This is a genomic window from Micromonospora sp. C95 (assembly GCF_018070465.1).
GTDB lineage: Bacteria > Actinomycetota > Actinomycetes > Mycobacteriales > Micromonosporaceae > Micromonospora.
Map to the genome: position 1 here is coordinate 115,344 of NZ_JAGPXT010000012.1, position 46,518 is coordinate 161,861.

General features: G+C 70.6%; 46 protein-coding genes and 1 pseudogene (1 of these 47 cut by a window edge). 24 read left to right on the top strand and 23 right to left on the bottom strand.

What is annotated here, in order from left to right; all coding sequences use genetic code 11:
* Together KBX00_RS16400 and ppc are read left to right on the top strand one after the other, a co-directional pair.
* Positions 1–337, top strand: the 3' portion of a protein-coding gene (locus KBX00_RS16400) for a cyclase family protein (RefSeq protein ID WP_210827844.1). 578 nt of this gene lie to the left of the window's left edge; the window shows 337 of its 915 coding nt (coding positions 579–915); its start codon lies beyond the left edge, outside the window; it ends in the stop codon at positions 335–337.
* Positions 338–779: 442 nt separating this feature from the next.
* Positions 780–3,566, top strand: coding sequence for a phosphoenolpyruvate carboxylase (ppc, locus tag KBX00_RS16405; RefSeq protein ID WP_210827846.1), 2,787 nt, complete (start codon positions 780–782; stop codon positions 3,564–3,566).
* Between the two features lie 18 nt (positions 3,567–3,584).
* On the opposite strand, the gene KBX00_RS16410 is transcribed toward ppc, so the two are convergent.
* The gene (locus KBX00_RS16410) at positions 3,585–4,316 is read right to left on the bottom strand and encodes a hypothetical protein (protein WP_210827848.1); all 732 of its coding nucleotides are present in this window, start codon (positions 4,314–4,316) and stop codon (positions 3,585–3,587) included.
* Between the two features lie 113 nt (positions 4,317–4,429).
* Between KBX00_RS16410 and KBX00_RS16415 the strand changes: the two genes are divergently transcribed.
* Positions 4,430–5,599, top strand: a complete 1,170-nt coding sequence (locus KBX00_RS16415; protein ID WP_210827850.1) for a DNA recombination protein RmuC — start codon at positions 4,430–4,432, stop codon at positions 5,597–5,599.
* Positions 5,600–5,762: 163 nt separating this feature from the next.
* Positions 5,763–9,029, top strand: coding sequence for a S8 family serine peptidase (locus tag KBX00_RS16420; protein ID WP_210827852.1), 3,267 nt, complete (start codon positions 5,763–5,765; stop codon positions 9,027–9,029).
* Positions 9,030–9,107: 78 nt separating this feature from the next.
* Here KBX00_RS16420 and KBX00_RS16425 read toward each other — a convergent pair whose 3' ends face one another.
* The 3 genes from KBX00_RS16425 to KBX00_RS16435 all read right to left on the bottom strand — a co-directional run bounded on the left by KBX00_RS16425 (position 9,108) and on the right by KBX00_RS16435 (position 11,537).
* Positions 9,108–9,944, bottom strand: a complete 837-nt coding sequence (locus tag KBX00_RS16425) for a hypothetical protein (protein ID WP_210827853.1) — start codon at positions 9,942–9,944, stop codon at positions 9,108–9,110.
* Between the two features lie 73 nt (positions 9,945–10,017).
* Positions 10,018–10,470: a hypothetical protein gene (locus KBX00_RS16430; RefSeq protein WP_210827854.1), complete on the bottom strand. Its 453-nt coding sequence runs from the start codon at positions 10,468–10,470 to the stop codon at positions 10,018–10,020.
* A gap of 77 nt (positions 10,471–10,547) precedes the next feature.
* Positions 10,548–11,537 carry a 4-hydroxy-3-methylbut-2-enyl diphosphate reductase gene (locus tag KBX00_RS16435; protein WP_210827855.1) on the bottom strand — a complete coding sequence of 330 codons (990 nt, stop codon included), beginning with the start codon at positions 11,535–11,537 and terminating at the stop codon, positions 10,548–10,550.
* A gap of 158 nt (positions 11,538–11,695) precedes the next feature.
* Between KBX00_RS16435 and xseA the strand changes: the two genes are divergently transcribed.
* Positions 11,696–12,916: an exodeoxyribonuclease VII large subunit gene (xseA, locus tag KBX00_RS16440; protein ID WP_210827947.1), complete on the top strand. Its 1,221-nt coding sequence runs from the start codon at positions 11,696–11,698 to the stop codon at positions 12,914–12,916.
* A 163-nt stretch (positions 12,917–13,079) separates the two neighbouring features.
* Complete coding sequence (locus KBX00_RS16445; protein WP_374225308.1) at positions 13,080–13,310, top strand: exodeoxyribonuclease VII small subunit; 231 nt, start codon at positions 13,080–13,082, stop codon at positions 13,308–13,310.
* A gap of 218 nt (positions 13,311–13,528) precedes the next feature.
* Here the strand turns inward: KBX00_RS16445 and KBX00_RS16450 are convergent, their stop codons facing one another.
* The 3 genes from KBX00_RS16450 to KBX00_RS16460 form a co-directional block, all read right to left on the bottom strand.
* A complete protein-coding gene (locus KBX00_RS16450; protein WP_210827861.1) occupies positions 13,529–14,362 on the bottom strand; it encodes a hypothetical protein in 834 nt (277 codons plus the stop codon).
* A 235-nt stretch (positions 14,363–14,597) separates the two neighbouring features.
* The gene (locus KBX00_RS16455; RefSeq protein WP_307868735.1) at positions 14,598–15,401 is read right to left on the bottom strand and encodes a hypothetical protein; all 804 of its coding nucleotides are present in this window, start codon (positions 15,399–15,401) and stop codon (positions 14,598–14,600) included.
* Positions 15,402–15,534: 133 nt separating this feature from the next.
* On the bottom strand, positions 15,535–16,110 hold the full coding sequence (locus KBX00_RS16460; protein WP_210827863.1) for a DUF4245 domain-containing protein: 576 nt from the start codon (positions 16,108–16,110) through the stop codon (positions 15,535–15,537).
* Between the two features lie 144 nt (positions 16,111–16,254).
* On the opposite strand from KBX00_RS16460, the gene glpX reads away from it, so the two are divergent.
* The gene (glpX, locus tag KBX00_RS16465; RefSeq protein WP_210827868.1) at positions 16,255–17,286 is read left to right on the top strand and encodes a class II fructose-bisphosphatase; all 1,032 of its coding nucleotides are present in this window, start codon (positions 16,255–16,257) and stop codon (positions 17,284–17,286) included.
* Between the two features lie 26 nt (positions 17,287–17,312).
* Positions 17,313–18,311: a DMT family transporter gene (locus tag KBX00_RS16470; protein ID WP_307868745.1), complete on the top strand. Its 999-nt coding sequence runs from the start codon at positions 17,313–17,315 to the stop codon at positions 18,309–18,311.
* Here the strand turns inward: KBX00_RS16470 and KBX00_RS16475 are convergent.
* From KBX00_RS16475 to KBX00_RS16495, 5 genes are all read right to left on the bottom strand, one after another.
* On the bottom strand, positions 18,241–18,894 hold the full coding sequence (locus KBX00_RS16475; RefSeq protein ID WP_210827872.1) for a rhomboid family intramembrane serine protease: 654 nt from the start codon (positions 18,892–18,894) through the stop codon (positions 18,241–18,243). The two genes, KBX00_RS16470 and KBX00_RS16475, sit on opposite strands and share 71 nt — an antisense overlap.
* Before the next feature lie 101 nt (positions 18,895–18,995).
* Positions 18,996–19,670, bottom strand: a complete 675-nt coding sequence (locus tag KBX00_RS16480) for a lytic transglycosylase domain-containing protein (protein ID WP_210827873.1) — start codon at positions 19,668–19,670, stop codon at positions 18,996–18,998.
* Positions 19,671–19,959: 289 nt separating this feature from the next.
* Positions 19,960–21,375 (bottom strand): PhoH family protein, encoded by a 1,416-nt coding sequence (locus KBX00_RS16485; RefSeq protein WP_210827874.1) that lies wholly within the window; start codon positions 21,373–21,375, stop codon positions 19,960–19,962.
* Positions 21,376–21,758: 383 nt separating this feature from the next.
* Positions 21,759–22,187: a hypothetical protein gene (locus KBX00_RS16490; protein WP_210827881.1), complete on the bottom strand. Its 429-nt coding sequence runs from the start codon at positions 22,185–22,187 to the stop codon at positions 21,759–21,761.
* Positions 22,188–22,215: 28 nt separating this feature from the next.
* Complete coding sequence (locus tag KBX00_RS16495) at positions 22,216–22,560, bottom strand: hypothetical protein (protein ID WP_210827886.1); 345 nt, start codon at positions 22,558–22,560, stop codon at positions 22,216–22,218.
* 264 nt (positions 22,561–22,824) lie between these two features.
* Here KBX00_RS16495 and KBX00_RS16500 point away from each other — a divergent pair, with 264 nt between their 5' ends.
* From KBX00_RS16500 to otsB, 3 genes are all read left to right on the top strand, one after another.
* Positions 22,825–23,265 (top strand): helix-turn-helix transcriptional regulator, encoded by a 441-nt coding sequence (locus tag KBX00_RS16500; RefSeq protein ID WP_210827887.1) that lies wholly within the window; start codon positions 22,825–22,827, stop codon positions 23,263–23,265.
* Positions 23,266–23,424: 159 nt separating this feature from the next.
* Complete coding sequence (locus tag KBX00_RS16505; RefSeq protein ID WP_210827888.1) at positions 23,425–23,778, top strand: hypothetical protein; 354 nt, start codon at positions 23,425–23,427, stop codon at positions 23,776–23,778.
* A 69-nt stretch (positions 23,779–23,847) separates the two neighbouring features.
* Positions 23,848–24,672 carry a trehalose-phosphatase gene (gene otsB / locus KBX00_RS16510; RefSeq protein ID WP_210827897.1) on the top strand — a complete coding sequence of 275 codons (825 nt, stop codon included), beginning with the start codon at positions 23,848–23,850 and terminating at the stop codon, positions 24,670–24,672.
* 31 nt (positions 24,673–24,703) lie between these two features.
* Here the strand turns inward: otsB and KBX00_RS16515 are convergent, their stop codons facing one another.
* Complete coding sequence (locus KBX00_RS16515) at positions 24,704–25,474, bottom strand: isoprenyl transferase (protein WP_210827898.1); 771 nt, start codon at positions 25,472–25,474, stop codon at positions 24,704–24,706.
* A 31-nt stretch (positions 25,475–25,505) separates the two neighbouring features.
* Positions 25,506–26,690 carry a geranylgeranyl reductase family protein gene (locus KBX00_RS16520; RefSeq protein ID WP_374225309.1) on the bottom strand — a complete coding sequence of 395 codons (1,185 nt, stop codon included), beginning with the start codon at positions 26,688–26,690 and terminating at the stop codon, positions 25,506–25,508.
* 382 nt (positions 26,691–27,072) lie between these two features.
* Between KBX00_RS16520 and KBX00_RS16525 the strand changes: the two genes are divergently transcribed.
* Positions 27,073–27,537 carry a hypothetical protein gene (locus KBX00_RS16525; RefSeq protein WP_210827900.1) on the top strand — a complete coding sequence of 155 codons (465 nt, stop codon included), beginning with the start codon at positions 27,073–27,075 and terminating at the stop codon, positions 27,535–27,537.
* Here KBX00_RS16525 and KBX00_RS16530 read toward each other — a convergent pair.
* Positions 27,484–28,338, bottom strand: a complete 855-nt coding sequence (locus KBX00_RS16530; protein WP_210827901.1) for a hypothetical protein — start codon at positions 28,336–28,338, stop codon at positions 27,484–27,486. The two genes, KBX00_RS16525 and KBX00_RS16530, sit on opposite strands and share 54 nt — an antisense overlap.
* A gap of 31 nt (positions 28,339–28,369) precedes the next feature.
* A complete protein-coding gene (locus KBX00_RS16535; protein ID WP_210827902.1) occupies positions 28,370–30,220 on the bottom strand; it encodes a phosphoenolpyruvate carboxykinase (GTP) in 1,851 nt (616 codons plus the stop codon).
* Between the two features lie 138 nt (positions 30,221–30,358).
* Here KBX00_RS16535 and KBX00_RS29850 point away from each other — a divergent pair.
* From KBX00_RS29850 to KBX00_RS16545, 3 genes and pseudogenes are all read left to right on the top strand, one after another.
* Positions 30,359–30,446 (top strand): annotated as a pseudogene (locus KBX00_RS29850) (GtrA family protein); the annotation flags it as partial.
* 191 nt (positions 30,447–30,637) lie between these two features.
* Positions 30,638–31,165 carry a GtrA family protein gene (locus tag KBX00_RS16540; protein WP_210827959.1) on the top strand — a complete coding sequence of 176 codons (528 nt, stop codon included), beginning with the start codon at positions 30,638–30,640 and terminating at the stop codon, positions 31,163–31,165.
* Positions 31,166–31,228: 63 nt separating this feature from the next.
* Positions 31,229–31,945 (top strand): GtrA family protein, encoded by a 717-nt coding sequence (locus KBX00_RS16545; protein WP_210827903.1) that lies wholly within the window; start codon positions 31,229–31,231, stop codon positions 31,943–31,945.
* A 44-nt stretch (positions 31,946–31,989) separates the two neighbouring features.
* Here KBX00_RS16545 and KBX00_RS16550 read toward each other — a convergent pair whose 3' ends face one another.
* Positions 31,990–32,547 (bottom strand): PH domain-containing protein, encoded by a 558-nt coding sequence (locus KBX00_RS16550; RefSeq protein ID WP_210827909.1) that lies wholly within the window; start codon positions 32,545–32,547, stop codon positions 31,990–31,992.
* Between the two features lie 211 nt (positions 32,548–32,758).
* On the bottom strand, positions 32,759–33,634 hold the full coding sequence (locus KBX00_RS16555; protein WP_210827911.1) for a biotin--[acetyl-CoA-carboxylase] ligase: 876 nt from the start codon (positions 33,632–33,634) through the stop codon (positions 32,759–32,761).
* Between the two features lie 75 nt (positions 33,635–33,709).
* On the opposite strand from KBX00_RS16555, the gene KBX00_RS16560 reads away from it, so the two are divergent.
* Entirely contained in the window at positions 33,710–35,293 is a 1,584-nt protein-coding gene (locus KBX00_RS16560) for an acyl-CoA carboxylase subunit beta (RefSeq protein WP_210827913.1), read from the top strand.
* 48 nt (positions 35,294–35,341) lie between these two features.
* Here the strand turns inward: KBX00_RS16560 and KBX00_RS16565 are convergent, their stop codons facing one another.
* The 3 genes from KBX00_RS16565 to KBX00_RS16575 form a co-directional block, all read right to left on the bottom strand.
* Positions 35,342–36,193, bottom strand: a complete 852-nt coding sequence (locus KBX00_RS16565; RefSeq protein WP_210827915.1) for a hypothetical protein — start codon at positions 36,191–36,193, stop codon at positions 35,342–35,344.
* Positions 36,186–36,686, bottom strand: coding sequence for an RNA polymerase sigma factor (locus KBX00_RS16570; RefSeq protein WP_210827917.1), 501 nt, complete (start codon positions 36,684–36,686; stop codon positions 36,186–36,188). The genes KBX00_RS16565 and KBX00_RS16570 overlap by 8 nt, the downstream gene beginning before the upstream one ends.
* A gap of 70 nt (positions 36,687–36,756) precedes the next feature.
* Complete coding sequence (locus tag KBX00_RS16575; RefSeq protein WP_210827919.1) at positions 36,757–37,497, bottom strand: M50 family metallopeptidase; 741 nt, start codon at positions 37,495–37,497, stop codon at positions 36,757–36,759.
* Positions 37,498–37,629: 132 nt separating this feature from the next.
* Between KBX00_RS16575 and KBX00_RS16580 the strand changes: the two genes are divergently transcribed.
* Together KBX00_RS16580 and KBX00_RS16585 are read left to right on the top strand one after the other, a co-directional pair.
* Entirely contained in the window at positions 37,630–37,890 is a 261-nt protein-coding gene (locus KBX00_RS16580; RefSeq protein ID WP_210827921.1) for a hypothetical protein, read from the top strand.
* Positions 37,891–38,008: 118 nt separating this feature from the next.
* Entirely contained in the window at positions 38,009–38,758 is a 750-nt protein-coding gene (locus KBX00_RS16585) for a GH25 family lysozyme (protein WP_210827923.1), read from the top strand.
* A gap of 105 nt (positions 38,759–38,863) precedes the next feature.
* On the opposite strand, the gene KBX00_RS16590 is transcribed toward KBX00_RS16585, so the two are convergent.
* Together KBX00_RS16590 and KBX00_RS29690 are read right to left on the bottom strand one after the other, a co-directional pair.
* On the bottom strand, positions 38,864–39,100 hold the full coding sequence (locus tag KBX00_RS16590; RefSeq protein WP_210827925.1) for a hypothetical protein: 237 nt from the start codon (positions 39,098–39,100) through the stop codon (positions 38,864–38,866).
* Positions 39,101–39,164: 64 nt separating this feature from the next.
* Positions 39,165–41,549 (bottom strand): serine/threonine-protein kinase, encoded by a 2,385-nt coding sequence (locus KBX00_RS29690; RefSeq protein WP_210827928.1) that lies wholly within the window; start codon positions 41,547–41,549, stop codon positions 39,165–39,167.
* A gap of 92 nt (positions 41,550–41,641) precedes the next feature.
* Here KBX00_RS29690 and KBX00_RS16600 point away from each other — a divergent pair, with 92 nt between their 5' ends.
* The 6 genes from KBX00_RS16600 to KBX00_RS16625 all read left to right on the top strand — a co-directional run bounded on the left by KBX00_RS16600 (position 41,642) and on the right by KBX00_RS16625 (position 46,357).
* Positions 41,642–41,854 carry an acyl-CoA carboxylase subunit epsilon gene (locus tag KBX00_RS16600; RefSeq protein ID WP_210827930.1) on the top strand — a complete coding sequence of 71 codons (213 nt, stop codon included), beginning with the start codon at positions 41,642–41,644 and terminating at the stop codon, positions 41,852–41,854.
* Positions 41,855–41,964: 110 nt separating this feature from the next.
* Complete coding sequence (locus KBX00_RS16605) at positions 41,965–42,465, top strand: hypothetical protein (RefSeq protein WP_210827932.1); 501 nt, start codon at positions 41,965–41,967, stop codon at positions 42,463–42,465.
* Positions 42,462–43,802: a flagellar export protein FliJ gene (locus KBX00_RS16610; RefSeq protein ID WP_210827933.1), complete on the top strand. Its 1,341-nt coding sequence runs from the start codon at positions 42,462–42,464 to the stop codon at positions 43,800–43,802. Before KBX00_RS16605 ends, KBX00_RS16610 begins: the two co-directional genes overlap by 4 nt.
* A gap of 38 nt (positions 43,803–43,840) precedes the next feature.
* Positions 43,841–44,971 (top strand): type VII secretion-associated serine protease mycosin, encoded by a 1,131-nt coding sequence (gene mycP / locus KBX00_RS16615; protein ID WP_210827961.1) that lies wholly within the window; start codon positions 43,841–43,843, stop codon positions 44,969–44,971.
* 66 nt (positions 44,972–45,037) lie between these two features.
* Positions 45,038–45,694 (top strand): nucleoside triphosphate pyrophosphatase, encoded by a 657-nt coding sequence (locus KBX00_RS16620; protein ID WP_210827934.1) that lies wholly within the window; start codon positions 45,038–45,040, stop codon positions 45,692–45,694.
* A gap of 9 nt (positions 45,695–45,703) precedes the next feature.
* Complete coding sequence (locus KBX00_RS16625) at positions 45,704–46,357, top strand: O-methyltransferase (protein WP_210827935.1); 654 nt, start codon at positions 45,704–45,706, stop codon at positions 46,355–46,357.
* Positions 46,358–46,518 lie beyond the last annotated feature (161 nt).

Sequence of the window (46,518 nt, forward strand, 5' to 3'; positions counted from 1 at the left end):
AGCGGTGCTGCTGCACACCGGTTGGGACGCCCACTTCGGCACCCCCGGATACGGCGCCCCGGAGGCGCCCCACCTGACCGGTGACGGCGCGCAGGCGTTTGTCGACGCGGGTGCCGCCCTGGTCGGCATCGACTCGATCAACATTGACGACATGGGTCCGGCGGCCGGCGGTCAACGGCCCGCGCACAGCCTCCTGCTGGCCGCCGGCATCCCGATCGTGGAGCACCTGACCGGGCTGGCCGCTCTGCCACCGGACGGCTTCCGGTTCACCGCCGCCCCACCGAGGGTGGTCGGCATGGGCACCTTCCCCGTCCGCGCCTTCGCCGTCGTGGACTGAGAGGCAAGGTCAACTCCGGATGCGGGATGCCGCGGCTTCCGTCGGGCGCGGATACCGCGACATCCCGCATGTCGAGTGGATGTTGTGTCTCGGTGGCTGGCTCGGCCGTCAGTGGCGCACCGAGAGGTCGACGTCGAAGGCGCGACCGGTAAGGTAGACCTCGACGGCCGGCGGAGGGTGAGACGATCGCCACTCGATCACCTGGTTGCGGCTTCGAGGGCTGCACCAACGGCGTCATGTCTTCGACGCTATCGGCCGTGAACAGCGGTTTCGCCCTCCGGAAGCCGGCGACCGGCGCACCTCGGCAGCATCGACATCGGTCCGGGGCTCCCCTGAAACGCAGGGCGTTGGCAAGGGGCCCTTCCTTCCGGACGGGTTCGCGTGGATACGATCGGGGGAGTCGGACAGCGCTGTCCTTCGTACCTGACGTGAGGAGCGCATGGTGACCGACCAGCACGATCACGACGGCCCCGACGCCGCGCTGCGCGCCGACATCCGCAGGTTGGGCACGTTGCTCGGGCAGACCCTGGCCCGCCAAGAGGGGCGCCCGCTGCTCGACCTGGTCGAGGAGATCCGGGCCCAGGTCCGCACCGACGCCCCGGCCGCCGCCCGGCGGCTCGGTGGGCTCGATGTGACCACCGGCACCAAGCTGGCCCGTGCCTTCTCCACCTACTTCCACCTGGCCAACATCACCGAACAGGTGCACCGGGCCCGCGACCTGCGGCGCCGCCGCGCCGTCCAGGGCGGCTGGCTGGACCAGGCGGCCAAGATGATCGCCGAGCGCGGGGTGCCGGCCGAGGAGATCGCCTCGGTGGCCCGCCGGCTGGCGGTACGTCCGGTCTTCACCGCCCACCCGACCGAGGCGGCCCGCCGGTCGATCCTGTCGAAGCTGCGCGCGATCGCGGACGAGCTGGACGCCGAGACGGCCAACGCGATTCTCTACGGCGCCAGCGACGAGGGTCCGGCGAACCGGCGGCTGGCCGAGCTGCTCGACCTGATGTGGCAGACCGACGAGCTGCGGCTGGACCGGCCGGACCCGACCGACGAGGCGCGCAACGCCATCTACTACCTGCGTGACCTGTACGCCGAGGCGGCTCCGCAGGTGCTCGACGACCTCGCCGAGACGCTGCGTACGCTCGGCGTGGAGACCTCGCCGACGGCCCGGCCGCTGACCTTCGGCACCTGGATCGGCGGTGACCGGGACGGCAATCCGTTCGTCACCCCGGCGGTGACCCGCGAGGTGCTGGCCATCCAGCACGAGCACGGTCTGACCGCCACCGAGGCGGCAATGGAAGAGCTGATCAGCGAGGTGTCGGTCTCCCGCCGACTGCGCGGGGTGTCGCTCGACCTGTCCGCCAGCCTCGCCGCCGACCTCGACGCGCTGCCCGAGGTGGCGCCCCGCTTCCGCCGGGTCAACGCCGAGGAGCCGTACCGGCTCAAGGCCCGCTGTGTCCGTGCCAAGCTCGCCAACACCCGGGCCCGGCTGCGCCAGGGCACCCCGCACGTGCCGGGGCGTGACTACCGGGGTTCGGCCGAGCTGATCGCCGACCTGGATCTGCTGCGCGCCTCGCTGGCCCGCAACGCCGGACAGCTCACCGCCGTCGGCCGGCTCGCCTCGACCATCCGTACCGTCTCCGCGTTCGGCCTGCACCTGGCGACCATGGACGTCCGGGAGCACGCCGAGAAGCACCACGAGGTGCTCACCCAGCTGTACGCGGCGGTGGGTGAGGTCGACGACTACCCGTCGCTGAGCCGGCTGGAGCGCACCAAGCTGCTCGCCGACGAGCTGGCCAGCCGCCGGCCGCTGTCGACGTCGGACACCCCGCTGAGCGAGTCGGCCCGCAAGACCTTCGACGTGTTCAGCACCATCCGGGAGGCGCAGGACCGGTTCGGCGCCGAGGTGATCGAGTCGTACATCATCTCGATGACCCTCGGCGTGGACGACGTGCTCGCCGCGGTGGTGCTCGCCCGCGAGGCCGGCCTGGTCGACGTGCACAGCGGCCGGGCCCGGATCGGCATCGTGCCGCTGCTGGAGACCCCGGCCGAGCTGAACTCCGGCGGGGAGCTGCTCGACGAGCTGCTTTCGCTGCCGGCGTACCGGGCGCTGGTGGCGGCCCGGGGCGACGTGCAGGAGGTGATGCTCGGCTACTCGGACTCCAACAAGGAGGCCGGCATCACCACCAGCCAGTGGTCCATCCACCGGGCGCAGCGCGCACTGCGCGACGTGGCCGCTCGGCACGGCGTGCACCTGCGGCTGTTCCACGGCCGGGGCGGCACGGTCGGGCGTGGCGGCGGCCCCACGCACGACGCGATCCTGGCCCAGCCGTACGGCACGCTGGACGGCGCGATAAAGGTGACCGAGCAGGGTGAGGTCATCTCCGACAAGTACACCCTCCCCGCGTTGGCCCGGGAGAACCTGGAGCTGAGCGTGGCCGCCGTGCTCCAGGCGACGCTGCTGCACACCGCGCCCCGCCAACCCGCCGAGATGCTGGAACGCTGGGACGCGACGATGGACGTGGTCTCCGAGTCGGCGTTCCGGTCGTACCGCTCGCTGGTGGAGGATCCGGACCTGCCCGCGTACTTCTGGGCCTCCACCCCGACCGAGTTGCTCGGTGCGTTGAACATCGGCTCGCGCCCGGCGAAGCGACCGAACACCGGCGCCGGGCTGTCCGGGTTGCGGGCCATCCCGTGGGTGTTCGGCTGGACCCAGACCCGGCAGATCGTGCCCGGCTGGTTCGGGGTCGGCTCCGGTCTGGCCGCCGCCCGGGAGGCCGGGCTGGCCGACGTGCTCGCCGAGATGCACCGCAACTGGCACTTCTTCCGCACGTTCCTGTCCAACGTGGAGATGATGCTGACCAAGACCGACCTCGGCATCGCCCGCCGGTACGTGGAGACCCTGGTCCCGCAGCAGCTGCACCCGATCTTCGACAAGATCGAGCAGGAGTACGAGCTGACCCGGCGCGAGGTGCTCGCGGTCACCGACTCACCGGACCTGCTGGAGAACTCCCCGGTGCTGCAACGCACTCTCGCCGTCCGCGACACCTACCTGGAACCGTTGCACCACCTTCAGGTGGCGCTGCTGCGGCAGTACCGCGACTCCGGGGCGGCGGGCCGCGCGGTGGCCACCGCGCCGGGCGGCCGGCGCGCCCCCAGCGACGGCACGGCCCTGGAGCGGGCTCTACTCACCACGGTCAACGGCATCGCCGCCGGCATGCGCAACACCGGCTGAGTGGTGGCAGGAGGGGCGTCAGAAGTCGCCGCCGCCGAAGTCACCGCCGCCGCCGAAGTCACCGCTTCCGGGATCGCCGCCGAAGTCGGCCCCGGTGGCGCCCGGGTCGTCCATGCCGGCGGCGGCGCTGGCGTCGTAGCCGGGGTCGCCGAACGACGGTGAGAAGAGCGCGTCGGCGATCAACATGCCGCCGATCACGCCGGCCCCGGTTCCGAGTGCGGTCTTCCACCAGGGGGTGGAGTACCAGCCGGCGGGCACCGGTCGAGCCCGTACCCGGCCGCCCGGGTAGTAGTAGGGCGTCTCCTGCCCGGGTTGCGGGCCGGCCTTGAACGTCTGGCCCTGCACCTCAACCTGGCGTGGCACGGTCAACTCACCCGCACCGTCGGCGGCGGCCAGCGGCGGCAGAGCCGGCCCCGGGTCGATGCCGAGCGCCAGCCGCGCGGCCCGGATGTACGTGAGCCCCTCCACGGCGGACTCCCGGGCGAGCCGGTACTGGGTGATGCTCCGAGCCTGCTCCAGCTGGGAGCCGGCGGCGTGGTAGCGCTCGGCGGCGTCGGCCAGCGCCTGGCGTACCGCCGGCTCCTCGCCACCGAGGTTCATCACCTGCCCGCCGAGGCGTTCGTACCACCGCCGCGCGTCGGCCCGCACGTCGGCGAGGTTTCGGGCCGCACGGGCGGCACGCTCCCGCCGCCACCAGAGCAGGGCACCGCCGAGCAACACCACGACAAGGACGAGCAACAGGGGTTCCACGCTGTAAACGTACCCAGGGTGGGCCGACGATTCCCGACCCGGTGAGCCCGGCTCGGGAAATCGCGACGCGCCCGTCCGGGCGCTGCGAGCCAGCCTTTGGCAAGCTCCTGAGGATGGACCTGGAGACCCTCGCGGTTGTCGTCGTCTGTCTAGGTGCCGGCGGCGCGGTCGGCTGGTTCGCCGCCCGGGCCCGCTCGGCGACCGAGATCGCCCGGCTGGACGCCACGCTGCGCGCCACCCGCGAGGGCGAGGGACGGCTGGAGCAGTCGATGCGGGCGCTGAGCTACGAGGCGACGGCCCAGTCGCAGGAGGCGGTCGCCCGGGCGGTGGCCCCGTTGCACGAGACGCTGCGCCGCTACGAGCAGCGGGTCGCCGACCTCGAACGGGAGCGGGTCGACGCCTACGCCGAGTTGCGCGAGCAGGTCAGGGCGATGAGCACGGTCTCCGGTGAGCTGCGGACGGAGACGAAACAGCTGGTGGCTGCCCTACGTGCGCCGCAGGTACGCGGGCGGTGGGGCGAGCACCAGTTGCGCCGCATCGTCGAGGCCGCCGGCATGCTTGAGCACTGCGACTTCGCCGAGCAGGTCACCGCCGCCACCGATCAGCAGACGGTACGCCCCGACCTGGTGGTCCGCCTGCACGGCGGCCGGAGTGTGGTGGTGGACGCCAAGGCGCCGTTCGACGCTTACCTCACCGCGATGGAGGCGCGCGACGAGCGGGGCCGGGACGCCCATCTCGACGCGCACGCCAAGCATCTGCGGGCACACGTCGACGCATTGGCCGCCAAGTCGTACTGGTCCGCGTTCGAGTCCACTCCGGAGTTCGTGGTTCTCTTCGTGCCGGCCGATCCTTTTCTCGATGTCGCCCTGCAACGCGATCCGACGCTGTTGGAGCACGCGTTCACCCGGAACGTGGTGCTGGCCACCCCGGCCACCCTTGTCGCGCTGCTGCGTACGGTCGCCTGGTCATGGCGGCAGGAACAGCTGACCCGCAACGCGATGGCCGTGCACACGGTGGCACGGGAACTGTACGGGCGGTTGTCGACGCTTGGTGACCACGTCGGCAAACTCGGTTCCTCACTCGGTGGCGCGGTGACCGCGTACAACCGGGCGGTGGGCTCGTTGGAGGCACGGGTGCTGGTAAGTGCCCGCAAGCTGGCCGAACTTGGCGTGTCGGATCAGGAACTGCCCACCCCGGGGCAGGTGGAGTTGGCTCCCCGCCAGCCGCAAGCGCCAGAGCTGCTGGTGGAATCCACTCCGGATGATCGAACTCGGTCCAACTGAAATCCGCCCCTATCATCTTCGATGTGACAATGAGCGTCTCGCATATCACGAGATGGTCACAACGTACCCGGCGGTAGTGACATCGACGGTCGGCACCGCGAAGGATTTCGCTCACGCGTGCCCTGCATCTGAGGGCGCCTGAGTTCTCTGGAGGAAAGAGAACGTGAGTAAACCCCGAAACCTGAGCCGGCGTACCTCCGCCGCGCTCTTCGCCTCGGTGATGGCGGCCAGCGCCGTGACCGTGGCGGGCGGTGCAGCCACCGCGAGCGCCGCTCCTGCCGGACCCGACGCCGCGCAGGCCACCCCCGCCGAGTCGTTGGATCAGCACGACGCCAAACTGCTCGCCGAGGCGGAGGCGAAAAAGGCCCCCACCGTCACGATGATCGTCGCCACCGACAAGGGCAAGGCGAGGGACGTCGCCGACGACCTCAAGGAGCTCGGCGCGGCCGTCACCGAGCGCTTCGACACCATCGGTTACGTGCTCGCCAAGGTGCCGACCGGCAAGGCGGTCAAGGCCGCCAAGCTGCCGGGCGTGGCCGCCATCGACCTGGACGAGGAGATCCAGCTCCCCGACCCGAAGCCCGAGGTCGCCCCCGGCGGCAAGAAGGGCAGCAAGCAGGGCGGCACGCTCAGCGGACCCGGCGCCAAGACCAAGGCCGACAACCCGTACATGCCGACGAACGAGACCGGTGCGGTCAAGTTCGTCAAGCAGCACAAGAAGTGGGACGGCCGCGGCGTCACCATCGGCATCATGGACTCCGGTGTGGACCTGGAGCACCCGGCACTGCAGGAGACCACCACCGGCGACCGCAAGATCGTCGACTGGGTGACCGCGACCGACCCGTTCGAGGACCCCACCTGGCGGCCGATGATCAACCAGGTGACCGGCCCCACGTTCGCCCTGGCCGGCCGCACCTGGACCGCGCCGGCCGGCAGCTACCGGTTCAACCTGTTCAGCGAGAACATCACCAACAACAGCGACCCGGCCGGTGATGTCAACCGCGACGGCGACAACACCGACCAGTTCGGCATCCTGTTCGACCCGGCGACCAACAACATCCGGGTCGACTCCGACCAGGACGGCGACTTCACCGACGAGGCCGTGATGCGGCCGTACAAGGAGAAGTTCGACGTCGGCCACTTCGGCACCGACAACCCGGCGACCGCGGTCACCGAGCGGATGTCGTTCGTCGTCGAGTACCGCAAGAACGTCGACACCACCCCGCTCGGCGGCCCCGGCCTGGTCGACTACGTCAACATCGGCATCATCGAGAGCGCCCACGGCACGCACGTCGCCGGCATCACCGCCGCCAACGACATGCTCGGCAACGGCGCGTTCGACGGTGCCGCCCCCGGCGCCAAGATCGTTTCCTCCCGTGCCTGCTCCTGGGGCGGTGGCTGTACGGCCGCCGCACTCACCACCGGCATGGCCGATCTGGTGATCAACCGCGGGGTCGACGTGATCAACATGTCGATCGGTGGCCTGCCCGCGCTCAACGACGGCAACAACGCCCGCGCCACCCTGTACAACAACCTGATCACCACGTACGGGGTGCAGATGTTCATCTCGGCCGGCAACTCCGGCCCGGGTGTGAACACCATCGGCGACCCGTCGGCGTCGACAAATGTGGTGAGCGTCGCTGCCAGCGTCAGCAAGGACACCTGGCTGGCCAACTACGGCTCGGTGGTCAAGAAGAAGAACGCCCTGTTCAACTTCTCCTCGCGCGGCCCGCGTGAGGACGGTGGCGCCAAGCCGAACATCGCCGCGCCGGGTTCGGCCATCTCCACCACCCCGGTGTGGCAGCCCGGCAGCCCCGTCGCCGAGGCCGGCTACTCGCTGCCGCCGGGCTACGGCATGTTCAACGGCACGTCGATGGCCTCCCCGCAGGCCGCCGGTGCCGCCGCACTGCTGCTCTCGGCTGCCCGGGCGACCGACAAGGGCATCACCCCGGAGATGCTGCGCCGGGCGATCTACTCCTCGGCCAAGCCCATCGCCGACACTCCGACCTACGGGCAGGGTTACGGCATGTTCAACGTGCCGGGTGCCTGGAAGCTGCTTAAGAAGGGTGTGCAGACCCGCTCGTACACCTCCGACGCTCCGGTCTGCACGGTGCTCTCCGGCCTGCTGGCCACTCCGCACCAGGGCACCGGCGTCTACAACCGCTGCGGCTCCGCCGACGGCGGCCACAAGGTCAACCAGTCGAAGTCGTACCAGGTCACGCTGACCCGGACCAGCGGCCCGGCCGGCAACGTCAAGCACAACGTGGGTCTGCGCGGCAACGACGGCACCTTCTCGGCGCCGAAGAGCGTCAGGCTGCCGCTGAACACGCCGGTCACCATCACGATCATCGCCAAGCCGAAGACCGTCGGCGCGCACGGCACGATCGTGACCGTCGACGACCCGGCCACCAGCACGATCGACTTCGAGGTCTCCGCCGTGGTGGTGGCCTCGAACGACGTCAGCAAGCCCAACTTCGCCTACTCGGCGCAGGGCTCGGTGGACCGGAACAGCACCACGTCGTACTTCGTGACGGTTCCCCCGGGCGCCGGTGCGTTGCAGGTGAACCTCTCCGGCATCGCCACCGGGTCGCAGACGCGCTTCATCGCGTTCAACCCGTACGGCGTTCCGGTGGAGAGCACCTCCAGCCTGGCCTGTTTCACCAACCACGTCAGCACGGTCGTCTGCAACGCCTTCGAGCGTGACTACCAGGACCCGATGCCGGGTGTCTGGGAGATCGAGGTCGAGTCCCGGCGTACCTCGCCGTCGCTGAACAACCCGTACCAGCTCCAGGCACGGGTGCAGGGCGTCGCGGTCGAGCCGGCCGTGGTCGAACTGCCGTCCGTCACCACCGGCACCCCGACGCCGGTCACCTGGTCGCTGAAGAACACCTTCGGCCCGGTCACCGTGACCGGCCAGGGCGGCGCGCTGGCCAGCTCGCACGCGGAGCGGCCGACCATCGTCGAGTACGCGACGCAGGAGTTCACCGTGGACGTGCCGGCGGGCGCCACCAGCTTCACCGCCCGCATCGGCAACCCCTCGGACGCCGGCGCCGATCTCGACCTGTTCGTGTACCGGGGCGGTGCCCTGATCGCGTACAACGCCGACGGTGACTCCGAGGAGTTCGTGACCCTCAACAACCCGGCGGCGGGCACCTACACCGTCGTCGTCGAGGCGTACTCGGTCGACGGTGCCGGTGGTAGCACCGAGTACGACTACCGGGACTCGTTCTCCTCCCCGGCGCTCGGCACCCTCTCGGCGTCGAGCACGCCGCTCACCCTGGCTCACGGTGCCACCGGCACCATCTCGGGCACGGTGACGGCACAGTCCGCCCCGCCCGCGGGCCGGAGCCTCTACGGTGAGCTGGCCGTGGTGACCACCGAAGGCGCGGTCGTCGGCCGCGGCGCGGTCTCCATCGGCGCGGTGAACTGACACCACCACCCGCACCATCAGGAAGCCCGTCTCCGGTTCTCCGGAGGCGGGCTTCCGTCCGTCAACGGGTCGAGCCGGTCAGCTGACCGGCTCGACCCGTGGCGGGTGACGGCCGACCAGACCCACCACGAGCAGCAGGTACGCGGCCAACTCGACGGCGGCGAAGACGGCCGGTCCGGACGCGGGCAGGCTCGCGTTGGCCTGAAACGCGGCGGAGAGCAGGACACCACGTTCGGCGTACCGCGGCAGCGCCAACGCGGTGAGCGCCGTGTCCAGGTGGGTCAGGGCGACAAGTGCCAGCAGGACGGCACCGCCGGCGGCGACCCGGCGACGACGCCCGGCGAGCAGGACCGCCAGGACCAATGCGCCGACGGCGAGTGCGAGGGGTGCCAGCATGGCGCCGACCGCCGCCGCGCCGGACGGGCTGGTGTCGCCGGGACCGGACCGCCCACTCTCGGACACCGCAAAGTGGATCTCGGCCAGCCGGACGGCCGCGTACCCGACCACGAGCGTCGCCGCCAGCACCGCACCGGCGAGGGCAAAACGACCCGGGCGGGCATCGCGCCGCAGACCGGTCAGCAACAGGATCAGGACGAGAAGCAGCGCCGCCCAGCTCAGCCGGAGTCCGGTGACGAACCCAAGGGTCGGGTCAACCGCGCCAGGTCGAAGGACCTGCCATCCCCGGTCGGCGGGATCGGCGGGCATCATGATCCACGCCTCGACGACAAGCGCGGTGAGCGCCACCGGCAGCGCCCAGGACCGGCCCGGTCGCCGGGCGGTCAGCGCGTACGCCGTCAGCAGCAGCAACGCGGCCACCTCGGCCTGGCGCAGCAGCGGAACTCCGGTGAGGATGCCGAGGACATGGACGGCGGCGAGGGCTCCGGCCAGCACAGGAAGGATCGGTCGGTACCGCACCGGGGCATCCTGCCATCATCTGATCCACATCGTCGGCCCGTGCCGCCGTCGCGGGCGGCCCGGGGCCACGAACTCAGCCCCGCCTGGCGGAGGCCACGACGAACGGGGTGCCCTGCTGGCAGGTGGACATCATGGTCGGGTCGGGACGCCCGGTCACCGTCACCGACGCACCCGCGCTGAGCACGTCGCGCGGACCGCCGAGCAGCAGGTAGCCGTCGAGCAGCAGGCAGCCGGGCTCGACGCCGGACTCGATCCGGCCGGTCAACGTGATCTCGCCGGTCGCGGGTGGCTTCGACGGGGCGCTCGGCCGGACCGTCGGTCGGGTGGTGGGTACCGTCGGGTCCACGGGGTCGGAGGGTGAGGGCGCGGGCGCGGACCCGGTCGGGTCCGGGGTGGGCAGTTCGGTCACCGGTGACGCTCCCGTCGGGGTCGGGGTGGTGGTGCCGTCACCCGCCTCCTGGCCGGCACAGGCGGCGAGCGCCGTGCAGACGATCAACGCGGTGGCGGCGATCCGAAGGGTCCTCATGCCAAACTCAGACGCACCGGGCCGGTGAACAGTTCCACCGGGCCTGCCCGACGCGCTCACGAACCTGTCCGGGGGGCTCAGTCGCGGGCCGCCGCGGCGGCCTTCATGTCGCGCTTGAGTTCCTGCGGCAGTGAGAAGGTGAGCCGCTCGTTCGCGGTCACCACCTCCTCGACGTCGGTGAAGCCACGCTCGGCGAGGTGTGCCAGCACCTCCTGCACCAACTCCTCCGGAACGCTGGCGCCCGAGGTCAGGCCCACCGTCCGCGCATCGGCCAGCCAGGCGTCCTCGATCTCGTGGGCGAAGTCGACCAGGTGGCCGCCACGGGCACCGCCGTCCAGAGCCACCTCGACCAGGCGTACCGAGTTGGACGAGTTGCGTGAGCCCACGACGATCACCACGTCGCACTCCGACGCGATCTCCTTGATCACGTGCTGCCGGTTGCTGGTGGCGTAGCAGATGTCGTCGCTGGGCGGTGACTGGAGCATCGGCAGCCGCTTCTTGAGCCGGGCCACGGTCTCCATCGTCTCGTCCACCGACAGCGTGGTCTGCGACAGCCACACCACCTTGTTCGGGTCCCGCACGGTGATCCGGTCGGCGTCCTCCGGACCGTCCACCAGTTGGATGTGCTCCGGTGCCTCGCCGGAGGTGCCGATGACCTCCTCGTGCCCCTCGTGACCGATGAGCAGGATGTCGTAGTCCTCCGCGGCGAACCGCTTCGCCTCGTGGTGCACCTTCGTCACCAGCGGGCAGGTGGCGTCGATTGCCTTCAGGGACCGCTGCTTCGCCTGCTCGTAGACCTCGGGGGCCACGCCGTGCGCGGAGAAGATCACTGTGGCGCCCTCGGGCACCTCCTCGTTCTCCTCCACGAAGATCGCACCCTGGGCCTCGAGCGTCCGCACCACGTGCTTGTTGTGCACGATCTGCTTGCGGACGTAGATCGGGGCCCCGTAGAGCCTGAGCGCCTCCTCGACGGTCTGCACCGCCCGGTCCACGCCCGCGCAGTAGCCGCGGGGCTTGGCCAGGAGCACGCGCTTGCCGGTCCGGGAAGTCGCCTCAACCTCAGTCACCCCCTCATCGTACGTGCCACTCCCGCACCCGGCAGCGCCCGAGCCGCCCCCCACCTCCCGTTGATCATGAAGTTGTCACCCGCGACACGCCGCGCCGAGCACAACAACTTCATGATCAACGCCAGTCGGCGCGGGGGCCGTAGGGTGGTGGGGTGGGTGTGGGCGAGGGGACGGGTGGGAAGAGCAGCTCGGATGAACCGTGGCCGGTGCGGGTGGTCAGCCAGAAGATCGGCGCGTGGGTGGCCCGGCTCGGGTGGGTCTGGGTCGACGGGCAGGTGGCGCAGATCAGTCGGCGGCCCGGCGCCAGCACCGTGTTCCTGACGCTGCGTGACCCGTCCGCCGACCTGAGTCTCACGGTCACCACCAACCGCGACGTCCTCGACTCCGGCGCGCCGGAACTGCGCGAGGGCGCCCGCGTGGTGCTGCACGCCAAGCCCGAGTTCTACGCCGCCCGGGGCACGCTCAGTCTGCGCGCCGACGAGATCCGTCAGGTCGGCCTCGGTGAACTGCTCGCCCGGCTGGAGAAGCTCAAGAAACTGTTGGCCGCCGAGGGCTTGTTCGACCGGGCGCGCAAGCGCCGCCCACCGTTCCTGCCGCAGCGGATCGGGCTCATCACCGGTCGGGCCAGTGCCGCCGAGCGGGACGTACTGACGAACGCCCGCCGACGCTGGCCGGCGGTGGAGTTCCGCACGGTGAACGTGGCCGTGCAGGGCCCGGCCGCCGTTCCGCAGATCGTGGACGCGCTGAAGGTGCTGGACGCGGACCCGAGCATCGACGTGATCATTCTGGCCCGCGGCGGGGGTGGCATCGAGGATCTGCTTCCCTTCTCCGACGAGGCCCTGTGCCGAGCCGTCTTCGCCTGTCGCACACCGGTGGTCAGCGCCATCGGCCACGAGACGGACGCGCCGCTTGTCGACTACGTGGCCGATGTCCGGGCATCGACCCCCACCGACGCGGCCAAACGGGTGGTCCCCGATCTCGCCGAGGAGGTACGCCTGATCAAGCAGGCCCGGCACCGGCTGCACCGGGCCGTGCACAACCTCGTCGATCGGGAGGCCCACCGCATCGACGCGCTACGCTCCCGACCGGTGCTGGCCCGGCCACAGGTGATGGTCGAGCAACGGGCCGCCGAACTGGTCGCGCTACGCCAGCGCGCCGGCCGCTGTCTGGACCACCGGCTCGCCGCCGCCGACGACGACCTCCGGCACACCCTGGCCCGGCTGCGCGCTCTCTCCCCGGCCGCCACCCTCGACCGTGGGTACGCCATCGTGCAACGCGGGGACGGCCACGTCGTACGCGCGGCCACCGAGGTGGCGGCCGGCGATCCGCTGCGGGTACGCCTCGCCGACGGCGAACTGTCCGCCACGGTCGACGCCTGACCGGTACGCCCACGGCCCATCGTGCCGCCGGGGCCGAGGGGTTCGTGAGCCGCCGTCGTGCGCCACGGCGTCACAACCGCCGGATCGGTACCGGCGGCGTTATCCCACGCGGGCGCGGACGACGGCGGTGTGGTCGCCGGTGGTGTCGGGCGGTTGTGCTGAGATGGGTGCGATGACTGACGAGAAGACAAGCGGGTCGGACGAGCGACTCAGCTACGAACAGGCCCGCGCCGAACTCGCGTCGGTGGTGGAGCGGCTGGAGGCCGGCGGCACGTCGCTTGAGGAGTCGCTGGCGCTGTGGGAGCGCGGCGAGGCGCTGGCGGTCATCTGCCAGCGTTGGCTCGACGGTGCCCGCGCCCGCATCGACGCCACCCGACCTGAGCCGGCTGCCTGACCAGGCTCGCAGGCGCATCCGCCGCCGACGGCAGGCCGACCGGCACGGCCAGCCCAGCACCCGGGTGACCGGCAGGCCGACCGACACGGCACGGCCAGGTGACGGGTTGTCCAGCCGATCCCGGCAGCCGGCGCGGCGGGAGCCGACCGGCTCCCGCCGCGATGCGTACGGGTTCGTTTCGGGCGAGGCGGCCGTCCGGCCACCTCGCCGTGCTTCGCTCAGTCGAACAGGTTGTACAGCTCCGGCGGCGCCTCCACGACCTGGTCGGCCGGCGGCTTGGTCGCCTCGGTCGCGTTGCCGTAGTCGGAGTAGGTCACCCTGATCTCCTGCCCGGCGGGCCGGCCACCCTCGGGCAGTCGGATGACCATCTCGGTGAGCCGTCCCTGGGCGTCGGTCGTCGCGGTGAACGGCACCGACTTCGCCTCCGCGCCGAGCGCGGCGACCACGCTCGGGTCGAGGGAACCGGCGTCGGCCGCCTTCGACAGGTCGAGAGTGCCCGCGTACGCTCCGTCGCCGGTGCGGCGGACGTCGGTGACGGCCTGCGTCAACGCCTCGCTGCCGGCGGGGTCGACCTTGTCGAAGTCGAAGCCGAGGCTGCGGTTGCCCTGAATCCGGCTCTGGTCGAGGTGGTGGTACTTGCCGAGGTTGAGTCGGTCCGCCCCGGGCACGCCGCTGGCCGCCTGGCCCTGAAGGTCCAGCTTCACCCAGCTGTCCGGCTTGGCGTGGATGACGTCAAGGCTGATCGCCAGGTCGTCGGTCGACTCGCCGAGGCGTACCCGCATCTCGGCGGTCTGGCTCGGCTGGTGCACCTGTCCCTCGGCCGTCGAGCCGGCCCCGGACATGCTGAACCTGAAGTTGCCGTTGCGGATCTCCCGGGTCGAGTCCAGCAACGCCTGCTTCGCCTCGGTGTCGACCTCGGGTGCGGCACCGGTGGCGGTGGCGGACGGTGTGGCGCTCGGCCCGCCGTCGCCGGTGGTGGTGGTGCAGGCGGCGACGCCGGGCGTGAAGAGGGCGACGGCCACGAGGCCGGCGCTCAGTCGTCGAACGGTCATCGGTCTCTCCCAGCAGGGTCATCCGGTGCGTTCTCGCGCCGGAGGCTCCCCTCCTCTGTTCCCTGCCGCCCGCCCCGGCAATCACCCGAAACCGACCACATCCCTCCGGACCTTCGTCGCCGCGCAGCCCGATCTTCGGTACGCGCCCTCGACGAGGGCGCGTACCGGCGATCCCGGTCGACCGGAACGCGAACGGGGGTGGGCTGAGCCCACCCCCGTAGCATTGCCGCTCGGCCTACTTGAACATCTCGTAGGTCTGCTCGCTCGCCTCGATGACCTGGTCCGCCGGCGGCTTCTGCACGGCGGTCGCGGCACCGTAGTCGGCGTAGTTGACCTTGATGTCCTGAGCCTTGGTCTCGCCCGCCGCGGGCAGGGACAGAACCAGCTCGGTGAGCCGGCCCTCGGCGTCCAGCTTCGCGGTGAACGGGATCGCCTTGGCCTTGTCGCCGAGCGCCTTGAGCATGTCCTCGTCGGCGGCCACCGAGTCATTCACCGAGGTGAGGTCGAAGGTGCCGCTGTAGGCGCCCTCGCCGGTCTTCTGCACCTCGGCGAGGCCCTCGAACATGCCGGCGGCGTCGGCCGGGTCGGTGCCCTCCTTGAAGATGTCGAGGTTCTTCGCGTCCTTGGCCTTGGCGGCGTCAAGGTGCTGGTACTTGTCCTTGATCGCCTCCATCCCCGGGACACCGGCGAACAGGTCACCAAGGTCGACCTTCACCCAGGTGTCCGGCTGGATCTGGATGAGGTCGAAGTCCATGGTGAAGTCTTCGTCACCCACGGTCATCGCCATCTGAGCGCTGTTGCTGGGCTTGTGGAACGTGCCCTTGCCGGTCATCGAGTCAGCCGCGATGGTGAACGTGAAGTTGCCCTCGGCCAGCCCCTTGGTGGAGGCGAGAAGCGCCGCCTTCGGGTCGGCCGGAATGCCCGAATCGGTCGAGGCGCCCGCGGAGGGCGAGTCGCCGCTGGAGTTGTTGCAGGCGGCGAGGCCAGGAACAAGCAGCGTGGCGGCGATCAGGCCCACGCTCCACCGTCGAATGTTCACAGATCGTCTCTCTTCAAGCAGGAAAGCCCGGCGACCACTGCTGGCCGGGTAGCGAACCCGGGGAGCGTAGCGGATCGCGCCGACATGCAGGGGGCACCCGATGCGGCGGCCCACCCGCGTCGGTGGCGGTCGTTCAGTCCACGGCAGTGGCGAGCGTGCGCAGCTCGTTGTCCCGGGCGTCGCCGACGATGATCACCGTGCGCTGCGGCTCAAGCAGCACCAACGCCTGCTCGTTGCCCCGGGCGGTGTACCGCTGCCAGGTGCCCGACCCGAGATCGGTCTGCCCCTGCGGGCGGCCCTTGTCGGTCAGCTCGGCCGGCAGCAGCCGTTCCGGCGGCACGTTGCTCTGCACCAGTTGCAGGCCCCGCCCCTCCGGGGTGACATATCCCACCCGGAGGATCGCTCCGTCCTCGGCCGTGCGGTAGGCCGCGCGTACCGCCCGCCACCCGTCACCCAGTTCGGCCGGCTCGCTCACCGGAAACGCACCGGCCGATCTGGCCTGTTCGAAGGCGGGCGCCGGATCGACCGTGTTCGGCTGGTCCCCACCGAGAAAGCCCCGGTAGAAGGCGAGCAGCAGGGCGATCGGGATCAGCAGCACGAGCAGCGAGATGGCCATGTCCCGCGGTGACCGCTCGGACTTCGCGGCGGCTGCGGGTGGTGGCACGGACTCGTCGTCGGGCTTGCGGTCAGCAGGCTGTGCAGGTTCCACCCGGCCATTCTCGCAGCCGCCCGACCGGCGGTATCCGTCCCATCACCGCCCCGACCCGGCTGCGCATCCGCCATCGTGTGAGGATCAGCAACGAAGCCGGCAGCGCCGGCCCGCCCCGCACCGCCGCGAGGAGGAGCCGTTTTCATGACCACCATCAGGACGCGAATTCCACAGAACCTCGACCGCAACCTCGCCCTCGATCTGGTCAGGGTCACCGAGGCCGCGGCGATGGCCGCCGGCCGGTGGGTCGGCCGGGGCGACAAGGAGGGCGGCGACGGCGCCGCCGTCGACGCGATGCGCAAGCTGATCAACTCGATCCCGATGAAGGGCGTCGTGGTGATCGGCGAGGGCGAGAAGGACAACGCCCCGATGCTGTTCAACGGCGAGGAGGTCGGCGACGGCGACGGTCCCGAGGTGGACGTCGCGGTGGACCCGATCGACGGCACCACCCTGATGAGCAAGGGGATGCCGAACGCGCTCGCGGTGCTGGCCGTGGCCGAACGCGGTGCGATGTTCGACCCCAGCGCGGTCTTCTACATGGAGAAGCTCGCCGTCGGCCCGGCCTACGCGGACGTGGTGGACATCGAGGCCGGTACTGTCGAAAATCTTCGTCGCATCGCGAAGACCAAGGGCACAAGCCTCGCCGAGGTCACGGTCTGTGTGCTCGACCGTTCCCGGCATGACGGCCTGGTCGACGAGATCCGCCGCGCGGGGGCCGGCATCCGCTTCATCTCCGACGGCGACATCGCCGGTGCGATCGCCGCCGCGCGCGGCGAGTCGGACGTCGACGTGCTGATGGGCATCGGCGGCACCCCGGAGGGCATCACCGCCGCCTGCGCGCTGAAGTGCATGGGCGGCATGATGCAGGCCAAGCTCTGGCCGCGCGACGACGCCGAGCGTGAGAAGGCGGTCGCGGCCGGCCACGACCTGGACCGGGTGCTCACCACCGACGACCTGGTCACCGGCGACAACTGCTTCTTCGTGGCCACCGGCATCACCTCCGGGGACCTGCTGCGCGGCGTGCGGTACCGGGCCGGCGGGGCGTACACCCAGTCGATCGTGATGCGCTCCAAGAGCGGCACCATCCGGGTGATCGACTCGTACCACCGCTTGGAGAAGCTGGCGCTGTACTCGGCGGTGGACTTCGACGGTCGGCCACTGGACGAACAGGCTTGAGTGCCCCCACGGCGACCCGGCCGGCGGTGTCGGCGGGTCGCCGGTTCGGCGCGGTGGCGCTGGCGACCGGAGCCGGGGTCGGGGTGGCGACGCAGTCGCGGATCAACGGCGAGTTGGGCGTACGCCTCGGTGACGGGGTCGCCGCCGCGGTCGTCTCGTTCGGTTCGGGCCTGCTGCTGTTGCTGGTGCTGGTCCCGGCCACCGACGCCGGGCGGCGCGGGCTGGCGACGCTGCGTACCGCGCTGAGCCGCCGGACGCTGCGGCCCTGGCAGTGCCTCGGCGGTGCGTGCGGCGCGTTCCTGGTCTTCAGCCAGGGCGCCACCGTCGGCACCCTGGGAGTCGCGGTGTTCACCGTGGCGGTCGTGGCGGGCCAGTCCGCCAGCAGCCTGCTTGTCGACCGGGCGGGGATCGGCCCGAGTGGCCGGCGCCCGGTGACCGGCGCCCGACTGGCCGGTGCGGCGCTGACCGTGGTCGCGGTGCTGCTGGCGGTCAGCGACCGGTTCCGCGAGCCGTCCACCCTCGCTCTGGCCCTGCTGCCGCTGCTGGCCGGCGTGGCGGTGGCCTGGCAGCAGGCGGTGAACGGGTGGGTCCGGGTGCTTACCGAGAGCACGCTGACCGCCACGCTCGTCAACTTCGCCGCCGGTACGGCGGTGCTGCTTGTCGCGTTCCTCGTCAGCCTCACGCTGCGGGGTCTGCCGCCCGGCGGACTGCCCACCGACGGCTGGCTCTACCTCGGCGGGCCGATCGGCGTCGCGTTCATCGCGGTGGCCGCCGCGGTGGTGCGTCTAACCGGTGTGTTGCTGCTCGGCCTGGCCACCGTCGCCGGCCAGGTGATCGGTGCCGTGCTGCTGGACGTGCTGATGCCCTCCGCCGCCTCGCATCCCGACCCGACAACCCTGCTCGGTGCCGTCCTGACCCTGGTCGCGGTGGCGGTCGCCGCGCTCGGCGGACAGGTCAGGGCATGGTCATCGGGGACTCGGAGCGGTACGGCCCGTCGAGGTCGGACCGACGGCGACGGAAGATGATCGCGGCCACGATGCCGCCGAGCAACCCGAACAGGTGCCCCTGCCAGGAGATCCGTTCGTCGGTGGGCAGCACGCCGACCAGTAGGCCGCCGTAGAGGAGCCCGACCAGCAGGAACACGGCAAAGTTCCACCAGCTCCGCTCGAAGATGCCCCGGGTGAGCAGGATGCCGAGATACCCGAAGATCACCCCGCTGGCGCCGACCACGATCGTGTTCGACGAACCGGTGAACCACACGCCGAGCCCGCTCACCAGGACGATCACCAGGGTGGACCAGAGGAAGCGCCGGGCGCCCGCGGCCAGCACGAAGGTGCCGAGAAGGATCAGCGGGATGCTGTTGCTGTAGAGGTGGTCGAAGCCGTGGTGCAGGAACGGCGAGAAGAAGACGCCGTCCAGCCCGTCGATGCGCTGCGGGATGATCCCGGCGGCGGAGTCGAACCCGGCGCCCAGCCAGACGTCGAGGCCCTCGATCAGAAAGAGCACCGGAACCACCGCGCACATGGCGACGAACGCCCGGCCGATGGACGCGTAGAAGGCCACGGTGCCGAACCGGTGGGGATCGCCGTTTGCGGGGAGCAGGGTCACCCGTAAACAGCTATCAGTAAACGCCGGTGGCCGCCACTTTTCCGGGCACGAGGCGCACGGCCGCGGGACGCGTTCTCCGCGCCCCGCCGCCGTGGTTCAGCTCAGTAGTAACCCTTGGCCTGCGAGTGGTTCCACGCCGCACAGGGTGTGCTGTAGCGGCCCTTGATGTAGCCGAGCCCCCACTTGATCTGGGTGACCGGGTTGGTCTCCCAGTCGGAACCGACCGAGGACATCTTGTTCCCCGGGTACGCCTGCGGGATGCCGTACGCCCCGGAGGAGGAATTGCGGGCCTTGTGGTTCCAGCCACTCTCCTTGTTCCAGAGCCTGTCCAGACAGGGGAACTGGTCGATCTTGAAGCCCGCGTCGATCATCAGCGCGCAGCCGACCTTCCGGTTACCGCTGTACTCCTCGCAGGACTCGGGGATCGGGCCGTCGTACGGCTTCGCGGCCCGGGCCGCGGCCTCCCTGGCGGCCTTCTCCTCGGCCTTCTTGCGCGCCGCCTCCTCGGCCTTGCGGGCCTTCTCGGCGGCGGCCTTGGCCTGCTTCCGCACTTCGGTGGCCTGCTGCCGGGCGGTACGCACCTGGCGGGAGACCGTCTCCTGCTGCCGGTACTCGACGTTGACGTCGACGTCGCTGACGCTGCCGGCCACTTGAGCGCCGGGGCCTGAGCGCTGGGACTGGCGGTCCTCACTGAGGTAGAAACCACCGGCCACGCCCACCGAGAGCAGCGCGACGGCTGCGGTGCGGGCGGCGAACCGGCTCCACGGCCGACTCACGAAGTGATCCCTTCGTCGGGGTCAGGGTCGCGGCGTGCCGCGACCCTGCTGCGGTCGTGGCGCACCACGGGCGCCCGTGGCCGGCGTACCGGCCACCGTGGACGCACCGCCTCGCCTGGCCGGCGTCGTCCGCTCCGCGGTTGGAGTGACGAACGATCGCCAACGATGCGTCCGGTGCGTGGGCGCCCGTGGGACACCATCGCGCACAGTGAGGCTGATGGGAAACTGCGGACCTCAATTGTGACGTGGGTCACACCGAATTTCGGCGGAATATCCCCCAAAAAGGTGGTCAGGTCGGGATGTCCTCCAGCAGGTCCGTCACCATCGCGGCGATCGGCGATCGCTCCGAACGGCTGAGCGTCACGTGCGCGAACAGCTGATGACCCTTCAACGCCTCGATCACCGCCGTGACGCCGTCGTGCCGTCCGACCCGCAGATTGTCCCGCTGAGCGACGTCGTGGGTCAGTACCACCCGCGAGCCCTGGCCGATCCGGGAGAGCACGGTCAGCAGCACGCCGCGCTCAAGTGACTGCGCCTCGTCGACGATGACGAAGGCGTCGTGCAGACTGCGGCCCCGGATGTGGGTCAGCGGCAGCACCTCGAGCAGACCGCGTGAGGTGACCTCCTCCAGCACGTTCTCGTGCACCACCGCGCCGAGGGTGTCGAAGACCGCCTGCGCCCAGGGCGACATCTTCTCCGACTCCGAGCCGGGCAGGTAGCCCAGTTCCTGCCCACCGACGGCGTACAGCGGGCGGAAGACGATCACCTTCTTGTGCCGGCGACGTTCCATCACCGCCTCCAGCCCCGCGCACAGCGCCAGGGCGGACTTACCGGTACCGGCCCGGCCGCCGAGCGAGACGATGCCGATCGACTCGTCGAGCAGCAGATCGAGCGCGACCCGTTGCTCGGCCGAGCGCCCGTGCACACCGAACGCCTCCCGGTCGCCCCGGACCAGCCGCACGGTCTTGTCCGGCAGCACCCGGCCAAGCGCCGAGCCCCGGGACGAGTGCAGCACCAGGCCGGTGTGGCAGGGCAGACCGGCCGCCGCGTCCACGTCGATGACCTCGCCCGCGTACAGCCGGGTGATGTCGTCCTCGGCGAGTTCCAGCTCGGCCATTCCCGTCCAGGTCGGGTCGCTGGCCTGGCCGTGCCGGTACTCGTCCGCACGCAGCCCGACGGAGGCGGCCTTGACCCGCAACGGCATGTCCTTGCTGACCAGCGTCACCTCCCGCCCTTCAGCGGCGAGGTTCAGCGCGACGGAGAGGATCCGAGCGTCGTTGGACTCGTTGCGGAAGCCGGGCGGCAGTACCCCGTCGTCGGTGTGGTTCAGCTCCACCCGCAGCGTGCCGCCGACGTCGTTGGCGGGCACCGGCCGGTCGAGCCGACCGTGGCGCACCCGCAGCTCGTCGAGCATGCGTAGCGACTGTCGGGCGAACCAGCCCAGCTCCGCGTGATGCCGTTTGCCCTCCAGCTCGGAGATCACCACCAGCGGAAGCACCACCTCGTGCTCGGCGAAGCGGTGGAATGCCGCCGGATCGCTGAGCAGGACCGAGGTGTCCAGAACAAATGACTGGCCCGCTGGTCGAGGCTCCCTGGGGTCGACCGAACCGGCGGCCGCCGTACGGCGGCTCCGGGTGCTGCGGCGGGTCGTGGTAGTCGCGGCCGGGCCCTGGTCGGCACCGGCGGTCGTACGGCGAGTCGTCACAGGCCTGCTCCGGCGGATGGGCACCCGGCCACCCGCGGTCCGCCTCCTCCGGATGCCCGGCTGACACGGGGTCGGATGCGGGCCCCGTGCGCGAGGTCGCAGGCCGGGCGGGCCGGCTGGCTCGGGACAACCCCGCGCCATGCCTAGACGCTAGCTCCCCACACCCGTCCCGGCTAGTAGTCGCTCATGAACGGCCGCTGGCCGGGGCAGCCAGGAAGGTCCGCAACCCCGCGAGGACGAGGACATGCACCGGCCGGGATGCATGCCCCCTGCGCGCATCCCGGCCGGTGGGACCACCGCCACCGGTCTGACGTGGCCCCGGCGGCGCCACCCGCGAGGGGGTACGCGCCGCGTCTGTGGACGGGCCGGAGCCCGTGACCGGTTCAGCCGGTCCGTCGGACGAGGGTGCCGGTCGGGTGCCGCCCGGTGACCGAGGCGGCCGGCTCCGCGAAGGACGACCCGGTGTACGTGGTGCCCGGGCGAGCTGTCGGGCTTTTCTCGATCTCCCCCGGTGGTGCGTCGGCACGCAGCGCCGGCGGTGGTACGCCCGCCCCGCGTGGCTGAAGCGGGTTCACGCTGGCCGAGACCCGAGCGGGCGGCGGCGAGGCTGCGGTGACGGAGAGGGCGGAGGCGATGGCCGCCTGAGCCTCCCGGCGACGCCGGTTCCAGGCCCCACGGTCACCGTCGAAGTAGCCCTGCCGGTAGCCGAAGCGGTAACCGATCCGGTAACTGAGCTGCCCGTGCAGCCGCCCGGCGGCGTAGCTCGTCGCGGCGAGCACGAGCACCAGGAAGATCGCCAGGAACGGGCTCATCCGGCGGCTCCGGTGCGCCGCGCGGCCGTCATCGTTCCTCCGGTTCGACAGTGGTGGGGTCGACGACCAGCAGCCGGTCGAGGTCGTCGGTGCCGACCTCCTCCACCAACTCGACACTGATCCGACAGCCGTCCATGACCACCTCGGCCATCGAGGAGCGGCGGATCTCGCCGCCGGCGTCGTAGACCCGGACGCTCAGTTCCGGGCAGCCGAGATGGGTCCGCCAGGCGTTCCACTCGGCTCGGTCACCGACACTCAGCGACAGGTAGCGGCAGCCGCGGGCGAGGTAGAGGCGCCACGGCGCACTGAGCCCGGCGGCGACCCCCTCGGCCACCAGGCTGAACGCCTGAGCACGGGTTGCGAGTTCGGTCACCGCGTCCCCCTCGCACCGGGCGCGTGACGCAGGTGAGCACTGATCGTCTCATGCACGTGACACACCGTAGGTTGTCCCATGAACGTGACAGTATCAGCTTTTCGTTCGTTTGCCTCCGCACCTACGTACATCTATCCTGCCCAGGTGGCACCCCTCAGAAAGAGTGTCGGACCCGCTTCCGGCCAGACCACAACGACGTCACGCAAGCGTGACAGACGCGTGGCAGGCGCCGTCACCCAGGCTCAACGGTCGTACGGTCACGAGGTGACCGAGACGGCCAACGCCCGGAAGATCGCCTTCGCCACCTTCGTCCGGCGCGCCCTCGAAGAGGCCCGCGCGACCCGGGCGTGGAGCGGCACCGAGGTCTCCCGACGTACCGGCGTCTCGCGGCAGACCATCAACCGGTGGGTACGCGGCGACTGGGCCAGCGACCCGGAGGCCGAGCGGGTGGTGGCCTTCTGCGAGGGTCTCGGGCTCGACCCGACCGTGGCCTTCGCGGCGCTGGGCTGGGACCGGACGACCTCCCGCCGGAGCGCACCGCCACCGCCACCGATGGATCCCGACGTCGAGGCACTGCTCCGCCGGCTGGTCGATCCCGACGTCTCGGATGCGGAGAAGTTCCACATCCGGGAAACCATTCGATATCTCGCATATCGCCCGACGTTGCCGCTCGGTGTCCGAAAACGAGGGGACGCCGCCAGCTAGTTCTCAGATGGCGAAAGAACGGCAGGTCAGCCTCATTCGTTTCGCTACGGGGCGGGATCGGGCGCGCTAGCGTCCGTATTCGTACTGCTTGGGCTCGTCGTCGGCGGGGGGACGGGACAAGGCCGAACCCAGCCCTGCGGGACAGAAAGGGGTCTCTCCATGACCCTGAAATGGATGGCTGTCGTGGTCGCGACCGTCTCGGTGACGCTGTGCATCACCGGCAACGCGGTGACCCTGACCCTGAACGGCGGGCAGCTTCCGCTGCTCGTCAACCTCTTCGCGCTCGCCACCGCCAGCACCGCGATCGTCCTGGCCGTGGTCGCCGAGTTGCACGACCGGCTCAACGACCGGCTCACCGCGCTCACCGAGTTCCTGGTGGAGCGGCTACGGGAGATCGAGGCGCACACCGGTGACCGGAACTCCGGTTTCGTGGAGGGCTACCTGCTGAGCCACGGCCAGGAGGCGGCGGTGGTGCCGTTCGGACGCCGGGGACGTGGGGCCGCCGAACGCTGAATCACACCCGTCGCCCACACCGGATTCAGGTCAGGATTGACCGGTCGAACCCGGGGTACGCTTTCGCGCGTGCCGCCGTTGAATCTGGGCAACCAGCAGCCGAAGACCCCGCTGAACGCCGACCAGGCCTGGCGGGCAACCGCCGACCGGGCGGCCGAGACCGTCCTCTTCTTCGATTTCGACGGCACCCTCGCGCCGGTCGCCGACGATCCGACGCAGGTGCAGCCCGCGCCGAAGGTGCTGGCCGCCATCGAGACACTCGCGCCGATCGTGCGGCGCATCGCGATCGTCTCGGCCCGACCGGTGGACTTCCTGCGCGAACACTTCGGTGGGCTCACCGGGGTCGATCTGTACGGCCTCTACGGCCTGGAACACAGCCACTCCGGCGGCGGTACGGTCACCGAGCTGGCCGCCCTGCCGTGGGTGCCCACGATGGCTGAACTCGCCGAACTCGGTCGCGCCGAGCTGCCACCGGGCACCCTTGTGGAGTACAAGCGGCTGTCCGTGGCCCTGCACTGGCGAACCGCCCCGCAACTGGCCGCCACCGTCGAACAGTGGGGCCGGGATCAGGCCGAGCGTCTCGGCCTGCGGGTGCAGGTCGGACGGATGGTCCTGGAGATCAAACCGCCGGTCGACCGGGACAAGGGCATGGTGATCGACGAGCTGGTGCAGGGCGTACGCGCGGCCTGGTACTTCGGCGACGACGTCTCCGACATCAAGGCCTTCGCCGCGCTCCGGGCCCGCGCCGCCGCCGACCCCGACTTCCTCGGTGTCTGCGTCGCCGTCGCCAACCCGGAGACCGGCGACGAGGTCGCCGAGGCCGCCGACCTCACCATCGACTCCCCCGCCGCCCTGGGTGACTTTCTCACCGACGCGACCCACCGGCTCACCTGAGCCGGACCGGGACCGGTGCCGCTACGGCGTCTCAGACCCCGTAGCGGCGCTGACGGGTGGCGTACGAGCGCAGTGCGCGGAGGAAGTCGACGCGGCGGAAGTCGGGCCAGTTCAGTTCGCAGAAGTAGAACTCCGAGTGCGCCGACTGCCAGAGCATGAAGCCGGAGAGGCGCTGCTCACCGCTGGTCCGGATGATCAGATCCGGATCCGGCAGGCCGCGGGTGTACAGGTGCTCGGAGATGTCGTCGACGTCGAGCGAACCGGCCAGTTCCTCGAGCGTGCCGCCGTTCGCCGCGTGTTCCAGCAGCAACGAGCGCACCGCGTCGGCGATCTCCCGCCGCCCGCCGTACCCGACGGCGATGTTGACCTGGGCGCTGCCGGCGCGTTCCCGGGTCCGCTCCTCGGCCGTCTTGAGCGCCGTCGCGAGGCGCGTCGGCAGCTCGTCGAGCGCACCGACCATCCGCAGCCGCCAGGGGTTGCCCTCCTCGGCCAGCTCGGTGGTGAGATCCTCGATGATCTGGAGCAGCGGATCCAACTCGGCCGACGGGCGGGACAGGTTGTCGGTGGAGAGCAGCCAGAGGGTCACGTGCCCCACGCCGGCGGCGTCACACCACCGCAGCAGTTCCTTGATCCGCTCGGCACCCATCCGGTGCCCGTCGTTCGGATCGACGAAGCCCATCTCCCGGGCCCACCTGCGGTTACCGTCACACATCACGCCCACGTGGCGGGGCACCGGCCGACCCGCGAGCTTGGCCGTGAGCCGCCGCTCGTAGACGGAGTAGAGAAGTTTCCGCAGACTCATCACCTAGCAGGGTAGCGAGCCGTCGTACGGATCAGTGTGCCGGTGGCCGATGCCGCACCGACAGGCCGAGGGCGATCAGGCCGAGCGTCCGGCCGTCCAGCAACCCATCGCCCAGTCCCAGCTCGGTCACCCTGCCGAAGACCCGTCCGTCCCGACCGGCCGCCCGCACCGCCGCGTCCACCACCCGGCGACGCCGGGCCAGCCAGGCCGCCGCCGAACTGTGCCGCAGGTGGGTGCCGAGCCGGTGACGCAGGGCGGCCGCGTACCGCCGCGCCGCCTGCTCGGGTGCACCGACGGCGGCGTACCCGGCCAGCGCACCGGAGCGCAGCGCGTAGAAGATCCCCTCGCCGGTCAGCGGATTGATCAGCGAGAGCGCGTCGCCGGCGAGCACCACCCGGCCCCGCCCCGGCACCGGGCGGAACGTGGACAGGGGCAGGTGATGGGCGCGCAGCGAGCCGACCGCCGCCGGATCGGTGCCCGGCAACAGCGCGGCCAGCCGGTCGAGCAGGTGCGCGCGGGTCAGCGACTCGCCCCGCAGCACCTCCCCGTACCCGACGTTCGCCCGGCCGTCACCGATCGGGAACGACCAGGCGTACGCCGGCCAGCGGGCGGCCGAGGTGACGATGACCTGCGTGGGCGGACCGGGCGGCGCGGGCGCGTACCCCCGGATGGCCAGCGCCAGGTGACGGTCCGGATTCGTCGGCTCGCCAAGCGCCCGGCGCACGACGGACCCGGCACCGTCGGCACCCACCACCACCCCGGCGGAGATCTCCCCGTCCAGCACGACCCGGTCGGCGCGCACCTCGACCCGGCGCACCGCCCGCCGGCTCAGCGGCACGCCGCCCCGGACCGCCGCCGCCACCAGCCGGGCGTCGAACACCTGCCGTGGCACGGTGTACGCGGGCCTGGGCAACGCCCGCGCCACGGCGCCGCCGTCCGGCGCCACCAGCCGCAGCGCCGGCACCGGCGCGAAACCGGCCACCGCGTCAGGCACACCCAGTTCGGCGAGCACGTCAAGGGCGTGCGCGGCGATACCGTCGCCGCAGGCCTTGTCCCGGGGAAAATCGGCCCGGTCCAACAGCAGAACCTCGACACCTGCCTGGCGGGCCGCCAGCGCGGCAGCCGCCCCCGCCGGCCCCGCCCCGACCACCACCACGTCGAACTCGTCGCGCACAGCCCCTCCTCCCGCTCCACTCGACCATCGGCAACCCCGCACACCGCGCGCGGCGCCCGACCTCGACTCCCACCACCCCCGCAGGGGCGCAACGGCCACCCACCCGCCCTCACCTCACACCCGGCCCGTCTCACACCCGGCCCCTTACACACCCGCCCCTTCACACACCCGGCCCTTTACACACCCGGCCCTTTACACACCCGCCCCGCACACCCGGCGCCTCGAACCGCACCTTGCACCAAGTCGCCTCACATCGGCCCCGCTTGCTCTGCTCCACCCAACGCACTGCGATCGTCCCGGATCTGGTGCGCCAGTTGAAGCAGAGCAAGCGGCCGGGCGAGCAGCACCCGACGCGCTCAGGAACCCAGCAACTTCCCTGATGTTGCTGCCTCGGGGCTCGGCTGAGGCAGCAACATCAGGGAAGTTGCGCGGATCTTGGCGGTGGGACGAGGGCGCGGCCCGGCGGGGCGGGGCAGCGCAGCAGCCCGGCGCGGCGGCGGGGCGGCGGGGCAGCCCGGCGCGGCAGCCCGGCGCGGCAGCCTGGCGCGGCAGCGCGGCAGCGCGGCAGCCCGGCGCGGCGGCGAGGCAGCCCGGCGCGGCAGCCCGGCGCGGCAGCCTGGCGCGGCAGCGGGGCAGCCCGGCGCGGCAGCCCGGCGCGGCAGCCCGGCGCGGCAGCCCGGCGCGGCAGCGCGGCAGCGCGGCAGCCCGGCGCGGCGGCGAGGCAGCCCGGCGCGGCAGCCTGGCGCGGCAGCGGGGCAGCCCGGCGCGGCAGCCCGGCGCGGCAGCCCGGCGCGGCGGCGGGGCGCGGCGGCGGGGCGCGGCGGCGGGGCGGGAATCAGGTCGGCGACGGGGTCAGGTGGGTGGCGCGGCGGATGCCGTAGATGGTTAGCCCGGCGGCGACGATCAGGGGTGCGCCGTCGCGGATGAGGCCATCGACGCCGAGTAGCCACCAGCACAACGGAAGGTCGACGGCGAGCACCGCGACCGTGACGACGACGAGCAGGGTGCCTGCCCAGCGTCGGCCGCGCAGCAGGAACGCCGTGCAGAACAGCACCAGATAGCTGGTCGCGATGCCGGCACCCAGCCAGAGCAGCACGGCGGGTACGGCGAGCAACCGCCCGTCCACGATCGCGGCGGTGGCGACCAGGGCCGGCACCAGCATCAACGGGCTGTAGGTGAACGCCGCCACCCGGGCGGTCAGCAGCCAGGCACCCGCCTCTGGCCGGCGCGGTGGCGTTTCCCGCCAGGAGATGCCGGTGCGGTCGATCACCAGCCGGGGCCGGTGCCGCACCAGGTGCTCGGCGAGCGCCGACGACCGGTACAGCAACCAGACCACTGTCGCGCAGAGCGTGGTGAGCAGGGCGAAGCCGAGCAGGCCGGGCAGCGGCGGCACGCCCTGGCGGGGCACGATCAGCCGGCCGACCGCGAAGACGGTGGTGACGGCGAGGATCAGGCCGAACGGGCGGGCCACCGTCCGGCCGCGCCGCACGTGCCCGATGAGCAGCAGGAAGCCGAACGAGCGCAGCATCGCCCAGCCGGTGCGTACGGCGAGTCCGAAGCCCTGCTCCGGCGCGTACCACCAGTTGAGCACCTCGACCACGACGGTGGCCGCGGCCGTAACCGCCAGCAGTGCGGTAAGTGCCCGGACGGCGGACGGCCGCCGGACCTCGGTCTCGGCGGCCGTCCTCATGGCATCCGATGATGCCCGGATCCGTCGTCGATCACACCCCCCGCTGCGGCTGCTCCGCGTCGAGTCGGGCCCGCAGGGCGTCCAACTCGGCCCAGAGGACACCGGGCAGCTTGTCGCCGAACTTCTCGAACCACTCGGTGACCAGCGGCAGCTCGTCGCGCCACTCGTCCGGGTCCACCTTCAGCGCGATCCGGACGTCCTCCGGCGTCATGTCCAGCCCTTCGACGTCCAGGGAGTCCAGGGTCGGCACCATGCCGATCGGGGTCTCCACGGCGTCCGCCCGGCCCTCGATCCGCTCGACGATCCACTTGAGCACCCGCGAGTTCTCGCCGAAGCCCGGCCAGAGGAAGCCGCCCTCCGGGTCCTTGCGGAACCAGTTGACGTAGTAGACCTTGGGCAGCTTCGACTCGTCGCCGTCGGCGCCCTTGCCCATCTCGATCCAGTGCCGGAAGTAGTCGCCACCGTGGTAACCGATGAACGGCAGCATGGCCATCGGGTCGCGACGGACCACACCTACCGCACCGGAGGCGGCGGCCGTGGTCTCCGAGGAGAGCGTGGCGCCCAGGTAGACGCCGTGCACCCAGTCCCGGGCCTCGGTGACCAGCGGCACGGTGTCGCGCCGCCGACCACCGAACAGGATCGCGTCGATCGGTACGCCGTTGGGGTCGTAGTAGTCGTCGGCCAGAATCGGGCACTGGGTGATCGGGGTGCAGAACCGGCTGTTCGCGTGCGAGGAGAGGTTCTCGCTCTCCGGCGTCCAGTCGTTGCCCTTCCAGTCGATCAGGTGGGCCGGCGGTTCGCCCATGCCCTCCCACCAGATGTCACCGTCGTCGGTGAGGGCGACGTTCGTGAAGATGGAGTTGCCCCGGTCCAACGTCCGCATGGCGTTGGCGTTCGTCTTCCAGTCGGTGCCCGGTGCGACGCCGAACAGGCCGTATTCCGGGTTGATTGCGTAGAGCCGGCCGTCCGGGCCGAACCGCATCCAGGCGATGTCGTCGCCGATCGTCTCGACCTTCCAACCGGGGATGGTCGGTTCCAACATGGCCAGGTTGGTCTTGCCGCAGGCCGACGGAAAGGCACCGGCGATGTGGTAGACCTGACCCTCCGGCGAGGTGATCTTCAGGATCAGCATGTGCTCGGCGAGCCAGCCCTCGTCGCGCCCCATTACGCTGGCGATCCGCAGCGAGTAGCACTTCTTGCCGAGCAGCGAGTTGCCGCCGTACCCGGAACCGAAGGACCAGATCTCGCGGGTCTCCGGGAAGTGGGAGATGTACTTGGTGTCGTTGCACGGCCAGGCCTCATCCTGCTGACCAGGGGCCAGCGGCGCGCCGATCGAGTGCAGGGCGTGCACGAAGTCGGCATCGTCGCCCATGGCCTGCAGGACCGAGGCGCCCATCCGGGTCATGATCCGCATCGAGGCGACCACGTACGGGCTGTCGGTGATCTCGACGCCGAACATCGGGTTCTCGGCCTCGACCGGGCCCATGCAGAACGGGATGACGTACATCGTCCGGCCGCGCATCGAGCCACGGTAGAGCTCGGTCATGGTCCGCTTCATCTCGGCCGGCGCCATCCAGTTGTTCGTGGGCCCGGCGTCCGCTTCGTCCACGGAACAGATGAAGGTGCGCTCCTCGACCCGGGCGACGTCCGTCGGGTCGGTACGCGCGTAGAAGGAGTTGGGCTTCTTCTCGGGGTTCAGCCGGATGAGCGTGCCGGCTTCGACCAGCTCGTCGGTGAGGCGACGCCATTCCTGGTCGGACCCGTCCACCCAGACGACCTGGTCAGGGGTGGTCAGTTCAGCGACCTCACGGACCCAGGCGAGGAGTTTCGGGTGGGAAGTAGGGGCCTGATCGATACCCCGAACGGTGGCCGGAGCAACCATGACACATCTCCTTGTGGTCGACGCTGACCGGTCTATGGAGTGCACGAGTCGCGGCGCCGCGATGCGCGTCGCCTTCGTGGAAACCTGGGATTGGCCTCAGCGTAAACCGAGGGACCTCTCCAGTCAGTGGGACTGGTTGTGAAGAACTGCACAAGGTGCGGTCACGCTGCGGCATCACGAGCCTTTACCCGCTTTCACGCGCAGTTTCACGCAAATCCTTCGGTGGACCTCCTGCTGACAGCACCCGCGCCGGCGTTTTTCGACCGGGCGCACCGAAGCGATAAACAACACCCGATCGCACGGATGCGGTTACGCTCCGTTCGTGCCCGTCCGTGCCGCCGCAGCGGCGCACCCCGGTGACCGTTGCTACCCGCTCACGGGCCCGCCAACCGGTACGCTCGCACGGTGGCCGCCACGATGACCGGGGAGCCAGGCTCCCGGCAGACCCGACCGGGTCTGGTTCACTCCCTGATCGACCGTTTCGGTCACCTCGTCCGGGAGATGAGCAAGTTCGCGACCGTCGGCGGGATCGCCTTCCTCATCGACTTCGCCCTGTTCAACTACCTGATCGGCCCGCAGGGCGTGGAGCAGATCACCGCCAAGACGATCGCCACGGTGATCGCGGCGACCTTCGCCTTCCTGGGCAACCGGTTCTGGACCTGGCGGCACCGCAAGCGCTCCCACCCGGCCCGGGAGTACGCGTTGTTCTTCTTCTTCAACGCCGTGGGCCTGGGCATCGCGGTGGCCTGCCTCGCCATCAGCCACTACGGGCTCGGCAGCATCTGGCCGTCCGTCTTCCAGACGCGGCTGGCCGACAACGTCGCCAGCTTCATCGTGGGCACCGGGTTCGGCACGCTGTTCCGATTCTGGTCGTACCGACGGTTCGTCTTCGTCGAAGCGGGAACGCCACCCGTCGCGGAAGCGAACCAGGACCGCCGGGCGTGACCTGCCGCCCACTCGATCGGTCGGAGCCAGCCGACCCCGACCCACTGCCCTAAGGTGTTGCGCATGCCTCTCGTCCGTCTGCTGCCTGAGCGCTGGCAGAAGTTCATCCACGAGGCACTCAAATTCGGCCTGGTCGGTGGCATCAACACGGTCATCAATTACGCCGTGTTCAACGCACTCGCACTCACGGTCTTCGTCGACGGTCAACTGAAGGCGACCGTCGTCGCCACTATCGTGGCCACCATCACGTCGTATCTGATGAATCGACACTGGACGTACCGTGATCGTCCAAAATCTGCCATGCAGCGGGAATACGCCCTGTTCTTCCTTTTCAACGGAGCCGGGCTGCTGATCGAACTCGGTGTACTCGCCGCAGCCAAGTACGGGCTGGGCGTGACCGGGCTGCTGGCGTTGAACATCGCGAAGACCGGCGGCGTGGTGCTGGCGACGCTGTTCCGCTTCTGGTCGTACCGAACCTTCGTCTTCCAGCCCGCCGCACCGGCCGAGGCGACGCAGCGGTGGCACGGCCTGCCCCGCGACGAGTGGGACTCGATGGCCGGGATGGACCCGGTGGCCGAACTCGCCGAGTCGGTGACGGAACTGGAGGAGGAGCAGCCGCCCGCAGCCGGGCCCGCCGTGACACCTCGGCCACTCCAGCCGAGGTCCGCGTCGCTGCCCGACGAGGCCCGGCTGACGGCGGAGCTGGACGCCGAACTGGAGGCCGAGTTGGCCGCCCAGTTGCAGCCTGCCCCGGCCCCCCGCCGCCCTCGCCGCCGCTGACCGGGCGCCCACACAGGCAGGCCGTGCCGGCTCGGGCCTGGCGGTTACGCTCCGGCGCTCTTGTCCCGCTCGCCGAGAATCTCGCGCAGTTCACCGTCACCGAGCGAGTGCCGGTCGTGGAACGCTTCCACGAGCTCGTAGAGCTGCGTCTGGACCCGGTCGACCTTCGGCACGTCGTGCAGCACGGACTGCCCGCGCTCACCGGCCGACTCGATGGTCAGCGTTCCGTAACCCAGCAACCGGCCGGCGAACTGCTGACTCATCGAATGGTCGTTGACCCGGCTCAGCGGGATGTCTCGGCGATCGCGGGAGAAGACGCCGTGCTGGAGCACGACCCGTTCGTTGGTGAAGAGGTAGTGGGTGCTGCGCCAGGAGACATACGGCCACACCGCCAGCACCATCACGGCCAGCAGGGCCAGCCCACCGATCACCGCGAGCGTCACGGAACCGCCCCCGCCCGAGGGCAGGAACAGCACGCCGACCACCACTGCGGCGATGGCGAGCACCAGCACCGCCACCGGCCGGATCAGCGCCTTCCAGTGCGGATGCATGTGCAGCACGACGTGCTCATCCTCACTGAGCACGTCTTCGGGAAACGCCACGGAACCTCCAACCAGAAACGGACGCCCAGACCGTAACCCCCCACCGCCCCACCCCACATCCACCACGCGGCTCAACACCCCCACCGACCCCGCACCCGCCCCGCCCGGCTTCCGCGATCTTGCACTTGTGGTCGCCGTAATGCCCCTTAACCGCCTATCTGCCCCGACGAAAAGTGCAAGATCGCGGGGGTTGGAGGGCGGGGCCGGACAGTTAGCGGAGGTGGTGGAGGTCGGCGGCGGCCAGGGGGTGCTGGGCGGTGGGGGTGGAGAGGATCAGTTGGCCGTCAGGGTCGACGCCGGTGGCGGTGCCGGTGAGGGTGGTGCCGTCGGGGAGCAGGGCGCGGACCTCGCGGCCGACGGTGCCGCACGCCGACAGGTACGCCTCGCGCAGACCACTTGCCGCCGCGTCGCCGCCGGCCGCACGCCACCGGGCGTACCAGTCGGCGACCGAGCGGAGCAGGGCCCGCAGCAGCGGATCCCGGTCGGTGGCCGACGCGCCGGCCAGTTGCAGCGAGGTGGCCGGCAGCCCGGTCGGATGCTCCGGCAGCTCGTCGGCGCGCAGCGTCACGTTCAGCCCGATGCCGACAACCACCGCCGGCGGGTCGCTCAGCCCCGGCCCGGGCACCCCCTCGGCGAGTATCCCGGCGCACTTGGCACCCCCGATGAGCAGGTCGTTCGGCCACTTCAGGGTGGCGTCCAGCTCGGCCAGCAGCGTCACCGCCTCGACCAGCGCCACGCCGGCCAGTAACGGCAGCCACCCGTACCCCGCCGGTGGTGCCGGCGACCAGCCTCGGGCCGGCACGGCCTCGCCGGGCCGCAGCAGCACGCTTGTGGCGATGCCGGCGCGCGGCGGCGACTGCCAGACCCGCCCGCGCCGCCCCCGGCCGGCGGTCTGCCGCTCGGCCACCACGACCAGCCCCTCCGGCTCCCCCGCCCGGGCCGCCTCGGCGACGTCGGCGTTCGTGGACCCGGTCTCCGTCCGCAACTCCAGCCGGGACCACGGACCGTACGGCGCGACCAACGCCCGACGCAGCCGGGCCGCCGACAGCGGCGGACGATCCAGATCGGTGTACGGAGAACCCGGCACGCCACCAGCCTACGGGTAGCCCGGTGAGGCGGAGTGCACAGCGGCGGCGGCCTGAACCATCGTTATATTCCCAGGGTGACTACCGAGACCGGGACCAACATCCACAGCACCGCGGGCAAGCTGGCGGACCTGGCACGACGGGTCGACGAGGCGGTGCACGCCGGGTCGGCACGCGCCGTGGAGAAGCAGCACGCGCGCGGCAAGAAGACCGCCCGGGAGCGCATCGAGATGCTGCTCGACGAGGGGTCGTTCGTCGAGCTGGACGAGTTCGCCCGGCACCGGTCCACCAACTTCGGGCTGGACCGGACCCGCCCGTACGGCGACGGCGTGGTCACCGGCTACGGCACCGTCGACGGCCGGCAGGTCTGCGTGTTCGCCCAGGACTTCACGGTCTTCGGCGGCTCCCTCGGCGAGGTCTTCGGCGAGAAGATCGTCAAGGTGATGGACCTGGCCATGAAGATCGGCTGCCCGGTGATCGGGATCAACGACTCCGGTGGCGCCCGGATCCAGGAGGGCGTGGCCTCACTCGGCCTCTACGGCGAGATCTTCTTCCGCAACGTCCGGGCCAGCGGTGTCATCCCGCAGATCTCGCTCATCATGGGCCCGTGCGCCGGTGGCGCGGTCTACTCCCCCGCGGTCACCGACTTCACGGTCATGGTCGACCAGACCTCGCACATGTTCATCACCGGCCCGGACGTGATCAAGACCGTCACCGGCGAGGATGTCGGCATGGAGGAGCTGGGCGGCGCCCGCACCCACAACAGCCGCAGCGGCAACGCGCACTACCTCGCCACCGACGAGGCCGACGCGATCGACTACGTCAAGGCGCTGCTGTCCCACCTGCCCTCGAACAACCTGGACGAGCCGCCCGTCTTCGACGCGCCGGCCGACCTGGAGATCAGCGACGCGGACCGGGATCTGGACGGCCTGATCCCCGACTCGGCAAACCAGCCGTACGACATGCACCGGGTGATCGAGCACGTCCTCGACGACGGGGAATTCCTGGAGGTCCAGCCGCTCTACGCGCAGAACATGGTGGTCGGCTTCGGCCGGGTCGAGGGCCGGCCGGTAGGCGTGGTGGCCAACCAGCCGATGCACTTCGCCGGCACGCTTGACATCGCGGCCAGCGAAAAGGCGGCCCGCTTCGTGCGCACCTGCGACGCCTTCAACATTCCGGTGCTCACCTTCGTGGACGTGCCCGGTTTCCTGCCCGGCACCGGCCAGGAGTGGGACGGCATCATCCGCCGAGGCGCGAAGCTCATCTACGCGTACGCCGAGGCCACCGTCCCGAAGGTCACCGTCATCACCCGCAAGGCGTACGGCGGGGCGTACGACGTGATGGGCTCCAAGCACCTCGGGGCCGATCTCAACTTCGCCTGGCCGACCGCACAGATCGCGGTGATGGGCGCGCAGGGCGCGGTGAACATCCTCTACCGGCAGGAGCTGGCCGCCGCCGAGGATCCGGCCGCGGTCCGCGCCGATCGGATCGCCGAGTACGAGGACACCCTCGCCAACCCGTACGTGGCCGCCGAGCGCGGGTACGTCGACGCGGTGATCCCGCCGCACGAGACCCGTACCCAGATCGTCCGGGCGTTGCGGGTGCTGCGTACCAAGCGGGAGACCCTCCCGCCCAAGAAGCACGGCAACATCCCGCTGTAGGCGCCACGAGCGGACCCCTCCCGCCGCCAGCGCGTCGGGAGGGGCCCGTCAGCACGGCGGGTTGGCGGCGACGCAGAGACGGTCGGCGGCCACGGCGGCCAGCCGGCGTAGCTCTCGTTCCGTACCGTTCCGACCCAGACCCAGCACCGTGACCAGGTCACCGACCCGCACCACCGCGGTCCTTTCAACCTGGACCGGATCCCGGCGCTCGCCGGTGTCCAGGTTCCGTACCTCCGTGATGCTGTGCTGGATCACCATCGCCTGATCGCCGACGAAGTCGCGGGCGGTCACCTCCCACCGATGGTCGGCCTCGGCCGTAACGACCTGATCGTCCCAGCGCATGTCCCCTATGGACCGCCAGCTCGCGCACGGGGCGAGCAACGCATCGATCCGAGCGAAGATGCGGTCGGCCACCTGCGGAGCGAGCCGGTAGACGGCCTGACTGAACACCTCGTCGGCCGGGAGATTCTCGGTAGGTGCCCGCAACAGTGTCTGTGAGCGCGAGTAACGCGACGGTTCCCAGTCGGCGCTCAGGCCCTGCTCCTGGTGACAGGCGAGCAACACGTAATCGATCTGCACCGGTTCGTCCAGACCGGACTGGCCGAGCGGAGGGCCGGTCTCGACGGGAAGGTCACCCGGTTGCACCATGGCATGCCGGGGGATCTCGGCGGACGGGATCGAGGTGCTCGGCGCGGCCAGCGGGGCCACCGGTGGTGGTGCGGCGAGGTCCTTCGTGACGACGACGGAGACGGCGGCCACCATCAGCACGGCGAGGGCCGATCCCACCGCCGCACGCCTGTGGCGGCGGGTGCCCTGCGCACGCAGTTCCGCCGGCTCAGCCCAGCGGACCTCCCGCAGGTCCTGGTGCATCCGCTCAAGGAACCGCATCTCATCAGGCACCGGGAGCCTCCTCGAGATCAGATACGGCGAGCAGCCCGGCGAGCGCGGCACGCCCGCGGGACAGTCGGGCCTTGACCGTGCCGACGGGGGCCGCGGTCTGCCGCGCCACCTCCGCGACCGGCAGTCCGGCGAGGTAGTACAGCGCGATCGCGACGCGTTGTTCCTCGGGTAGCTGGCGCAGGGCGGCGACCACCTCGACGGTGTCGGTGGTGGGTCCCGGAACGCTGTCGATCGCGCCGTGCCGCAGGTAGGCCCGGGCCCGGCTGCGTAGACTGCGCCAGCGGCTGACCGCGATCCGGGCCGCCACCACCCGTACCCATGCCTCCGGGTCGTCGTAACCACCCACGCTGGACCAGCGCTGCCAGGCCCGGATGAACGCCTCCTGCACGGCGTCCTGCGCCTCGGTGAGGTCACCGGTCAGCACATAGACGTACCCGAGCAGCCGTTGCCGGCTGCCCCGGTAGAACTCGTCGAACCCCTCGACGTCCGCCACCCGCACCTCCCCGTACCTGACAGAGCACACGCACCGGGGGGTGGTGCGGGTTGCCGGCCGGGCGACGAAATCAGGTGAGGCCGGCCTCGGCGAGCAGCGGTCCGGCCAGCAGCAGGCCGCCGGCCGCCAGCACGGCGAGGTTGCCCAGACCGAAGAGAACGACCCAGAAGAACGCCGGCAGCGGGGTGATGCCCGCCAGTTGGTCGGCGTCGGAGGCCGGCATGCCGCGCCGCGCCCGCATCCGCTGCAACTCCACCACCGGGCGTACGCCGCCGAGCAGCAGGAACCACACCCCGGTCCACGCGAAGGCGGCCTGGACCTGCGGGCCGGCGTACCAGGAGACGGCGAGCACCGCACCCCCGACGATCACCAGAGTCAGCGCGCCGTAGAGGTTGCGGATCATCACCAGCATGGCCAGCAGCAGGAGCACCGCGATCCACAGCAGCAGGGTGATCCGGTTGCCGGCGAGCAGCCACGCCCCGCCCAGGCCCACCAGGGGCGGGGCCAGGTACCCGGCGAGCAGCGTGAGCACCATGCCCGGGCCGGTGGGGCGGCCGGCGGACAGCGTCAGGCCGGAGGTGTCCGAGTGCAGGCGGATGCCCTGCAGCTTGCGTCCGGTCAGTACGGCGACCAGCGCGTGACCGCCCTCGTGGGCAATGGTGATCGCGTTGCGCGCGATCCGCCACGGCAGCCGGGTGACGACGACGAGCAGCGCGACCAGCCCGGTGAGCACCACGAGCAGCGGAGGCGGGTCGGGCTGCGCGCCGAACAGGCGGTCCCAGAACTCGGTCATGCCCTCGATCGACACCATGAGGCGGCAGCCTACCGCTCACGTTCCGCCGCCAGGGTCGAGCCGGGTCACCGTTCCGGTGTCGGTCCCGGGCCAACCGGTCGTATCGTGTGAGACTGACCGGGTGGCGATCGGATCGGGAGGTGAACGCCGGTGAGCGCGGCCCCCCTGGAACCTCACACCGGCCTCTGGACGGAGGACGAATACTTCGGCACGGGTGAGACCAATGCCCGGTTCGAGCTGCTCGACGGGAGCCTGATCGTGAGCCCTGCCCGACGACGAGGGCAGCGTGGTCGAAGCCGCCGAGGTGGCGCTCGCGGGCACTACGTCGAGGACCGGGTGGCCAGGGCCGGCGAGACGCTCACCCTCACCGACCCGTTCCGCTGGCAGGTGGATCCGGCCACCCTGCGCTGATTGCCAGGTGGGTCGCCGCCATAACCAGGACATCGAAAGTTGTCTTCATCCCTCTTGCCCTGGCCGACGGTCGCCTCCAAAGATGTCTGTCTATCGACAGTCGTCTCAGGAGGACGCCATGGGTCGGACCAGATCGCTGCGCCGGCTGACCGCCGCCGCACTCGCCGTACTCGCCACCGCAGCCGCCGGGCTCGTCGCCACCGCGACCCCGGCCAGCGCCGCCACCGTGCCGGGCATCGACGTCTCGCGCTACCAGGGCACCATCAACTGGACGAGCGTCCGGAACTCCGGCATCCAGTTCGCCTTCATCAAGGCCACCGAGGGTACGAGCTACCGCGACCCGAACTTCAACACCAACTACGTGAATGCGTACTACGCGGGAGTGATCCGCGGTGCGTACCACTTCGCCCGGCCCAACATCTCCTCCGGCGCGGTCCAGGCGAACTTCCTTGCCTCCAACGGCGGTGCCTGGTCCGCGGACAGCCGCACCCTGCCGGCCGCGCTGGACCTGGAGGCAAACCCGTACAGCGGCGGCTACTGCTACGGCCTGAGCACCACCGGCATGCGCAACTGGGTGCAGGACTTCCTCAACACCTACCGGTCCCGCACCGGCCGGTACGCGGTCATCTACACCACCACGAGCTTCTGGAACCAGTGCACCGGTTCCTGGAGCGGGCCGTGGAACAACCACCCGCTGTGGGTGGCCCGCTGGTCGTCCTCCGTCGGGTCGCTGCCGGCCGGCGCGCCGTTCTGGAGCTTCTGGCAGTACACCGACTCCGGCAGCGTCCCCGGCATCAGCGGCGGCGTCGACCGCAACTACTGGAACGGCGACCGCAGCCGGCTGATCGCGCTGGCCAACAACACCTGACGTACGCCGCGACGGCGGGCCGACGTCCTTCGCTCGGAGCGGACGTCAGCCTGCCGTCGCGCCGCACCCGGACCGCTGTCGCCGCGCCGGGTGTCGCCGGGAATCTCAGGCCCGCCGTCGGGCGGTCATCGCGACCGGCACGGACATCCCCGCGCTGCGGGACACGCTGCCCCGGCGGGTGAGGTGCCAGCCGGTGAACGCGGCTCCGGCGAGCGTCACCAGGCTCAACATGGTCGCCAGCACCGCGACTCCGACGGTGGCGACCAGCAGTACGACGTTGCCCAGCACCACGGCCGTCCACAGTGCCAGCCGGGGCCGGGCGTCCCTTCCTCGGTAACCCATCTCGGGCCTCCCTTCCGTCGTCGGAGATCAGATACCCCGAACGGCGAAGGGCCATGCCTGCCGGTCAGTCCTGCCGATCCGGCACGAACTCACGGAAAATCATCTCGAAGTTCGCCGACTGCTCGTCCCAGTCGCGGTTCGGCACCTCCCAGCGCAGGGCGAAGCCCCGGTTGCTGGCGGTGACGAAGCCACGGTTACGGACTCGAATCTTGACCCCGTCGCGGGTCTCGTACCAGTCCCAGTCGGCGCAGGTCCGCCACTTGCAGTCGATCGACGAAATGTCGATGTACTCGTAGTTCTGCACGCCCGGCACGTTCTTCCGGCCCGGTTCGAGTTGCCGCCAGGTGGCGGCCGCGTCCCGCTGCGGCTCGTCGGTCCGGTCGATGGTCAACTCGCTGACGCCGTCCGGATCCCGGTACTTGACCCAGGTGCCGCCGGCGCTGCGTCGCCAGCCGTCGGGTATCGGCACCTTGAAGCCCACCGCGTCGGTCCGCAGCGTCCACCCCTCCGGCAGGCCCCCGGCCGATTCGGAGGCGCTGGGCGAGACCGACGGGCTGGGCGACGCTGACGGGCTGGCCGGCTGGTCGCTCGGCGGTGGGGCGGCCGGTTCTGATCTGGTCGGAGCCGGCGCGCTGCTGGTGCCGTTCGCGGGCGGAGTCCCGCCGTCCTCGTCGCCGCCGTTGAGCAGCGGCACCGCCACCACCACGCCGAGCAGCAGCAGCGCCACCACGGCACCGACAAGCACCGCCCGCCGGGTCCGCTCCGAACGGAACTGCCCGGCCTTGAAGACGTTGCCACGTGTCGGGGCCGGGCTGACCGGTGCCGCCGGCATGACCGAGGTCGGCTGCCGCGTACTCCGCGTGCCGTCCTCCGGCCGGTCCGTCCCGGCCTCCGTCGTGCTCGACCCGCCTGCGGCCGAGTCTCCCGCCGCCTCCGTCTGAGTCGCACCCTGATCTGCCGGCGCCGCCTGACCCGTCGGCGCGGCCGCCTCCGGCTGGGCGCCGTCGCCCGTCGCGCCCGGTGCCGGCTCGGTGCCGCCATGCGCCGCGTCCGTCGGATCCGGGCCGCCCCGGTCGCCGGTGGCGGCACCCGAACCAGCCTCCTCGTCGGGCGGCGTGGCAGGCCCGGCACCGATGCCCTCGCCCGGCGATCCGGCTGCTGCGGCGGCGGTCGAGGCGGTGCCAGCGGCGGCGGCCAGCGCGGTGTCGCCGTCGCCCGGTGGGTCGGTCCGGGACCGTCCGCTCTCCTGGTCGTCCGCCCGTCCAGCCTGCGACGGGTCGGTCGGGATGACTTTCGCCGTCGGGTCGACATCGGCGCTGCCGCCCGTGCCGGGGACCTTGGTTGTCGGAGCGGCATCCCCACCGCCGGCCGGGCCAGCGACCTTGGTCGTCGGGTCGACGTCCGAGCCGGGCTGGGTGTCGGTCGAATGGTCGGCTGCGGTGCCGGCTGCCGCCGCGCCACCGGCCAGCAGCCCGGAGGTGGGTGGCGTACGGGGTGCGGGCGGGGTGACCGGGGTGGACGGCCGCTCGCCGGAAGGGCGTGGCGCCGGCACCAGCGGTGGGCGCGGCTCACGCGGACCGTTCGGCCCGGGTCGGCGTACGCCGTCGAGCAGTGAGATGCCCCGGGCCCGGCGGCCACCGGCCCGGCGCAGCATGCGCTCGGCCGACTCCGCGGTGATCCGCTCCTGTGGGTCCTTGCGCAGCAGCCCGGCGAGCACCTGCTTGAGCGGCCCGGCGTTGCGGGCCGGCGGTACCGGTTCGGTGGCCAGCGCGGCCAGGGTGCTGATCGCCGAGGGGCGCGCGAAGGGGGACTTGCCCTCCACGGCGGCGTAGAGGGTGGCACCGAGCGACCACAGGTCGGCCTCCGGGCCGAAGGTGCCGTCGCGGGCGCGCTCCGGCGCGATGTACGCGGGCGAGCCGAGCACCATGCCGGTACGGGTGACGTTCGGGTCGCCGGGAATCGTGGCCAGCCCGAAGTCGGTGAGCACCACCCGGCCGTCGGTGCCGAGCAACACGTTGCCGGGCTTGACGTCGCGGTGCATGATGCCGGCCTTGTGCGCGGCCTTGAGCGCGTTCAGCACGCCCAGACCGATCTCCACGGCACGCGCGGGCGGCACCGGACCGTCCTCGGCGATGGTGTCCTGCAACGACCTGGACGCCACGTACTCCATGACGATCCACGGGTCACCGTCGGTGCGGAGAACGTCGAAGATGCGTACCACGTTGATGTTGTTGAGCCGGGCGATGGCCCGTGCCTCGCGCAGCGACCGCTCGCGCATCTCGCGACGCTCGTCGCTGGTCAGGCCCGGCGGCGGAACCAGCTCCTTGATCGCGACGTCGCGGTGCAGCACCTCGTCGCGCGCCTTCCATACCCGACCCATGCCGCCCTGACCGAGCGGCGAGAGCAGCCGGTACCGGTCGGCGACGAGTTGGGGGGACGCTTCTGACATCGCTGAGACGGTACCCGGCAGCGCATACGGTCACACCGCCGGCACGCCACTGTGCGGTGAAGGTCGGCCTACCCCCTGCGTACCCTGAGGTCATGTCTGTCGACGAGCCACTGTTCCGGGTCGTGCGCGGCGTGCCGACCGCCGAGGAACTGGCCGCGTTGGTGGGCGTGATCGCCGTACGGTCGCGCCCCACTGCCCGGCCCGCGCCGGCCCCGGCGTCGGTCTGGGCGCGCAGCGGCCGCCCGGCGGGTGCGGCGCTGACGCCCGGTGCCGGCAACTGGCGCACCTCCGGCCTGCCGCGCTGACCCCGTCTGGTTCCCGGCAGCGCTGTCGGGCGCGGCCAGGGCTGCCGGAGGGGGCGTTCACCGTCTAACCTCACTCAGGGGAGCGAGCCCGTGACAGATTGGGAGGGCCGATGATCCCTGAGGAGGATCGACACGCGTCCTGGCTGGGCGGTTCCGGGGGCGTCGAGGCCGACATCCGGCAGCTACGAGACTTCGCCGAGCAACTCCGTGCCGAGGTGGAGAGCAGTTACGCACCGCACCTGCGGTACATCGCCGACGACATGCTCACCACCGTGCCCAACCCGGCCGACGCGTTCATCGAGCTGGTGCACTTCATGCGTACCCACTGGGAAACGCAACAGGCGACGACAAACGCGGTCTGGGGCGTCAGAGACGCCACCGGCCACCTCGCCGAGGCAGCCAAGCTCGTCGCCGAACAGTACGCCGACACGGACGCCTTCGCCGCTGCCCGCGTCGCCGACGTCCACCGAGCATTCGAGGAGCGGCACACTGCGCCACCCGTCGGCGAGACGATCGGCCAGCCCGGCCCACCGCCCCTATCGGTCGTGGCCTCGCCACCGCTCGTCGACCCGACCGGCACCGACAACACCGGCCCGGTGGTGGTGCCATGAGGGAACCGGGCATCGGCCGCAGCGGCGGCCTGACCGAGTGGCATCTGATGAACGTGGCCGACATGTGGGCCTGCCTCCAGGGCCACCACACCGACAACCACTGGCGTCACGTCGCCGGCTGGCGAAAAATCGCCGAGCTGGCCGGCCAGCATCTCGGCCGGCTGAGGACCTACCGCGAAAGCCTGGCCCAGGCCTGGCCGCCCGAGACCAACGCAGCCTCCCACGCCTACCTCGCCAAACTCGACGAGCTGATCGAGCAGGTGCAACGCACCCACGACACCGCCGCCACAAACCAGACCGCGCTGTCCGCCGCGACCCAGGCCCTCAGCAGCAGCCGAGACAAAATCGAAAAGATCCATCAAGAGTACGCCGACAAACTGCAACAGAAGCGATCCTGGGAACAAACCGCCGCAGATCCGAAAGCCGCCGCCGCAAGCCGAGCCATCCAGCCACCGGTGACGGACTCCGATCTGGAGCAGTTGAACATCCAGGCCCGCAACGTCATGTACGGCCTCAGCACCGAACTCCACCAAGCCCAAACCCAACTCCGCCACCCACCCCCCACAAAACCAACTGTTCTTGATGGGGCACACCCCGACGCCTACAGCGGTATTGCTGCGCCGCTCATCCCACCCGTCGTCGCGTTACCTCCGTCGCTTCGACGGGCAGCAGTCCGCAAGCACTCCACCACGATGAACCTTGGCCGCAATTCGGCCATCCCAACTACTGGTCCCGTACTCGGCAGGGCTGATCCCTCTCCAACCACCGCTACGCCCTCCACCCCCTCGCCGAACGCTCCCGCATCGGCATCCAGCGCCAACCCTCCGCTGACACCGGAATTCGTTATCCGACCGAGTAACAGCCGTCCCGTCCCAGAGGCCAGGAAGATTGGTAAGGAACCAGACCCAATGCCTCACAGAAATCCGCCCAACACTGCCCTGCCAGATGGAATTATCGGAGGGGTAAACGGCGGGAGTGTTAGCCACTCCGGAGCCAGCAATACTCAGCTACGCTCGTCCAATCCTTCTGGCGGGGTCATCGGTGGCGGAGCAGCAGGAACTGCGCCGACTGGAGGCGCAGGATCTCGACCGGCCGGACGAGGAGGCCTCACGGCCAACCAGATCCCCGTAGGCGGCTCGCCGATGCTTGGTCCGACCAGCGGTAGAGGCATCAGCAGGACGGGATCGCTTCTCAGTCACCCCCGAGACGGGAACGAAACTCGGCGGTGGGATCCGGACAATCCATGGGCGGTGAATGAAGGGCTATCTCCGATCATTCGCCCACCTGACGAGGAGGGACCGATCGACCCTGGGCCCGCAATCGGCCTTACGCGGTGACATCAACTCTGCTAAGTAAGCGGCTTCCGCTCACCCTCATTCTTGTGTGCTTCCTCCAGCTAGCGTCGTCGACCCCAGCACATGCATTGCCAATACCAGACGACCCTAGTCGGGTACGGAAAGATCAATGGCATCTGCCATACCTGAAAATTCAGGAGGTCCATAGAATAAGCCAAGGTGAAGGGGTCACAGTAGCCATAGTAGATACGGGAGTAATCCCCCACCCGGATCTTCAAAGGAATCTCCTGCCGGGAACCGACCTACTGACGGGCGACAAGACGAACGGACATCAGGACAACTCCGGCCATGGAACTGGAATGGCAGGCCTGGTAGCCGCACACGGCCGAAGTGCCAATACCGGCGCCCTGGGAATTGCACCAAAAGCGAAAGTAATCCCTGTCCGCTGCTTAGATGCAGAACCCAGGGGTGACGTTGATCTCTTAGCCGCAGCCGTCGAATATGCGATCCGGGCAGGCGCCGACGTGATCAGCGTCTCCGCTGGTGGAGGAGCGAGCCCACGCCTTCTACATGCCCTCGATACAGCACGCTCATCCGACGTTGTCGTAGTCGCAGCAGCAGGTAACCGGCTAAGAAATTCTAGCATTCCATATCCCGCAGCAGCCAACGGCGTAATTGCGGTAGGCGGAATTGACAGCAAAGGAAGCGTGGCCGATATTTCCTTTACTGGCCCAGGTGTCGACATCGCCGCACCAGCAGTGGATATTTTTAGCACTAGCCTCCACGACGGCTACAGAAAGGGAACCGGGACTTCTGGGGCGGCGGCGATTGTGGCTGGGGCCGCCGCTTTGGTTCGGGCTAAGTATCCGTATCTGCCGGCTGATGAGGTGGCGCATCGGCTGACTGCGACTGCGATCGACAAGGGGCCGCCGGGGCGGGACGACCAGTACGGCTACGGAGTCATCGATCTGGTGGCGGCGCTGACGGCGGACGTACCGCCTAGGGGCTTTGGGTCGGTGCCGGCGGACGCGCCGGACGTAGCTGGCCCTACCACAGCGGCGGCTGATGGGCCGCCGGCTGGCGAGGGGCGGGCGGCGACTGTTCGCGGCCTGGTCACGCTGGGGGTGCTGGTAGCGGCAGGCGGCGGCTGGGCGGTGTTGGTCCGTCGTCGACGTCGCTCCAATGATCCGCCGCCGCGGATCAGTCGCTGACCGTCTCCTTGCTGGACCGGGTGGTGGGCGGCGTGACGTACGCGGGCAGGCGGTAACGTCGGCGGGGTGTCTGATGCCGTGCCGCTTCGCCTCGTGCTCGCGTCGGCGAGCCCAGCCCGCCGCAAGTCTCTCCAGGCTGCCGGCATCGAGCCGGATGTGCTGGTCAGTGGGGTCGACGAGTCGGTGGTGGTGACCGAGCGGGCGGAAGATCTCTGCCTTGAACTGGCCCGGCTCAAGGCGCAGGCCGTGCTGGGTCGGCTGCGTCCCACCGACGACGAGCGCACCCTTGTGCTCGGCTGCGACTCGGTGCTCGCCTTCGACGGAGAGATTTTCGGCAAGCCCGACAGCGAGGCCGACGCTACCCGGCGGTGGGAGCGGATGCGTGGGCGTAGCGGGGTGCTGCACAGCGGCCACTGTCTCGTCGACATCTCGGCCGGGCGGCGCGCCGAGGCGGTGGCCTCCACCGTGGTGCACTTCGCCGAGGTCAGCGATCACGAGATTGCCACCTATGTCGCTACCGGTGAGCCGCTGGCGGTGGCCGGCGCGTTCACGATCGACGGGTTGGGCGGGCCGTTCGTGGAGCGGATCGAAGGGGATCCGGGGACCGTTGTCGGGCTTTCCCTGCCGTTGCTGCGGAACCTGCTCGCCGAGTTGGATCTGCGGATCACCGATCTGTGGACAAAGGTCGCGCCTGGTAACCAGATCGTCGAGCCGCTCGGTTAGGTTCCGAGCATGACGCTGAAGTCGATTCCACTCACCGACGACCTGCACCGGTACCTCGTGGCGCACGGCGCCCCGCCGGACGAAGTCGTCAGCGACCTGGCGCGGGAAACGCTGGCGCTGCTTCCCGAGCACGCGTCGATGCAGGTCGCGCCGGAACAGGCCGCCTTCCTGACGTTTCTGACCCGGCTGCTCGATGCCCGGCAGGCCGTGGAGGTGGGCACGTTCACTGGGCTGTCGTCGTTGGCGATCGCCCGCGGGCTGGCCGAGGGTGGGCAGTTGACCTGCTTCGACATCTCGGAGGAGTACACGAGCATCGCCCGCCGGTACTGGACGCGGGCCGGTGTCGAGGACCGGATCGACCTGCGCATCGGGCCGGCCGGCGACACGCTGCGCCAATTGCCGCACGAGCGGTACCTGGACTTCGCCTTCATCGACGCCGACAAGACCGGCTACCCGGTCTACTGGGCCGAGTTGGTGCCCCGGATGCGGCCCGGTGGTGTGATCGCCGTGGACAACGTGTTGCGCAACGGTCGGGTGGTGGCGCCGCAGAGCGCCGACGACCGGGCGATCGCGGCCTTCAACGAGGACGTGCTGGCCGACGTGCGGGTGGATGCCGTGATGCTGCCGATCGCCGACGGGCTGACCCTCGCCCACGTGCACTGACACCGACGCCGGACAGCCTCGATCGACTCCGGTTGCGGCATGTCGCGGCCTCCCGGCGGCGGGACACCGCGCCATGCCGCAACCCGGGCCTCCCGCGCCCGGGCGGCCCGGCGTGGCGCCGCGGGCGGGCGGAGGCCGGTCAGCCGGGCCTGGAGCTCGCG

Coding starts and splice junctions, on each gene's coding strand:
- KBX00_RS16430 (WP_210827854.1), bottom strand. CDS start 10,470: ATGAGGACCCTTCGGATCGCCGCCACCGCGTTGATCGTCTGCACGGCG.
- KBX00_RS16575 (WP_210827919.1), bottom strand. CDS start 37,497: ATGGTGTCGATCGAGGGCATGACCGAGTTCTGGGACCGCCTGTTCGGC.
- KBX00_RS16450 (WP_210827861.1), bottom strand. CDS start 14,362: ATGACCGTTCGACGACTGAGCGCCGGCCTCGTGGCCGTCGCCCTCTTC.
- KBX00_RS16585 (WP_210827923.1), top strand. CDS start 38,009: ATGGGTCGGACCAGATCGCTGCGCCGGCTGACCGCCGCCGCACTCGCC.
- KBX00_RS16545 (WP_210827903.1), top strand. CDS start 31,229: ATGCCTCTCGTCCGTCTGCTGCCTGAGCGCTGGCAGAAGTTCATCCAC.
- KBX00_RS29690 (WP_210827928.1), bottom strand. CDS start 41,549: ATGTCAGAAGCGTCCCCCCAACTCGTCGCCGACCGGTACCGGCTGCTC.
- KBX00_RS16530 (WP_210827901.1), bottom strand. CDS start 28,338: ATGAGGACGGCCGCCGAGACCGAGGTCCGGCGGCCGTCCGCCGTCCGG.
- KBX00_RS16505 (WP_210827888.1), top strand. CDS start 23,425: ATGACCCTGAAATGGATGGCTGTCGTGGTCGCGACCGTCTCGGTGACG.
- KBX00_RS16625 (WP_210827935.1), top strand. CDS start 45,704: ATGACGCTGAAGTCGATTCCACTCACCGACGACCTGCACCGGTACCTC.
- KBX00_RS16605 (WP_210827932.1), top strand. CDS start 41,965: ATGATCCCTGAGGAGGATCGACACGCGTCCTGGCTGGGCGGTTCCGGG.
- KBX00_RS16415 (WP_210827850.1), top strand. CDS start 4,430: ATGGACCTGGAGACCCTCGCGGTTGTCGTCGTCTGTCTAGGTGCCGGC.
- glpX (WP_210827868.1), top strand. CDS start 16,255: ATGACCACCATCAGGACGCGAATTCCACAGAACCTCGACCGCAACCTC.
- KBX00_RS16535 (WP_210827902.1), bottom strand. CDS start 30,220: ATGGTTGCTCCGGCCACCGTTCGGGGTATCGATCAGGCCCCTACTTCC.
- KBX00_RS16590 (WP_210827925.1), bottom strand. CDS start 39,100: ATGGGTTACCGAGGAAGGGACGCCCGGCCCCGGCTGGCACTGTGGACG.
- KBX00_RS16515 (WP_210827898.1), bottom strand. CDS start 25,474: ATGAGTCTGCGGAAACTTCTCTACTCCGTCTACGAGCGGCGGCTCACG.
- KBX00_RS16490 (WP_210827881.1), bottom strand. CDS start 22,187: ATGAGCCCGTTCCTGGCGATCTTCCTGGTGCTCGTGCTCGCCGCGACG.
- KBX00_RS16610 (WP_210827933.1), top strand. CDS start 42,462: ATGAGGGAACCGGGCATCGGCCGCAGCGGCGGCCTGACCGAGTGGCAT.
- KBX00_RS16600 (WP_210827930.1), top strand. CDS start 41,642: ATGTCTGTCGACGAGCCACTGTTCCGGGTCGTGCGCGGCGTGCCGACC.
- KBX00_RS16540 (WP_210827959.1), top strand. CDS start 30,638: ATGACCGGGGAGCCAGGCTCCCGGCAGACCCGACCGGGTCTGGTTCAC.
- KBX00_RS16445 (WP_374225308.1), top strand. CDS start 13,080: ATGGGTGCGATGACTGACGAGAAGACAAGCGGGTCGGACGAGCGACTC.